This window comes from Streptomyces panaciradicis, assembly GCF_023516615.1.
In the GTDB taxonomy this organism is placed as follows: domain Bacteria; phylum Actinomycetota; class Actinomycetes; order Streptomycetales; family Streptomycetaceae; genus Streptomyces; species Streptomyces panaciradicis.
In genome coordinates, this window is the sequence record NZ_JAMGBF010000121.1 from 1 (window position 1) to 57248 (window position 57248).

50 protein-coding genes are annotated in these 57248 nt (G+C 72.2%); 35 read left to right on the top strand and 15 right to left on the bottom strand.

The annotated features are described in order from the left end of the window. The first annotated feature begins 31 nt into the window (after positions 1-31). Positions 32-850 (top strand): inositol monophosphatase family protein, encoded by an 819-nt coding sequence (locus tag M8J74_RS32585; RefSeq protein ID WP_249839890.1) that lies wholly within the window; start codon positions 32-34, stop codon positions 848-850. 96 nt (positions 851-946) lie between these two features. On the opposite strand, the gene M8J74_RS32590 is transcribed toward M8J74_RS32585, so the two are convergent. Continuing rightward, entirely contained in the window at positions 947-1111 is a 165-nt protein-coding gene (locus M8J74_RS32590) for a hypothetical protein (protein ID WP_174267099.1), read from the bottom strand. A gap of 447 nt (positions 1112-1558) precedes the next feature. Here M8J74_RS32590 and M8J74_RS32595 point away from each other — a divergent pair, with 447 nt between their 5' ends. The 4 genes from M8J74_RS32595 to M8J74_RS32610 all read left to right on the top strand — a co-directional run bounded on the left by M8J74_RS32595 (position 1559) and on the right by M8J74_RS32610 (position 5126). Beyond that, complete coding sequence (locus M8J74_RS32595) at positions 1559-2212, top strand: response regulator transcription factor (protein ID WP_003993508.1); 654 nt, start codon at positions 1559-1561, stop codon at positions 2210-2212. Between the two features lie 6 nt (positions 2213-2218). Next, positions 2219-3451: a sensor histidine kinase gene (locus M8J74_RS32600; RefSeq protein WP_249839891.1), complete on the top strand. Its 1233-nt coding sequence runs from the start codon at positions 2219-2221 to the stop codon at positions 3449-3451. A 405-nt stretch (positions 3452-3856) separates the two neighbouring features. Then, on the top strand, positions 3857-4153 hold the full coding sequence (locus tag M8J74_RS32605; protein WP_005481602.1) for a DUF4193 domain-containing protein: 297 nt from the start codon (positions 3857-3859) through the stop codon (positions 4151-4153). Between the two features lie 13 nt (positions 4154-4166). Continuing rightward, a complete protein-coding gene (locus tag M8J74_RS32610) occupies positions 4167-5126 on the top strand; it encodes a hypothetical protein (RefSeq protein WP_249839892.1) in 960 nt (319 codons plus the stop codon). A gap of 16 nt (positions 5127-5142) precedes the next feature. Here the strand turns inward: M8J74_RS32610 and M8J74_RS32615 are convergent, their stop codons facing one another. Continuing rightward, positions 5143-5616: a DUF3093 domain-containing protein gene (locus M8J74_RS32615; RefSeq protein ID WP_058922501.1), complete on the bottom strand. Its 474-nt coding sequence runs from the start codon at positions 5614-5616 to the stop codon at positions 5143-5145. A gap of 58 nt (positions 5617-5674) precedes the next feature. Between M8J74_RS32615 and M8J74_RS32620 the strand changes: the two genes are divergently transcribed. The 9 genes from M8J74_RS32620 to M8J74_RS32660 all read left to right on the top strand — a co-directional run bounded on the left by M8J74_RS32620 (position 5675) and on the right by M8J74_RS32660 (position 14272). Continuing rightward, positions 5675-6259 carry a PaaI family thioesterase gene (locus M8J74_RS32620; protein WP_249839893.1) on the top strand — a complete coding sequence of 195 codons (585 nt, stop codon included), beginning with the start codon at positions 5675-5677 and terminating at the stop codon, positions 6257-6259. Beyond that, complete coding sequence (gene dut, locus M8J74_RS32625) at positions 6256-6807, top strand: dUTP diphosphatase (RefSeq protein WP_249839894.1); 552 nt, start codon at positions 6256-6258, stop codon at positions 6805-6807. Before M8J74_RS32620 ends, dut begins: the two co-directional genes overlap by 4 nt. Position 6808: 1 nt before the next feature. After that, complete coding sequence (locus M8J74_RS32630; RefSeq protein WP_058922498.1) at positions 6809-7576, top strand: DUF3710 domain-containing protein; 768 nt, start codon at positions 6809-6811, stop codon at positions 7574-7576. A 158-nt stretch (positions 7577-7734) separates the two neighbouring features. Continuing rightward, entirely contained in the window at positions 7735-8913 is a 1179-nt protein-coding gene (locus tag M8J74_RS32635) for an alginate lyase family protein (protein WP_249839895.1), read from the top strand. 60 nt (positions 8914-8973) lie between these two features. Beyond that, positions 8974-9669 (top strand): ABC transporter ATP-binding protein, encoded by a 696-nt coding sequence (locus tag M8J74_RS32640; protein WP_249839896.1) that lies wholly within the window; start codon positions 8974-8976, stop codon positions 9667-9669. Positions 9670-9791: 122 nt separating this feature from the next. After that, positions 9792-12344 (top strand): ATP-binding protein, encoded by a 2553-nt coding sequence (locus tag M8J74_RS32645; protein WP_249839897.1) that lies wholly within the window; start codon positions 9792-9794, stop codon positions 12342-12344. Further along, complete coding sequence (locus M8J74_RS32650) at positions 12341-13027, top strand: response regulator (protein ID WP_058922494.1); 687 nt, start codon at positions 12341-12343, stop codon at positions 13025-13027. Before M8J74_RS32645 ends, M8J74_RS32650 begins: the two co-directional genes overlap by 4 nt. Before the next feature lie 93 nt (positions 13028-13120). Then, positions 13121-13519, top strand: a complete 399-nt coding sequence (locus M8J74_RS32655) for an OB-fold nucleic acid binding domain-containing protein (RefSeq protein ID WP_058922493.1) — start codon at positions 13121-13123, stop codon at positions 13517-13519. Between the two features lie 3 nt (positions 13520-13522). Then, complete coding sequence (locus M8J74_RS32660) at positions 13523-14272, top strand: DUF3159 domain-containing protein (RefSeq protein ID WP_249839898.1); 750 nt, start codon at positions 13523-13525, stop codon at positions 14270-14272. Between the two features lie 170 nt (positions 14273-14442). Here the strand turns inward: M8J74_RS32660 and M8J74_RS32665 are convergent, their stop codons facing one another. Then, the gene (locus M8J74_RS32665; protein ID WP_058922491.1) at positions 14443-15120 is read right to left on the bottom strand and encodes a potassium channel family protein; all 678 of its coding nucleotides are present in this window, start codon (positions 15118-15120) and stop codon (positions 14443-14445) included. Beyond that, positions 15120-15791, bottom strand: a complete 672-nt coding sequence (locus M8J74_RS32670; RefSeq protein ID WP_058922490.1) for a potassium channel family protein — start codon at positions 15789-15791, stop codon at positions 15120-15122. The genes M8J74_RS32665 and M8J74_RS32670 overlap by 1 nt, the downstream gene beginning before the upstream one ends. A 392-nt stretch (positions 15792-16183) precedes the next feature. On the opposite strand from M8J74_RS32670, the gene M8J74_RS32675 reads away from it, so the two are divergent. Together M8J74_RS32675 and M8J74_RS32680 are read left to right on the top strand one after the other, a co-directional pair. Beyond that, the gene (locus M8J74_RS32675) at positions 16184-18247 is read left to right on the top strand and encodes an APC family permease (protein WP_249839899.1); all 2064 of its coding nucleotides are present in this window, start codon (positions 16184-16186) and stop codon (positions 18245-18247) included. A 93-nt stretch (positions 18248-18340) separates the two neighbouring features. Beyond that, positions 18341-19669: a class I SAM-dependent RNA methyltransferase gene (locus M8J74_RS32680; protein WP_249839900.1), complete on the top strand. Its 1329-nt coding sequence runs from the start codon at positions 18341-18343 to the stop codon at positions 19667-19669. A gap of 68 nt (positions 19670-19737) precedes the next feature. On the opposite strand, the gene M8J74_RS32685 is transcribed toward M8J74_RS32680, so the two are convergent. The 3 genes from M8J74_RS32685 to M8J74_RS32695 form a co-directional block, all read right to left on the bottom strand. After that, on the bottom strand, positions 19738-21174 hold the full coding sequence (locus M8J74_RS32685; protein WP_249839901.1) for an endo-1,4-beta-xylanase: 1437 nt from the start codon (positions 21172-21174) through the stop codon (positions 19738-19740). Positions 21175-21678: 504 nt separating this feature from the next. Further along, positions 21679-23868 carry a catalase/peroxidase HPI gene (katG, locus tag M8J74_RS32690; RefSeq protein WP_249839902.1) on the bottom strand — a complete coding sequence of 730 codons (2190 nt, stop codon included), beginning with the start codon at positions 23866-23868 and terminating at the stop codon, positions 21679-21681. A gap of 23 nt (positions 23869-23891) precedes the next feature. Then, positions 23892-24329: a Fur family transcriptional regulator gene (locus M8J74_RS32695; RefSeq protein WP_058922485.1), complete on the bottom strand. Its 438-nt coding sequence runs from the start codon at positions 24327-24329 to the stop codon at positions 23892-23894. 227 nt (positions 24330-24556) lie between these two features. On the opposite strand from M8J74_RS32695, the gene M8J74_RS32700 reads away from it, so the two are divergent. The 5 genes from M8J74_RS32700 to M8J74_RS32720 all read left to right on the top strand — a co-directional run bounded on the left by M8J74_RS32700 (position 24557) and on the right by M8J74_RS32720 (position 28866). Then, positions 24557-25510 (top strand): XdhC family protein, encoded by a 954-nt coding sequence (locus M8J74_RS32700; RefSeq protein ID WP_249839903.1) that lies wholly within the window; start codon positions 24557-24559, stop codon positions 25508-25510. 288 nt (positions 25511-25798) lie between these two features. Then, a complete protein-coding gene (locus tag M8J74_RS32705) occupies positions 25799-26566 on the top strand; it encodes a hypothetical protein (RefSeq protein WP_308406141.1) in 768 nt (255 codons plus the stop codon). Then, positions 26467-27174, top strand: a complete 708-nt coding sequence (locus tag M8J74_RS32710) for a YcnI family copper-binding membrane protein (protein WP_308406142.1) — start codon at positions 26467-26469, stop codon at positions 27172-27174. The genes M8J74_RS32705 and M8J74_RS32710 overlap by 100 nt, the downstream gene beginning before the upstream one ends. A 115-nt stretch (positions 27175-27289) precedes the next feature. After that, the gene (locus M8J74_RS32715) at positions 27290-28210 is read left to right on the top strand and encodes a hypothetical protein (protein WP_249839905.1); all 921 of its coding nucleotides are present in this window, start codon (positions 27290-27292) and stop codon (positions 28208-28210) included. 53 nt (positions 28211-28263) lie between these two features. Continuing rightward, positions 28264-28866 (top strand): sigma-70 family RNA polymerase sigma factor, encoded by a 603-nt coding sequence (locus M8J74_RS32720; RefSeq protein WP_249839906.1) that lies wholly within the window; start codon positions 28264-28266, stop codon positions 28864-28866. A gap of 148 nt (positions 28867-29014) precedes the next feature. Here the strand turns inward: M8J74_RS32720 and M8J74_RS32725 are convergent, their stop codons facing one another. Both M8J74_RS32725 and M8J74_RS32730 read right to left on the bottom strand, forming a co-directional pair. Further along, a complete protein-coding gene (locus tag M8J74_RS32725) occupies positions 29015-32137 on the bottom strand; it encodes an FAD-binding and (Fe-S)-binding domain-containing protein (protein WP_249839907.1) in 3123 nt (1040 codons plus the stop codon). A 311-nt stretch (positions 32138-32448) separates the two neighbouring features. Next, positions 32449-32952 carry a MarR family winged helix-turn-helix transcriptional regulator gene (locus M8J74_RS32730; protein ID WP_249839908.1) on the bottom strand — a complete coding sequence of 168 codons (504 nt, stop codon included), beginning with the start codon at positions 32950-32952 and terminating at the stop codon, positions 32449-32451. Positions 32953-33077: 125 nt separating this feature from the next. Between M8J74_RS32730 and M8J74_RS32735 the strand changes: the two genes are divergently transcribed. Further along, positions 33078-33593, top strand: coding sequence for a YceI family protein (locus M8J74_RS32735; protein WP_249839909.1), 516 nt, complete (start codon positions 33078-33080; stop codon positions 33591-33593). Between the two features lie 163 nt (positions 33594-33756). Here M8J74_RS32735 and M8J74_RS32740 read toward each other — a convergent pair whose 3' ends face one another. Further along, positions 33757-35517 (bottom strand): hypothetical protein, encoded by a 1761-nt coding sequence (locus tag M8J74_RS32740; protein ID WP_249839910.1) that lies wholly within the window; start codon positions 35515-35517, stop codon positions 33757-33759. Positions 35518-35735: 218 nt separating this feature from the next. Between M8J74_RS32740 and M8J74_RS32745 the strand changes: the two genes are divergently transcribed. From M8J74_RS32745 to M8J74_RS32760, 4 genes are all read left to right on the top strand, one after another. After that, on the top strand, positions 35736-36125 hold the full coding sequence (locus M8J74_RS32745) for a cell division protein SepF (protein ID WP_058922476.1): 390 nt from the start codon (positions 35736-35738) through the stop codon (positions 36123-36125). 238 nt (positions 36126-36363) lie between these two features. Continuing rightward, positions 36364-37542 carry an ATP-binding protein gene (locus M8J74_RS32750; RefSeq protein WP_249839911.1) on the top strand — a complete coding sequence of 393 codons (1179 nt, stop codon included), beginning with the start codon at positions 36364-36366 and terminating at the stop codon, positions 37540-37542. Continuing rightward, positions 37494-37877, top strand: coding sequence for a nucleotide pyrophosphohydrolase (locus tag M8J74_RS32755; RefSeq protein ID WP_249839912.1), 384 nt, complete (start codon positions 37494-37496; stop codon positions 37875-37877). Before M8J74_RS32750 ends, M8J74_RS32755 begins: the two co-directional genes overlap by 49 nt. A gap of 181 nt (positions 37878-38058) precedes the next feature. Continuing rightward, positions 38059-38529: a DUF6099 family protein gene (locus tag M8J74_RS32760; protein WP_249839913.1), complete on the top strand. Its 471-nt coding sequence runs from the start codon at positions 38059-38061 to the stop codon at positions 38527-38529. Here the strand turns inward: M8J74_RS32760 and M8J74_RS32765 are convergent. Next, positions 38526-38723: a hypothetical protein gene (locus M8J74_RS32765; protein WP_249839914.1), complete on the bottom strand. Its 198-nt coding sequence runs from the start codon at positions 38721-38723 to the stop codon at positions 38526-38528. The two genes, M8J74_RS32760 and M8J74_RS32765, sit on opposite strands and share 4 nt — an antisense overlap. 242 nt (positions 38724-38965) lie before the next feature. Between M8J74_RS32765 and M8J74_RS32770 the strand changes: the two genes are divergently transcribed. From M8J74_RS32770 to M8J74_RS32790, 5 genes are all read left to right on the top strand, one after another. Further along, a complete protein-coding gene (locus M8J74_RS32770; RefSeq protein ID WP_058922471.1) occupies positions 38966-39889 on the top strand; it encodes an LLM class F420-dependent oxidoreductase in 924 nt (307 codons plus the stop codon). Between the two features lie 144 nt (positions 39890-40033). Next, on the top strand, positions 40034-41503 hold the full coding sequence (locus M8J74_RS32775; RefSeq protein WP_249839915.1) for a 3' terminal RNA ribose 2'-O-methyltransferase Hen1: 1470 nt from the start codon (positions 40034-40036) through the stop codon (positions 41501-41503). After that, entirely contained in the window at positions 41500-44046 is a 2547-nt protein-coding gene (locus tag M8J74_RS32780; RefSeq protein WP_249839916.1) for a polynucleotide kinase-phosphatase, read from the top strand. The genes M8J74_RS32775 and M8J74_RS32780 overlap by 4 nt, the downstream gene beginning before the upstream one ends. A 219-nt stretch (positions 44047-44265) precedes the next feature. Further along, positions 44266-46374 (top strand): RiPP maturation radical SAM C-methyltransferase, encoded by a 2109-nt coding sequence (locus tag M8J74_RS32785; RefSeq protein ID WP_308406143.1) that lies wholly within the window; start codon positions 44266-44268, stop codon positions 46372-46374. Between the two features lie 4 nt (positions 46375-46378). Further along, on the top strand, positions 46379-47677 hold the full coding sequence (locus tag M8J74_RS32790; RefSeq protein WP_249839918.1) for an MFS transporter: 1299 nt from the start codon (positions 46379-46381) through the stop codon (positions 47675-47677). Here the strand turns inward: M8J74_RS32790 and M8J74_RS32795 are convergent. Continuing rightward, positions 47657-48547, bottom strand: coding sequence for an NAD(+)/NADH kinase (locus M8J74_RS32795; RefSeq protein ID WP_249839919.1), 891 nt, complete (start codon positions 48545-48547; stop codon positions 47657-47659). The two genes, M8J74_RS32790 and M8J74_RS32795, sit on opposite strands and share 21 nt — an antisense overlap. Further along, on the bottom strand, positions 48544-49653 hold the full coding sequence (locus M8J74_RS32800) for an SPFH domain-containing protein (RefSeq protein ID WP_249839920.1): 1110 nt from the start codon (positions 49651-49653) through the stop codon (positions 48544-48546). The genes M8J74_RS32795 and M8J74_RS32800 overlap by 4 nt, the downstream gene beginning before the upstream one ends. Positions 49654-49783: 130 nt before the next feature. Between M8J74_RS32800 and M8J74_RS32805 the strand changes: the two genes are divergently transcribed. Next, positions 49784-51004 carry an arginine deiminase gene (locus tag M8J74_RS32805; protein WP_249839921.1) on the top strand — a complete coding sequence of 407 codons (1221 nt, stop codon included), beginning with the start codon at positions 49784-49786 and terminating at the stop codon, positions 51002-51004. An 80-nt stretch (positions 51005-51084) separates the two neighbouring features. Next, positions 51085-52092, top strand: coding sequence for an ornithine carbamoyltransferase (gene argF, locus M8J74_RS32810; protein ID WP_249839922.1), 1008 nt, complete (start codon positions 51085-51087; stop codon positions 52090-52092). Positions 52093-52140: 48 nt separating this feature from the next. Here the strand turns inward: argF and M8J74_RS32815 are convergent, their stop codons facing one another. Further along, positions 52141-52593 (bottom strand): ATP-binding protein, encoded by a 453-nt coding sequence (locus M8J74_RS32815; protein WP_058922464.1) that lies wholly within the window; start codon positions 52591-52593, stop codon positions 52141-52143. A gap of 299 nt (positions 52594-52892) precedes the next feature. Between M8J74_RS32815 and M8J74_RS32820 the strand changes: the two genes are divergently transcribed. Next, positions 52893-53720 (top strand): enoyl-CoA hydratase family protein, encoded by an 828-nt coding sequence (locus tag M8J74_RS32820; RefSeq protein ID WP_249839923.1) that lies wholly within the window; start codon positions 52893-52895, stop codon positions 53718-53720. Between the two features lie 2 nt (positions 53721-53722). After that, the gene (locus tag M8J74_RS32825; RefSeq protein WP_249839924.1) at positions 53723-56089 is read left to right on the top strand and encodes a bifunctional salicylyl-CoA 5-hydroxylase/oxidoreductase; all 2367 of its coding nucleotides are present in this window, start codon (positions 53723-53725) and stop codon (positions 56087-56089) included. Here the strand turns inward: M8J74_RS32825 and M8J74_RS32830 are convergent. After that, on the bottom strand, positions 56073-57248 hold a 1176-nt coding region (locus M8J74_RS32830; RefSeq protein WP_249839925.1), incomplete at its 5' end, for a sulfate adenylyltransferase subunit 1. The two genes, M8J74_RS32825 and M8J74_RS32830, sit on opposite strands and share 17 nt — an antisense overlap.

The window sequence follows — 57248 nt, forward strand, 5'->3', positions numbered from 1 at the left end:
GCGCCGACAGCCCCTACGCGTGAGGAGCCCCGTGAGCGACGACGCCCTGCACCAGGAACTCCTCGACCTGGCCCGGGAGGCGGCCCGCCGGGCGGGCGACCTCCTGCGGGACGGCCGTCCGGCCGACCTGGCGGTCGCGCGGACCAAGTCGAGCCCGATCGACGTCGTCACCGAGATGGACATCGCGGCGGAGAAGCTGATCACCGACCTGATCTCCGTCCGCCGCCCCGACGACGGCTTCTTCGGCGAGGAGGGCGCCGACACCCCCGGCACCAGTGGCGTCCGCTGGGTGATCGACCCCCTGGACGGCACGGTCAACTACCTCTACGGACTGCCCACCTGGTCGGTGTCCATCGCGGCCGAACGGGACGGCGAGACGGTCGTCGGGGTCGTGGCGGTCCCCATGCGCGGCGAGACCTTCCACGCGGTGCGCGGCGGCGGCGCGTGGGCCACGGGCGCGTGGGCGGGCGAACGCGCCCTGACCTGCCGCCCCGCCCCGCCGCTGGACCAGGCCCTGGTCTCCACCGGCTTCAACTACGTCTCCGAGGTCCGCACCCACCAGGCCGAGGTGGCCGCCCGGCTCATCCCCCTGCTCCGCGACATCCGCCGCGGCGGCTCGGCCGCCGTCGACCTGTGCGACCTGGCGGCGGGCCGGCTGGACGGCTACTACGAGCGCGGCCTGCACGCCTGGGACTACGGGGCGGGGGACCTCATCGCCAGGGAAGCGGGCGCCCTGACCGGTGGACGCCCCGGAGAGCGCCCCTCGACCGCCCTGACGCTCGCCGGCACCCCCGGCGTCTTCGAGCCCCTCCAGCGGCTCCTGGAGGACTTCGGCGCCTGGCACGACTGACGCACGACTGACCGCCCGCGAGTGCCTGCGCACGCGAAGGGACCCCGGCGCTGGATTCGCCGGGGTCCCTTCGCTCGCTCACGGGCCGGTCGGACGCTACGCGCCGACTTCCACGCCGTGCTCGGCGGCGAGACGGCGCAGGTCGTCGAGTTCGCCCTGCTCGACCTCGACGAGGAAGTCGTCGCCCTCGTCACGAGCCCGCGTCAGGTCGGACTCGGTCGCCTTTATGCGCTGCAGAAGTCCCGTGGTGAATGCGTCCATGCTGCGCCCCCTCGTCCTGGGTCGGTGGGTCGGTGGCACGGGGGTGTGCCGTTCGGAAGGGGCGATCACGTCTCCATCAGGTGCCCGGCACAGTCCCGCCGGGCGGCGACGGTGCCGAACACCCACGCCCACTCTGCGGAAAGCGGATTGCGCCGTGCCGCATGGTGTTGCGGCACAAGCAGAGCGTGATCGCGGGGTATGAACCGTCCTCCCCCCGGTCCCTTCCACGGAAACCTCAACCGGACGAAAATCTCCCGCATTCCCGCGTCCCACACCTGTCATTCATCCGGGGACAACCCGCGTTCCACCACCGCCCCGCACACCCGGCCCCCGCCTTACAGCCGACTTACGGACGAAAAAGGCAGGATGGAGGCACACACCCCGGAAGACCCCTGCCCGTCGTGCGCCGGTTCGGCCCGCGCGGGTGGACACAGGAAGGAAAACGACGTGCGCGTACTCGTCGTCGAGGACGAGCAGCTGCTCGCCGATGCGGTGGCCACCGGACTGCGCCGGGAGGCCATGGCCGTCGACGTCGTGTACGACGGCGCGGCCGCCCTGGAGCGCATCGGCGTCAACGACTACGACGTGGTCGTCCTCGACCGCGACCTCCCCCTGGTGCACGGCGACGACGTCTGCCGCAAGATCGTCGAACTCGGCATGCCCACGCGCGTGCTGATGCTCACGGCCTCCGGTGACGTCAGCGACCGGGTCGAGGGCCTGGAGATCGGCGCCGACGACTACCTCCCCAAGCCCTTCGCCTTCAGCGAGCTGATCGCACGCGTGCGTGCCCTCGGCCGGCGCACCAGCGTCCCCCTGCCGCCGGTCCTGGAGCGCGCCGGCATCAAGCTCGACCCCAACCGCCGCGAGGTCTTCCGGGACGGCAAGGAGGTCCAGCTCGCGCCCAAGGAGTTCGCCGTCCTGGAAGTGCTGATGCGCAGCGAGGGCGCCGTCGTCTCCGCCGAGCAGCTGCTGGAGAAGGCCTGGGACGAGAACACGGACCCGTTCACGAACGTCGTGCGCGTCACCGTGATGACCCTGCGCCGGAAGCTGGGCGAGCCGCCCGTCATCGTCACCGTGCCCGGCTCGGGCTACCGGATCTGATCCCCCATGGCCGCAACACCCGCGCCGCCCCAGGCGCCCCCGAAGCCCACCTGGGACCCGAGGACGCCGCACCTCCCCTTCCCGTGGCTGCGCCCGACCATCCGCATACGGCTCACGTTGCTCTACGGCGGCATGTTCCTGATCGCCGGCATCATGCTGCTGTCGATCATCTACCTGCTGGCCGCACACGCGCTGAACGTGGGCAGCGAGCTGCCCTTCAAGGTCCTCTCCGGCTCGGTGGGCAGCAGCACCTGCAACCTCCCGTCCCAGCCGTCGGCGACCGAGCTCAACAATGCGATGAACGCGTGCGTCAACCAGCAGCGCCAGCACGCCCTCGACGACCTCCTCAGCCGTTCCCTCCTCGCGCTCCTCGGCCTCGCCGTGATCGCGTTCGCCTTCGGGTACGCCATGGCCGGCCGTGTGCTGTCGCCGCTCGGCCGGATCACCCGGACCGCGCGCGCGGTGGCCGGTTCGGACCTGTCGCGGCGCATCGAGCTGGACGGCCCGGACGACGAGCTCAAGGAGCTGGCCGACACCTTCGACGACATGCTGGAGCGGCTGCAGCGGGCCTTCACCGCCCAGCAGCGGTTCGTCGGCAACGCCTCGCACGAGCTGCGCACCCCTCTGGCGATCAACCGCACGCTGCTGGAGGTCCACCTCTCCGACCCGCACGCGCCGGTGGAGCTGCAGCAGCTGGGCAAGACGCTGCTGGCCACCAACGAGCGCAGCGAGCAGCTCGTGGAGGGCCTGCTGCTGCTCGCCCGCAGCGACAACCAGATCGTCGAGCGCAAGCCCGTCGACCTCGCCGAGGTGGCCGCGCAGGCGGTCGACCAGGTGCACGCGGAGGCGGAGGCCAAGGGCGTCGTGATCCGCGGGGAGCAGAAGCCGGCCGTGGTCCAGGGCAACGGCGTGCTGCTGGAGCGGATCGCGCTGAACCTGGTGCAGAACGCCGTGCGGTACAACGTCCCCGAGGACGGCTGGGTGGAGGTCACCACCGAGGTTCAGCACGGCCAGGCGGTTCTGGTGGTGTCGAACACCGGGCCGGTGGTACCCGCGTACGAGATCGACAATCTTTTCGAACCCTTCCGACGGCTGCGCACCGAGCGCACGGGCAGCGACAAGGGCGTGGGCCTCGGCCTCTCCATCGCCCGGTCCGTGGCCCGCGCGCACGGCGGGCACATCTCGGCACAGCCTCGCGAGGGGGGTGGACTGGTGATGCGGGTCGCGCTCCCCATCTGAGACCATGTCGCCGACATACGGGCCTGTTCGCTTTGCGCGGAATTTTCCGACCTGGAAAAGACCGGGGAAGAGGGGGTCCCGTGTGTGATCGATCACAAGGGCGATTTTCCGGCCATCTACTCTCCGTGATCATGGAGGCCGCCGGAAAGCCGGGAAAATCCGGGTTTTCGGGTGTCTTGAACACGGGAAGTACAGGTGGAGACGCCTTTGAAGTGCGGCACAAGGACCGTGTACGGTCCGGTTCGCCATCCAAGCCGATCACTCTTGAGGGGTCCGATTGGGTGTCGATTGAGTAACAGACCTTGATGTGAGGCAAAATCTCCGCCTCGAGGCGGGCACAAGTCCGGCCTCTCACGCGTTACGTGCGCTGGAGACACCCGCAGACACCCAGAGGGGGAGAGCGAAATGGCAACGGATTACGACACCCCACGCAAGACCGACGACGACGTGGACTCCGACAGCCTTGAAGAGCTGAAGGCCAGGAGGAACGACAAGTCGACCTCGGCGGTCGACGTCGACGAGTTCGAGGCCGCAGAGGGCCTCGAACTGCCCGGAGCCGACCTCTCCAATGAGGAGCTGGCCGTCCGGGTACTGCCCAAGCAGCAGGACGAGTTCACATGCATGAGCTGCTTCCTGGTGCACCATCGCAGCCAGCTGGCCCGGGAGAAGAACGGTCAGCCGATCTGCCGCGACTGCGACTGAGGCCGGGTCGGCCGTGACTGGCTCGACCCCACCTCGGAAGCGCCGCTTCCTCCTGTCGGGAGCGGACAAGGGACCGATGGAGGGTCCCCACGCGCGTGACGACGAGCGGGGCTCATCCGGTACGACACCCGGGGACACCGGGATCGCCGGATCTGCCTCGCTCGCCTCGGCCGACCGGGCTGACCTCCCGGAGCCGTACCAGAACGAGCCCGCGCCCGTCGCACGGACGGGAGTGCCCCCGGTCCAGCGCAGCCGTGGCCGGGGGAAGGCCGCGGCCTTCCGTGACATGGCGCGCGAAGGCGTCCGCAAAACCGGCAGCCGGGCCCGCGCGGGCCTGGCCTACCTCGCCGACCGGATCATCGACAACGCCCCGCGGATCCCCGTACGCGACCTCGCGACGCTCCGCAGACAGTTCCCGGGTCTGGGACCCGAGCAGCTCGCCGACAAGCTCGTCGCGGGCGCGGCGAGCGCCACCGCGACGGTGGGAGCGGGCGTCGGAGCCGCCGCCATGCTGCCGGTGCCGCCCGCCATGCCGACCGAACTGGCCGCCGAGATCACCGGCGTGGCCGCGATCGAGCTGAAGCTGATCGCCGAACTCCACGAGGTCTACGGCGTACGCCCGCCCGGCAACCTCAAGGAGCGCACCACCGCCTACCTGAACTCCTGGTCGGGGGAGCGCGGGGTCGACGTGGCGAGGCCGTCGAGCTTCGGCGGCGCGGTCAACACCCGCATGAAGCAGCAGATGCGCCAGCAGATCATGAAGCGCGTGGTGCGTGACCTGCCCAACCTGATGCCCTTCATGGTCGGCGCCGCCGTGGGCGCGGTCATGAACCGCAGGGACACCAGAAGGCTCGCCGAGCGCATCCGCAAGGACCTGCGCACCATCCAGGTGCCCTGGGACGCGCTGCCCGAGCAGCCGCCCCTGGAGGCGCCGAGGCACCCGCTGGAGCTGGAGGACGGCGCTGTGGGCTAGCGCCCCGCCGCCTGCCTCACAGGCCCTGTGCGGCAGCTTCCCGGGCCGCCTTGATGGCCTCGGCGAGCCGCTCGGGCTCCCGCGTCGACAGGTACAGGTAGGGCGTCGGGTCCTCGGGGTCGGTGACCTCCACCTTCAGCGCCCGCGGGATGTACGCGCGCAGCAGCAGGAACGCGCGCGTGTCCGCCTTGTAGGTGCGCCAGGCCCGCGCCTCCTCCGGCTCCAGGACCTCCGCCTCGCCCAGCGCCGTGACCGGCACCTTCGCCTCGCCCGCGATGAGCGAGCCGCCCACCACGCGGATGCGGACCGACCCGTAGGAACTCGCCACGACCGCCGCGGCCGCCGTACCGCCGACCAGGCCGCCGAGCAGGGGCAGCGTGCCGAAGGGCAGCAGGATCAGGGCGAAGGAGACCCCGATCAGGAACGAGACGACCCACCAGGAGCGGGGGGCGGTGAGGCGTTCTTCGTAAGGGGCGGTGGAGAGCTGCATGGAGCCAAGCTTGGCACGGTGTCCGGATATGGCCGACGCGCGGGTAAGGTCTGCGGCTGTGAGTGGTACTTCCGCAGCTCTCCAGCCTCCCGCCGACGCGGCCCGACCCGTACGGCACCCCGATGCTCCCGCCCCCGGCGAGCTCCTCGGCGCGCACTACGGACAGTGTTTCGGGTGCGGCGGCGAGCAGCCCCACGGCCTCCACCTGGAGGCTCGGGCCGGCGAAGGCGTCACGATCACCGCCGAGTTCACCGTGCAGCCCGCTCACCAGGGCGCCCCCGGCCTCGCGCACGGCGGGGTGCTCGCGACCGCGCTGGACGAGACGCTCGGCTCCCTGAACTGGCTGCTGCGGACCATCGCCGTGACGGGCCGGCTGGAGACGGACTTCGTGCGGCCGGTGCCGGTCGGCACCACCCTGCATCTGACGGCCGAGGTCACGGCGGTGGCGGGCCGCAAGATCTACTCGACCGCCGTCGGGCGTCTTGACGGCCCCGAGGGCCCGGTAGCGGTGCGCGCCGACGCCCTCTTCATCGAGGTCAAGGTCGATCACTTCATCGACAACGGCCGTCCCGAGGAGATCCAGGCCGCCATGAGCGACCCCGATCAGCAAAGGCGTGCCCGCGCCTTCGAGGTGAACCCGTGAGCCGTGACCCCGTGAACGTGCTGATCCGGCGCGTCGACGCGGACGTACCGCTTCCGTCGTACGCGCACCCCGGCGACGCGGGAGCCGACCTGCGCACCACCGAGGCGTGCGAACTGGCGCCCGGCGAGCGGACCGTGCTGCCCACCGGGGTGTCGATCGCCCTCCCGGAGGGGTACGCGGCCTTCGTGCACCCCCGATCCGGTCTCGCCGCCCGCTGCGGTGTCGCTCTCGTGAATGCCCCGGGGACGGTTGATGCCGGGTACCGTGGGGAGATCAAGGTGATCGTGGTGAACCTCGACCCGCGCGAGAGCGTACGGTTCGAGCGCTTCGACCGGATCGCCCAACTGGTCGTCCAGCAGGTCGAGAAGGTCCGCTTCCAGGAGGTGGCGGAGCTTCCCGGCTCGGCGCGGGCCGAAGGGGGCTTCGGGTCCACCGGAGGGCATGCGGCGGTGGCCGGTGAGAACAGCACAAGCGGTCAGGCCGCCGTGGGCGGCACTACGGGTGGGAATCGATACGCTTCGGTCGTATCCGACCGGGAAGGACAGTGACGTGTTCGGACGTCGCAAGAAGAAGGGTGCCGCCGACGACGCGGCCGGCGAGGCCGAGCAGGTCGTCGACAGTGTCGACACTGAGGCGGACGACGTGGCGGAGGAGGCCGAGCGCGAGCGCGTGCGGCTGGAGCCCGAGCCGCGGCCCGACGGACCCTGGGACAGCACCGAGGTGCGCGACCCCGCCGAGGGCCGCGTGGACCTGGGCGGACTCTTCGTGCCCGGTGTCGACGGCATGGAGCTGCGCGTGGAGGTGGCGGGGGACGCGATCGTCGCCGCGACCGTGGTGCTGCGCGACAGCGCCATCCAGCTGCAGGCCTTCGCCGCCCCCAAGCGCGAGGGCATCTGGGGCGAGGTGCGCGAGGAGATCGGCACCGGCATCACCCAGCAGGGTGGCATCGTCGACGAGGTCGAGGGCCCCCTCGGCTGGGAACTGCGCGCCCAGGTGCCGGTGCAGCTGCCGGACGGCACGGGCGGCTTCCAGGTCGTCCGGTTCGTCGGCGTGGACGGTCCCCGCTGGTTCCTGCGGGGCGTGATCTCGGGCCAGGGCGCGGTGCAGCCGCAGGCGGCCGGGCTGCTCGAGCAGATCTTCCGGGACACGGTCGTCGTCCGCGGCGAGGGCCCGATGGCCCCGCGCGACCCGATCGTCCTGAAGCTGCCGAACGACGCGCAGATGGTCCCCGAGGGCGTCCAGCAGGAGGAGTCCTCGCGCTTCTCCGGCGGCATGGGCCAGCTGCAGCGCGGTCCGGAGATCACCGAGGTCCGCTAGCCGACGAGAGTTTCCAGGGAGCCGCACCCCGAGGGGTGCGGCTCTTTCATATGCGTGACCTCTTGACGCTCCCTTGGTCTGTACCTACCGTCTCGATCCAACGCGCTTGTTCATAAAGGCGCTTGGCGTTCACATACGAGAACGGGAGCCCCCCACCCATGCGCAGAACCGCTCTCCTCGCATCCGTCTCCGCCCTTGTTGTGGGCATGATTGCCTGGCCCGCCGCCCGCCATGCCGAGGCCGCCCCCACCGCCTTCGTCCACCCCGGCGTCACCGTCTCCGCCGCCCAGCTGGACTTCGCCCGCGGCAAGGTGAACTCCGGCGCCCAGCCCTGGAAGGGCGCCTTCGACCAGATGATGGCGAGCAAGTACGCCGACCTGAACCGCACGCCGAAACCGCGGGCCACGGTCGAGTGCGGCTCCTACTCCAACCCCGACTACGGGTGCACGGACGAACGCCAGGACGCGATCGCGGCCTACACCGACGCCCTCGCCTGGTACATCACCCGCGACGACCGGTACGCCAAGAAGTCGATCCAGCTCATGGACGCCTGGTCCGCCGTGATCAAGGAGCACACCAACAGCAACGCGCCCCTGCAGACCGGCTGGGCCGGCTCCTCCTGGCCGAAGGCCGCCGAGATCATCAAGTACACCTACACCGGTGGCTGGGCGAACTCCGGCCGCTTCGCGACCATGCTCCGCGACGTCTACCTCCCCGAGGTGATCAACGGCTCCAACTCCAACGGCAACTGGGAGCTGTCGATGATGGAGGCCGCCGTCGGCATCTCCGTCTTCCTGGAGGACAAGGCGTCGTACGACAAGGCCATGGCGAAGTTCCGCACCCGCACCGCCGCCTACGTCTACCTCTCCTCCGACGGCGACCTGCCCAAGACGGTCCCCGGCCAGAACCTCGACACCAAGGCGAAGATCGTCAACTACTGGCAGGGCCAGTCCACCTTCGTCACCGGCCTCACTCAGGAGACCTGCCGCGACTTCACCCACACCGGGTACGGCATCTCCGCGATCTCGCACATCGCCGAGACCAGCCGCATCCAGGGCCAGGACCTCTACGGCACCGACGTCGGCGAACGGCTGCGGCAGGCGCTCGGCTTCCAGTCCAAGTACCAGCTCGGCGCGGCCGTCCCCGGCTGGCTGTGCGGCGGATCGCTGAACCTCGGCCTCGGCCCCGTCACCGAGGTCGGCTACAACGCCCTCCACAACCGGCTGGGCATCGCCATGACCAACACCCAGACGCTGACCCAGCAGCAGCGCCCGGCCGGCAGCAACAACCTCTTCGTCGCCTGGGAGACCCTCACCCACGGCGACAACCCCGCCTGAACCCGTTGATCGGCCGGGCGCCGGCGGCGATACTGGCGCCCGGCCGACGGGGGAGAAGACATGGGCAGCCAGGTGGTCACCGAGACCATGGTGCGCGTCGAGAACGTCCACAAGACCTACGGGCGCGGCGCCGCCGCCGTGCACGCGCTGCGCGGCGTCTGCCTGGACATCCCGCGCGGCGAGCTCGTCGCCCTCAAGGGCCGCTCGGGCTCGGGCAAGACCACGCTCCTCAACATCGTCGGCGGCCTCGACGCCCCCGACGAGGGCAGGATCGTCGTCGACGGACTGGACCTGGCCGAACTGGGCGAGGACGGCCTGCTGGCCCTGCGCCGGGACCGCATCGGCTTCGTCTTCCAGTCCTTCGGCCTCATCCCCATCCTCACCGCCGCCGAGAACGTCGGCGTCCCCCTGCGGCTGCGCCGCGCCGAGGTCCGCGAGCGCGAGGAGCGCGTCGAACTGCTCCTCTCCCTGGTGGGCCTCGCCGACCACGCCGGACAGCGGCCCGGCGAGCTCTCCGGCGGCCAGCAGCAGCGGGTCGCCATCGCCCGCGCCCTCGCCAACAGCCCCGCGCTGCTCATCGCCGACGAACCCACCGGCCAGCTGGACGCCGAGACCGGGCACGCCGTCATGCAGCTGCTGCGCGCCGTCGTCCACAGCGAGAACGTCACCGCGCTGGTCGCCACGCACGACGCGACCCTGCTCGACCTCGCCGACCGGGTGCTGGAGCTGAGCGACGGCGAGATCGTCGAGCACTGAGGCACCGCGCGTCAGAGTTGCGTCAAAGACGGTCTCCTGGCCGGTCAGGGGACGATATGCCGTGATTGTTGGCCGTAAGGTCGACGCTGCGCAGGCGGCAGTCACCGGAAGACAATGAGGCCATGGGACGCGGCAAGCTTCGGATCTACCTCGGTGCGGCACCGGGCGTCGGCAAGACCTACGCCATGCTCTCCGAGGCGCACCGGCGAGTGGAACGCGGCACCGACTGCGTGGTGGCCTTCGTCGAGCACCACGGCCGGCCGCGCACCGAGGTGATGCTGCACGGCCTGGAGCAGGTCGAGCGCCGCGCCCTGGAGCACCGCGGGGCCGTCTTCACCGAGATGGACGTCGACGCCGTACTGCGCCGCGCACCCGCCGTGGCCCTCGTCGACGAACTCGCCCACACCAACGTCCCCGGCTCCCGCAACGCCAAGCGCTGGCAGGACGTCGAGGAACTCCTCGCCGCCGGCATCGACGTCGTCTCGACCGTCAACATCCAGCACCTGGAGTCACTCGGCGACGTCGTCGAGTCCATCACCGGGGTACGGCAGCGGGAGACCGTGCCCGACGAGGTGGTGCGCAGGGCCGACCAGATCGAGCTGGTCGACATGTCGCCGGAGGCCCTGCGCCGCCGTATGGCGCACGGCAACATCTACACCTCGGACAAGGTCGACGCGGCCCTGTCCAACTACTTCCGCCCCGGCAACCTCACCGCCCTGCGCGAACTGGCGCTGCTGTGGGTGGCCGACCGGGTCGACGAGTACCTCCAGCGCTACCGCAGCGAGCACCGGGTGTCGAAGATCTGGGGTTCGCGGGAGCGGATCGTGGTCGGGCTGACCGGCGGTCCGGAGGGACGCACGCTGATCCGCAGGGCCGCACGGCTGGCGGAGAAGGGCGCGGGCGGCGAGGTGCTGGCGGTCTACATAGCCAGCAGCGACGGCCTGACCTCCGCCTCGCCCGACGAACTGGCCGTGCAGCGCACCCTCGTCGAGGACCTGGGCGGCACCTTCCACCACGTCGTGGGCGACGACATCCCGGCCGCCCTGCTCGCCTTCGCCCGCGGGGTCAACGCCACCCAGATCGTGCTCGGCGTCTCGCGCCGCAAGAGCTGGCAGTACGTGCTCGGGCCCGGAGTCGGCGCCACCGTGGCCCGGGACTCCGGCACCGACCTCGACGTCCACCTCATCACGCACGACGAGGCCGGCAAGGGGCGCGGGCTGCCCGTTGCGCGCGGCGCCCGGCTGGGGTGGTCCCGGATCATCTGGGGCTGGGTGGTCGGGGTGGCCGGCCCCGCGATCATGGCCGTGCTGCTCTACACCGTCCACCTCGGCCTCGCCAACGACATGCTGCTGTTCCTGGCGGTGACGGTCGCGGCGGCCCTGCTCGGCGGCCTGCTGCCCGCGCTGGCCTCTGCGGCGGTGGGCTCCCTGCTGCTGAACTACTTCTACACACCGCCCCTGCACCGCTGGACCATCGCCGACCCGAAGAACATCGTCGCCATCGTCATCTTCGTGGCCGTCGGGGCCTCCGTCGCCTCGGTCGTCGACCTCGCCGCCCGCCGCACCCACCAGGCGGCCCGGCTGCGCGCCGAGTCGGAGATCCTGTCCTTCCTCGCGGGCAACGTGCTGCGTGGCGAGACCGGCCTGGAGGAGCTGCTGGAGCGGGTGCGCGAGACCTTCGGGATGGAGTCGGCGGCCCTGCTGGAACGCTCCGGCGACCACGACCCCTGGACCTGCGCGGGCCGGGCCGGGACCGGACCGCCGGTCGGGCGGCCGGAGGAGGCCGACGTGGACGTGGCGGTCGGCGACCACATGGCGCTCGCCCTGACCGGCCGGGTGCTGCCCGCCGAGGACCGCCGGGTCCTGGCCGCGTTCGCCGCGCAGGCCGCCGTCGTGCTGGACCGCAGGCGCCTGCTGGAGGAGGCCGACCGGGCCCGCGCGCTGGCCGAGGGCAACCGGATCCGCACGGCCCTGCTCGCCGCCGTCAGCCATGACCTGCGCACCCCGCTCGCCGGCATCAAGGCCGCCGTGTCGTCCCTGCGCTCGGACGACGTGGCCTGGTCCGAGGAGGACCGGGCGGAGCTGCTGGAGGGCATCGAGGAGGGCGCCGACCGCCTCGACCACCTCGTCGGCAACCTCCTCGACATGTCCCGCCTGCAGACCGGCACGGTCACCCCGCTGATCCGCGAGGTCGACCTCGACGAGGTGGTGCCGATGGCGCTGGTCGGGGTGGACGAGGACAGCGTCCGGCTGGACGTCCCCGAGACCCTCCCCATGGTCGCCGTCGACGCCGGGCTGCTGGAGCGGTCGATGGCCAACCTGGTGGAGAACGCCGTCAAGTACAGCCCGCCGGGCAAGCCGGTGCTGGTCGCCGCGAGCGCCCTCGCCGACCGGGTCGAGGTCCGGGTCGTCGACCGCGGCCCCGGCGTCCCCGACGAGGCCAAGGACCGCATCTTCGCGCCCTTCCAGCGCTACGGCGACGCCCCGCGCGGCGCCGGCGTGGGCCTCGGCCTCGCGGTCGCCCGCGGCTTCGCCGAGGCCATGGGCGGCACCCTCGAAGCCGAGGACACCCCCGGCGGCGGCCTCACCATGGTCCTCACCCTGCGTGCGGAGGCACCGCACGCGACGGAAGCCGTACTGTCGCCGCAGGAACAGCCGGAAAGGCAGGCCACATGACCCGGGTGCTCGTGATCGACGACGAGCCGCAGATCGTGCGCGCCCTCGTGATCAACCTCAAAGCGCGCAAGTACGAGGTCGACGCGGCGCACGACGGCGCCACCGCCCTCCAGCTGGCCGCCGCCCGCCACCCCGACGTGGTCGTCCTGGACCTCGGCCTGCCCGACATGGACGGCGTCGACGTCATCCGCGGCCTGCGCGGCTGGACCCGGGTGCCGATCCTGGTGCTCTCCGCCCGGCACACCTCCGACGAGAAGGTGGAGGCCCTCGACGCGGGCGCCGACGACTACGTCACCAAGCCCTTCGGCATGGACGAGCTCCTCGCCCGGCTGCGCGCCGCCGTCCGCCGCGCCGAGCCCGTCGGGGCCGGCGAGGACGAGGTGACGACCGTCGAGACCGAGGAGTTCACCGTCGACCTGGCCGCGAAGAAGGTCAACCGCGGCGGCAGGGACGTCCGGCTGACACCCACCGAATGGCATCTGCTGGAGGTGCTGGTGCGCAACACGGGACGGCTGGTCGGCCAGCGGCAGCTGTTGCAGGAGGTGTGGGGGCCGTCGTACGGGACGGAGACCAACTACCTGCGGGTGTACATGGCGCAGCTCCGCCGGAAGCTGGAGTCTGATCCGTCACATCCCCGGCATTTCATCACCGAACCGGGCATGGGGTACCGGTTCGAGAAGTAGCAGCTGCGGGCCCGGGAGCGGCGGTGACCGGGCCGGTTCGGCGCGGTGCCCCGCGGGTACGAAGGTCTCAGTGCACCCCGGTACGCTTCAGATATGAGTGCTGTTCCTCGTTCCGAAAAGCCGGTGGGCCGGTTCCGGCGCATGCTCGACCGGCTCTCCTCCTCGCAGGAGGACCTGGAGTCCGAGGAGCTGCGAGAGGATGCCGCGACGGCGGGATGTACGCGGATCGGTGACTGCCACGACCGACAGATCGTCACGGTTACTGGTACCTTGCGCACGGTCACCCTACGGCCGCGCGCGGGCGTCCCGGCCCTGGAGGCAGAGCTCTTCGACGGCTCCGCCGCGCTGGACGTGGTGTGGCTCGGGCGGCGTTCCATCGTCGGGATAGAGCCCGGGCGCAGACTGATCGCATCGGGCCGGATCTCGATGAGCCGGGGCCGCCGGGTGCTGTTCAATCCGAAATACGAACTGAGACCCCTCGGACGGGAGTAGCCGGTGACGTCGCTCGACAAGCCGACCGAAGACACTCAAGCCGACGACGCGCGGGCGGTCACCGAGGCCGCCCTGTTCGAGGCGTTCGGCGGAGTGCGGGGCATGGTCGAGACGGTGCTGCCCGGCCTCCTCTTCGTCACCATCTTCACGATCACCAAGGACCTGCACTGGTCGGCCATCGCCGCCCTCGCGGTGTCCCTGCTGCTCGTGGTCGTCCGGCTGGTCATGCGGGACACCGTCAAGCACGCGTTCAGCGGCGTCTTCGGCGTCGCGTTCGGTGTCGTGTTCGCGATGATGACGGGCAACGCCAAGGACTTCTACCTCCCCGGCATGCTCTACACGCTGGGACTGGCGCTGGCGTACATCGTCACGACCCTGTGCGGCGTCCCGCTGATCGGCCTGATCCTCGGCCCGGTCTTCAAGGAGAACCTCTCCTGGCGCACCCGCAACCCCGGCCGCAAGAAGGCGTACGCGAAGGCCAGTTGGGCCTGGGGCCTGATCCTGCTGGCCAAGTGCGCGATCCTCTTCCCGCTGTACTGGTGGGCCAACACCGCGCAACTGGGCTGGGTGCTCGTCGCGTTGAAGATCCCGCCGTTCCTGCTGGCGGTCTGGCTGACCTGGGTCTTCCTGGCGAAGGCGCCCGCGCCGATCGACGTGTTCGCGGAGATGGAGGCGGAGGAGGCTGCCGCGGCGGAGGCGGAGAAGGCGGAGAAGGCTGAGGCTGCGGGGGGTCGGCACCGTCGGGAGGGCTGAGCTCGGCGTGTGTGCGGGCGTCGCTGGGGGCTGCCGCCCCCAGACCCCCGCTTTCGGCCCTGCGGGCCTCGTCCTCAATCGCCGGACGGGCTGAAAATGTCGCGGACGGAGTGAAACGGTGAGGGCGCCCCTGGATCCAGGGGCGCCCTCACCGTCGTATCGCGGCGTCGCTAGTCCGTCACGTCCTCCCGGCGGACCGACAGCAGGTCCTCCAGTTGTTCCTCGCGGGCCTGGGCGGCGACGAACAGGAGTTCGTCGCCCGGTTCCAGGGAGTCGTCGCGGGACGGGGTGAGGACGCGGGTGCCTCGGATGATGGTGACCAGGGAGGTGTCCTCCGGCCACTCGACGTCGCCCACCTGCGTGCCGGCCAGGGCCGACTCCTCCGGGAGGGTCAGTTCGACGAGGTTGGCGTCGCCGTGGCTGAAGCGCAGCAGGCGGACCAGGTCGCCGACGCTCACCGCCTCCTCGACCAGGGCCGACATCAGGCGGGGGGTGGAGACGGCGACGTCCACACCCCAGGACTCGTTGAAAAGCCACTCGTTCTTGGGGTTGTTCACCCGGGCCACGACCCGCGGGACGCCGTACTCCGTCTTCGCCAGCAGGGACACGACCAGGTTGACCTTGTCGTCGCCCGTCGCCGCGATGACGACGTTGCAGCGCTGCAGCGCCGCCTCGTCCAGGGACGTGATCTCGCAGGCGTCGGCCAGCAGCCACTCCGCCTGGGGGACGCGCTCGACCGAGATGGCGGTCGGCGCCTTGTCGACGAGGAGGACCTCGTGACCGTTCTCCAGCAGCTCGCCCGCGATCGAGCGGCCCACCGCGCCGGCACCGGCAATGGCGACCCTCATCAGTGACCGCCCTCCTCTTCGGGACCCTTGGCGAAGGACGCCTCGACCTTGTCGACCTCGTCGGTGCGCATCATCACGTGCACCAGGTCGCCTTCCTGCAGCACCGTCTGCGAGGTGGGCAGGATCGCCTCGCCGAGGCGGGTCAGGAACGCCACGCGGATGCCCGTCTCCTCCTGCAGCTTGCTGACCTTGTGGCCGACCCAGGCGGCGGAGGCGTGCACCTCGGCGAGCTGCACACCGCCGGTGGGGTCGCGCCACAGCGGCTCGGCCCCCGAGGGGAGCAGCCGGCGCAGCATCTGGTCGGCCGTCCAGCGGACGGTGGCCACGGTCGGGATGCCCAGGCGCTGGTAGACCTCCGCGCGGCGGGGGTCGTAGATCCGGGCCGCGACGTTGTCCACGCCGAACATCTCGCGGGCGACGCGCGCCGCGATGATGTTGGAGTTGTCTCCGCTGGAGACGGCGGCGAAGGCGCCGGCCTCCTCGATGCCGGCCTCGCGCAGGGTGTCCTGGTCGAAGCCGACGCCGGTGACCCGGCGGCCGCCGAAGCCCGGGCCGAGGCGGCGGAAGGCGGTGGGGTCCTGGTCGATCACGGCGACCGTGTGCCCCTGTTGCTCCAATGTCTGGGCCAAAGCGGAACCCACTCTTCCGCAGCCCATGATGACGATGTGCACGACCGTCCTTCCGAATGTCCAAAAACTACTGCTCGGCATCAGGGTCTCAGACCGACGACCAAGCTACACACGCGCGGTACGACGCCGGGAGCCCCGTGCACGGTTGCTGTCATGTCCGCGACCTCAGCGGCGGCCGATGCTGCGGACGCTCGCAAGTGTCAGGAATCCGAGGCCCACGAGGGTCGCGGCGGCACCGATCAGTTCTGCGGGGGCGTGCATGGAACCTCCAGAGGTCGGCGACGGCCGGGAAAGTGGGCGGTGTTTGTCATATAGGCACGCGCACGCGCTGAGCTGCGGAATCCGCAGCCGGAGCCGTCCGCGATTTCACCCGGTGGGCAGATCGGGGGTGGCGGGTGGTTGCGCACCCGTTCGAACGCCTACGATGCTCAGTTGTGTCCAAACTGACCGACGTGCCCAAACGGATCTTGATCGGGCGCGCACTGCGCAGTGACCGGCTGGGCGAAACGCTCCTGCCGAAGCGCATCGCCCTCCCCGTCTTCGCCTCCGACCCGCTGTCCTCCGTGGCCTACGCCCCCGGAGAGGTCCTGCTGGTCCTGTCCATCGCGGGTGTGTCGGCGTACCACTTCAGCCCCTGGATCGCGCTCGCGGTCGTCGTGCTGATGTTCACCGTGGTCGCCTCCTACCGGCAGAACGTGCACGCGTACCCCAGCGGCGGCGGCGACTACGAGGTGGCGACCACCAACCTCGGCGCCAAGGCGGGCCTCACCGTCGCCAGCGCCCTCCTCGTCGACTACGTCCTCACCGTGGCCGTCTCGATCGCCTCCGGCATCGAGAACCTCGGCTCGGCGGTGCCGTTCGTGGTCCAGCACAAGGTGCTGTGCGCGGTCGCGGTGATCCTGCTGCTCACCCTGATGAACCTGCGCGGCGTGAAGGAGTCGGGCAAGCTCTTCGCGATCCCGACGTACGTCTTCGTCGGCGGCGTCTTCGCGATGATCCTGTGGGGCGCCTTCCGCGGGCTGGTCCTGGGCGACACCATGCGCGCGCCGACCGCCCAGTACACGATCAAGGCCGAGCACCAGGGCCTGGCCGGCTTCGCCCTGGTCTTCCTGATGCTGCGCGCCTTCTCCTCCGGCTGTGCCGCGCTGACCGGTGTCGAGGCGATCTCCAACGGCGTCCCGGCCTTCCGCAAGCCGAAGTCGAAGAACGCGGCGACCACGCTCGCCGCGATGGGCCTGCTCGCCGTCACCATGTTCTGCGGCATCATCGTCCTCGCCCTGACCACCAAGGTCCGCATGGCCGAGAACCCGGCCACCGACCTGCTCAAGAACGGCGTGGGCGTCGGGGCCGCCTACGTCCAGAACCCGGTGATCACCCAGGTCGCCGAGGCCGTCTTCGGCAAGGGCAGCTTCTTCTTCGTGATCCTCGCGGCGGCCACCGCGCTGGTGCTGTTCCTGGCCGCCAACACGGCCTACAACGGTTTCCCGGTGCTCGGCTCGATCCTCGCCCAGGACCGCTACCTGCCCCGTCAGCTGCACACCCGCGGCGACCGCCTCGCCTTCTCCAACGGCATCGTGCTGCTGGCCGGCGCGGCGACCTTCCTGGTCGTGATCTACGGCGCCGACTCCACCCGGCTGATCCAGCTGTACATCGTCGGCGTGTTCGTGTCCTTCACGCTCAGCCAGACCGGCATGGTCCGGCACTGGAACCGCCACCTCGCGGTCGAGAAGGACCCCGCCAAGCGCAGCCACATGATCCGCTCGCGGGCCATCAACACCTTCGGCGCGTTCTTCACCGGCCTGGTCCTGGTCGTCGTCCTCGTCACCAAGTTCACCCACGGCGCCTGGGTGGCGCTGCTGGGCATGTGCATCTTCTACGCGACGATGACGGCCATCCGTAAGCACTACGACGGAGTGGCCGCGGAGCTCGCCGCCCCCGAGGGCCCGAGCGACGACAGCCTGCGCCCCTCCCGCGTCCACTCGGTCGTGCTGATCTCCAAGATCCACCGCCCCGCGCTGCGCGCCCTCGCCTACGCCAAGCTGATGCGCTCCGACACCCTGGAGGCGCTCACCGTCAACGTCGACCCGGCGGAGACGAAGCTGCTCCGGGAGGAGTGGGAGCGGCGCGGCATCGAGGTCCCGCTGAAGGTGCTGGACTCGCCGTACCGCGAGATCACGCGCCCGATCATCGAGTACGTGAAGGGCCTGCGCCGGGAGTCGCCGCGCGACGCGGTCTCGGTGATCATCCCCGAGTACGTGGTCGGCCACTGGTACGAGCACCTGCTGCACAACCAGAGCGCGCTGCGGCTCAAGGGCCGGCTGCTGTTCACGCCGGGCATCATGGTCACCTCGGTGCCCTACCAGCTGCAGTCCTCCGAGGCGGCCAAGAAGCGGGCCCGCAGGCGCCAGGAGTGGAACGCCCCCGGTTCGGTGCGGCGCGGTCCCGCCGAGCAGGGCCGGCACAAGGAGCACTCGGGCACCTCGGGCGGCAAGGGCTGACCCCCTCGCCGGTCAGCGGCCGGGCGACACCCACGTAGACTGGTGGGCTGTTGTCCGGCCGTCGTTCTCTCTCATTTCTGGAGTCACCCCACCATGCAGGCACAAGAGAAGAAGTCGCTGGTGGGGGAGGAGTACGAGGTCGAGATCGGCCCCGTCGCCCACGGCGGGCACTGCGTCGCGCGCACCGACGACGGCCAGGTGCTCTTCGTCCGGCACACGCTGCCCGGCGAGCGGGTCGTCGCCCGGGTGACCGAGGGCGAGGAGGGCGCGCGCTTCCTGCGCGCGGACGCCGTCGAGGTGCTGGAGGCGTCCAAGGACCGCATCGAGGCGCCCTGCCCCTACGCCGGTCCCGGCCGCTGCGGAGGCTGCGACTGGCAGCACGCCAAGCCCGGCGCCCAGCGCCGGCTCAAGGGCGAGGTCATCGCCGAACAGTTGCAGCGGCTCGCCGGTCTGACGCCCGAGGAGGTCGGCTGGGACGGCACGGTGATGCCGGCCGAGGGCGACAAGCTGCCCGCGGGTGAGGTCCCGCAGTGGCGCACGCGGGTCCAGTACGCGGTGGACGCCTCCGGGCACGCCGGTCTGCGCCGGCACCGCTCGCACGAGGTCGAGCCGATCGAGCACTGCATGATCGCGGCGCCGGGCGTGAGCGAGCTGGGCATCGAGGACCGCGACTGGTCCGGGATGGCCTCCGTAGAGGCGATCGCGGCCACCGGCTCCCAGGACCGCATGGTGATCCTGGAGCCCCGGCCGGGTGCCCGGCTGCCCCTCGTCGAGCTGGACAGGCCCGTCTCGGTGATGCGCGTCGAGGAGAAGGACGGCGGCATCCACCGCGTCCACGGCCGCGCCTTCGTCCGTGAGCGGGCCGACGGCCGGACCCACCGGGTGGGCAGTGGCGGCTTCTGGCAGGTCCATCCGATGGCCGCCGACACCCTCGTCAAGGCGGTCATGCAGGGCCTGTTGCCGCGCAAGGGCGACATGGCGCTGGACCTCTACTGCGGTGTGGGGCTGTTCGCCGGCGCCCTCGCCGACCGCCTCGGCGACAAGGGCGCGGTCCTCGGGATCGAGTCCGGCAAGCGGGCCGTCGAGGACGCCCGGCACAACCTCGCCGGCTTCGACCGGGTCCGCATCGAGCAGGGCAAGGTGGAGACCGTGCTGCCCCGCACGGGCATCACGGAGGTCGACCTGATCGTCCTGGACCCGCCGCGGGCGGGCGCGGGCCGTGGCACGGTGCAGCACCTGGCCTCCCTGGGCGCCCGCAGGATCGCCTACGTCGCCTGCGACCCGGCGGCGCTGGCCCGGGACCTCGCGTACTTCCGCGACGGGGGCTACCGGGTGCGGACCCTGCGGGCGTTCGACCTGTTCCCGATGACGCACCACGTGGAGTGCGTGGCGATCCTGGAGCCGGTCGCGAAGGGCGCCTGACCCACCGGTCCTCAGCGAGGGTCGCCGCCTGCACGGCGGCGACCCCGGTCCCTCGGTGTGACGCTCCCTCAGGTGCGGGTCCAGTGCTGGTTGCTGCCGTTCGAGCAGGAGTAGAGCTGGATCAGCGTGCCGTTGGCGGTGCCGGCTCCGACGGCGTCGAGGCAGAGTCCGGACTGGACGCCGACGATGGAACCGTCGGAGTTCAGGCGCCACTTCTGGTTGTCGCCGCCCCAGCAGCTGTAGATCTGCACCTTGGTGCCGTTGCCCGTGCCGGCGGCGTCCAGGCACTTGTTGCCGTAGACCCTGAGTTCACCGGCGTCGGTGACCGTCCACTGCTGGTTGGTGGCGCCGTTGCAGTCCCACAGCTGGACCTGGGTGCCGTCGGTGGTACTGGCGTTGGGCACGTCCAGGCAGCGTCCCGAGCCGACGCCCTTGATCTGTCCGCCTCCGGTGGGGGGAGGCGTGGTGCCGGAGCCACCGTTGAGCGCGTTGAGGACGGCGGTGTAGGCGGGCTTCTTGCTGCCGTCGCCGTTGAACAGCAGCGGTGTGTCCCCCGACCGCCAGGAGTCGCTGTCGCGCACACCCCAGACGGTGATGCCCAGGCAGCGCGGGACGGCCAGGCAGTCGTTGGTCACGTTGGCGTAGGTCGTGGACGAGGCGCCCTGGATGTCGAGTTCGGTGATCGCCACGTCGACGCCGAGGGCCGCGAAGTTCTGCAGCGTCGTGCGGAAGTTGCTGTTGTAGGGGCTGCCGCTGTTGAAGTGCGACTGGAACCCGACGCAGTCGATCGGCACGCCGCGCTGCTTGAAGTCCTTGACCATGTTGTACACGCCCTGGGTCTTGGCCCAGGTCCAGTTCTCGATGTTGTAGTCGTTGTAGCAGAGCTTGGCCGCGGGATCGGCGGCGCGCGCGGTGCGGAAGGCGACCTCGATCCAGTCGTTGCCCGTGCGCTGCAGGTTGGAGTCCCGCCGGCCGCCCGAACCGTCGTCGGAGAAGGCCTCGTTCACGACGTCCCACTGGGCGATCTTGCCCTTGTAGTGGGCCATCACGCCGTTGATGTGGTCGATCATCGCCTGGCGCAGTGAGCTGCCGCTGAGGCTCTGCATCCAGCCGGGCTGCTGGGAGTGCCAGGCCAGGGTGTGGCCGCGCACCTTCTTGCCGTTCTGCACGGCCCAGTTGTAGACGCGGTCGCCGGCGGTGAAGTTGAACTGGCCCCGCTGCGGCTCGGTGGCGTCGATCTTCATCTCGTTCTCGGGCGTCACCATGTTGAACTCACGGTTCGCGATCGACGTGTACGCCGAGTCGCCCAGCCGGCCCGAGGCGATGGCGGTGCCGAAGTAGCGGCCGCTCTGTGCCGCCGCGGCGCCGAGCGTGCTCTCGGCGGCGTGTGCGTGCGGCGGCGCGGCCAGTGCGGTGACCACACCGAGGACGCCGGCGACCAGTGCCAGGCGCAGGGTGCGGGGCCTGCGGTGGACATCGGATCTTGGAAGGGCGTACGAGCCCATGACTGTTCCTCCGGGGTAGAGATCACGGACGGACTGAAGTGCAGGGGGACGCGCGGGGCTGTGACGGACTGCCCAGGTCTTCGCGGCTCGGAATCTCGAACGGGAGCCGGTTCCTCAGACAGGGATGATTGAGGGTTGACGGTGCAGCGTCAACCCTCCGGCCGGAAGAAGTTTCCGATTGGCTTCCGAAACATTCGGAAATCCGGAGTTCACCCGACCGGAGCGACCGCGTCACGATCGCGCGGAGAGAGGGCAGCTCGGCCGAGTGTGTGGACTGTCTGCTCAGTGCTCCGCTTCGGGGTCAAGTGGCATACAAGCCAGCCGTTCGATCGCATGGAGCGCGCTGCGCGGCACTCGAGAGAGCGAAATGTTTCGGAGTCGACGGCGATACATGCGAGAGGGGTTGGCGGGTGTGGCGCCGGGAAAACGGCGACGCCCGGGTCGCCCCGTGAGGGGCGGCCCGGACGTCGGTGGCTGTGCCGTGTGGCCGTGTGGCCGGGTGGATCAGACGATGTCGAAGCGGTCCGCGTTCGACACCTTCACCCACGCCGCGACGAAGTCCTTGACGAACTTCTCCTTCGCGTCGTCGGCCGCGTAGACCTCCGCGAGGGCGCGCAGCTCGGAGTGCGAGCCGAAGACGAGGTCGGCACGGGTGCCGGTCCACTTCACCTCGCCGGTCGCGTCGTCGCGGCCCTCGAAGGTCGTCTGGTCCTGCGAGGTCGACTTCCAGGTCGTGCCCAGGTCGAGCAGGTTGACGAAGAAGTCGTTGGTGAGCTTGCCCGGGGTCTCGGTGAGGACGCCGTGGGCGGTGCCCTGGTAGTTGGCGCCCAGCACGCGCATACCGCCGACCAGGACGGTCATCTCCGGGGCGCTCAGGCCCAGCAGGTTCGCCTTGTCCAGAAGCAGGAACTCCGCCGGCAGGCGGTTGCCCTTGCCCAGGTAGTTGCGGAAGCCGTCGGCCGGCGGCTCGAGCGCGGCGAAGGACTCCGCGTCGGTGTGCTCGTCCGTGGCGTCCACGCGGCCCGGCGTGAAGGGCACCTCGATGTCGAAGCCGGCGTCCTTGGCGGCCTTCTCCACGGCTGCGGCACCGCCGAGGACGATCAGGTCGGCCAGGGAGACCTTCTTGGCGCCGGTGTTGAACCCGGCCTGGATGCCCTCCAGGACGCGCAGCACCTGAGCCAGCTTGTCGGGCTCGTTGACCTCCCAGCCGGCCTGCGGCTGCAGGCGGATGCGGGCGCCGTTGGCACCGCCGCGCTTGTCGCTGTTGCGGTAGGTGGAGGCGGACGCCCAGGCGGTGGTCACCAGCTGGGAGACGGTCAGGCCCGAGTCGAGCAGCTTGGCCTTGAGCGAGGCGATGTCGGCGGCGTCGATGAGCTCGCCCTCGGCCTCCGGCAGCGGGTCCTGCCAGACCAGGGTCTCCTCCGGGACCTCCGGGCCGAGGTACAGCGCCTTCGGGCCCATGTCACGGTGGGTCAGCTTGAACCAGGCGCGGGCGAAGGCCTTCGCGAACTCGTCCGGGTTCTCGTAGAAGCGGCGCGAGATCTGCTCGTAGACCGGGTCGAAGCGCAGCGACAGGTCGGTCGTGAGCATCGTCGGCAGGTGCTTCTTCGTCGCGTCGTGCGCGTCGGGGACGATCGCCTCGGCGTCCTTGGCGACCCACTGCTTCGCGCCGGCCGGGCTCTCGGTGAGCTCGTACTCGTACTCGAAGAGGTTCTTGAAGAAGCCGTTGCTCCACTGGGTCGGCGTGGCGGTCCAGGTGACCTCCAGGCCGGAGGTGATCGCGTCGCCGGCCTTGCCGGTGCCGTAGGTGCTCTTCCAGCCCAGGCCCTGCTGCTCGATCGGGGCGGCCTCGGGCTCGGGGCCGACGTTGTCCGCCGGGCCGGCGCCGTGCGTCTTGCCGAAGGTGTGGCCACCGGCGATGAGGGCGACGGTCTCCTCGTCGTTCATCGCCATGCGGCGGAAGGTCTCGCGGATGTCGCGGGCCGCGGCGATCGGGTCCGGGTTGCCGTTCGGGCCCTCGGGGTTGACGTAGATCAGGCCCATCTGGACCGCGCCGAGGGGGCTCTCCAGGTCACGGTCGCCCGTGTAGCGCTGGTCGTCGAGCCAGACCTTCTCGGGGCCCCAGTAGACGTCCTCCTCCGACTCCCAGACGTCCTCACGGCCACCGCCGAAGCCGAACGTCTCGAAGCCCATGGTCTCCAGGGCGACGTTGCCGGCGAGGATCATCAGGTCGGCCCAGGACAGGCTCTTGCCGTACTTCTTCTTCACCGGCCACAGCAGACGGCGGGCCTTGTCCAGGTTGCCGTTGTCGGGCCAGCTGTTGAGCGGGGCGAAGCGCTGCTGGCCGGCGCCGGCGCCGCCGCGGCCGTCGCTGATGCGGTAGGTGCCCGCGCTGTGCCAGGCCATACGGATCATCAGGGGGCCGTAGTTGCCGAAGTCGGCCGGCCACCAGTCCTTGGAGTCCGTCAGCACCTCGGCGATGTCGCGCTTGACCGCCGGGAGGTCCAGGCTCTGGAACGCCGCGGCGTAGTCGAAGTCCTCACCGAGCGGATTGGCCACGGCGGGGTTCTTGGCGAGGATCTTCAGGTTGAGCCGCTCCGGCCACCACTGCTGGTTGCCCCCGCCCTGGGTCGGGTGCAGGGCGCGGTCGTGCGCCACCGGGCACTTGGCCTCTGCGGCGTTGTTCTCAGACATGGGAATCCTTCCGGGGTTGGTGCTCAGGCCGTGCGTGCGGAGGAACAGTCGGGGCACAGGCCCCAGTAGATGACCTCGGCCTCGTCGAGCGCGAAGCCGCGGCCGTCGGACGGGGTGAGACAAGGTGCGTGGCCGACCGCGCAGTCGACGTCGAAGACGGCGCCGCAGGTCCGGCAGACGAGGTGGTGGTGGTTGTCACCGACCCTTCCCTCGAACCTGGCCGGGCTGCCGGGCGGCTCGATGCGCCGTACGAGGCCCGCGCCGGTCAGTGCGTGGAGTGCCTCGTACACCGCTTGAAGGGATATGTGGCCGACCCGCTCGCGCACGCCCGAGGCGATCGTCTCGGCGTCGAGGTGGTCACCCTCGCGGACGGTCTCGAGCAGTGCGACGCGGGCGGCTGTCACCCGCAGGCCGGCACCGCGGAGCTCCTCGGCGGTGGTCGGAGGCTGGGGTGAAGTCATGGGGACCAACCTACAGGCTTAAACACGAACGATTCAAGAAAACGAAACGTACAAGTTTGGTGGCGTGCCGGTTGCCCCCTGGTGGCTGCCCGCGGGATCCCCGCAGATCAGGGCGTTCATGCCACGGTTCACGCCTGCGGGTGAATGTGGAGTGGGCGCGGCGTGCGTCGAGCTGTCCGCGGCCGGCAAGAGGTACGGCCGGGACGTCCACTGACTACGCTGGGCGCATGCGTGACCTGGCGGAGACAGCGCGGCGGTGGGCGGCCGAAGGCCGGGCGGCGGTGCTCGCGCGGCCCCTCACCGAGCGCGGGTTCGGCGCGCGGCGGCCGGCCGACGCGATGCTGATCGACTCGGACGGGCAGTACACCGGGCGGCTGTACCGGGGCGCCTTCGACGAGCAGCTCGTCACCGAGGCCTGTGCCGTGCCGCCCGGCCACACGGCCCGCGTGTGCGAGGTGAGCGTGCACCAGGAGGGCGTCGCGCAGGCGGGCCTGACCTGCGGCGGCCAGGCCGAGATCCTGCTCCAGCCGCTGGGCGCCGTCCCGCCCCGCTGGTGGCAGCTGCTCGCGGCGGGCGCGGACGTGGCGCTGGTGACCTGGCTGGACGAGGACCGCACGCACGCGGTCAGCACCGTCGTGACCCCGGACGAGGCGGTGGACGGGCCGGACGTCCCGCCGCAGGCGGCCGTGCAGGCGCGTTCCCTGCTCGCCCGTCACCGCGCCGGACGCGAGGTGCACGCGGCCGACGCCGGACTCGTCCTCGTCGAGACCTGCCCGGCCGTCCCGCACCTCGTCGTCGTGGGCGGCGGCGAGCTCGCCGAACTCCTCGTCGCCCAGGCCGGCCTGCTCGGCTGGCAGGCCACCGTGACGAGCGTCGGGCGGGACGCCGAGGAACTGCTCGCCGAGCATCCCGCGGCCGCCTGCCTGATCATGCTCAGTCATGAGCCCGACGTGGACGTGCCCACCCTGCGCACCGCCCTGACCACGGGCATCCCGTACGTCGGCGCCCTGGGGTCCCGTCACACCCAGGCCCGCCGCGCCGACGACCTGCTCCGCACCGGCCTCACCGACGCCGACCTGGCCCGCGTGCACGGCCCCATCGGCCTGGACATCGGCGCCCGCACCCCGGCGGAGACGGCACTGGCGATCTGCGCCGAGGTCCTGGCGGCGCTCGGGGGCTGACGAGGACACGAGGGGGCGCGGGGGAGTGGCTGCCGCCTGCGGGGGCCGCCGGCCGCCACCGGCAGGAACGGCTCCGTGGGATGAACGCGCCGGTGCTCGCGGCCGTATCCCTACGACGGACAGCAGACCGACCCTCCGGAACTTCCCTTGCCCCTCAGGCCGTTCGACCCCGCCGACCGCCGCCGTGGTCCCCGCGCGGGGCACCCGCCTGCCGATTCCCGGCCCGCGGCCGCCGGTTCTGGGACGCGCCCGGTGGGCCCGGCGGGCCGCGTGACAGGATCGGGCGCCATGACGGCGTCTGCTCCGGTCCGCGGGCTGCGCGCGGCGGTGTTCGCCGCGCTGTGCGTGCTGCTCGCCGCCGGAGGGCACGCACTGGCGACCGGTACGACACCGCCCGTGTGGGTGCAGGCCGCCGGATTCGCGCCGGTCTTCGCCGCCGGATGCCTGCTGGGCGGCCGGGAGCGGTCCCTGGGCGCCATCGGGGCGGCGACGCTCGTCGCCCAGGGCGGGCTGCACCTCGCCTTCGACGCCGCGGCGCCGCAGCCGACGATGGTCATGCACGGCATGAGCATGTCCCACGCGCACACCGTGACACCGCACGCCGGCGCCGCACACGTCGTCGCCGCGCTGCTGCTCACCTGGTGGCTCCGGCGGGGCGAGGCCGCCGTGTGGTCGCTGCTGCGCCGGGCCACCGCGCTGGTGCCGGGCCTGCGGGCCTGGTGGCGGGTGCGCGGCGGGGCCGGTCTCGTGCCGGACGCGCGGGACGTCGTACGCCCGTACCCGTGTGCCCCCCGGCCGCCGCGGCGGACGCTGCTGCGGCACGCGGTGCAGCGGCGCGGGCCGCCACCGGGGACTCCGTACCCCATCTGTCCTCAACACACCTTTCCCGTACGGAGATTCACCCACCCATGTCCTCAGTACGCGCCACCCTGCGCCGCGCCGGAGTCGTCACCACCCTGGCCGCCACCGGGCTGCTCGCCGCGGCGGGCATCGCCTCCGCGCACGTCACGGTCCACCCCGAGAGCTATGCCAAGGGCGCCACGGACGGCGTCCTGACCTTCCGCGTCCCCAACGAGGAGGACGGCGCCGGCACCACCAAGGTGCAGGTCTTCCTGCCCACCGGCCACCCGCTGCTCGGCGTGCTCGTCTCGCCGCAGGACGGCTGGACGGCCAAGGTCACGAACACCAAGCTCAAGAAGCCGGTCAAGACCGACGACGGCACCATCACCGACGCGGTCTCCGAGATCACCTGGACCGGCGGCAGGATCGACCCCGGTCACTACGCGGACTTCAACGTGGCCTTCGGTCAACTGCCCGATGACACCGACCAGTTGGTCTTCAAGACGCTGCAGACCTACTCCGACGGCAAGACCACCCGCTGGATCGAGCAGCCCGCGCAGGGGGACGAGGAACCGGAGAGCCCGGCACCGGTGCTGAAGCTGACCGCCAAGGGGGCCGACTCGGGCGCCGACACGGGCGCCGGTGGCACGACTCCGCTGCCGGAGAGCTCGAAGAGCGCCGCGAGCACCGGGTCCACGGCGTCCGCCAGTGACTCCACCGCGCGCGGACTCGGCGTCGCCGGCCTCGTCGTCGGCGTCCTGGGGCTGGCGGCGGCCGGCTTCGCGCTCGCCCGCGGCCGTGACGGCGGGGCCCGTCCGGAATAGCGACCGCGGCGCCTCTTCCTCGTGGCCGGGGTCCGGGCTGTGAGATGAGCGCGGTGCCTGTGGGTTTCCGTACCTTCCGCCGACGGCCGGATCCCCGGTGTGAGGATGAGGCGCCATGACAGCAGGGTGGTGTTCACGCACGGTGCGGGCCGCGGTGTTCGCGGCCGTCTGCGTGCTGCTCGCCGCCCTGGCGCACGAGGTGATGTCCGGCGGCCGGGTGCCCGCGTGGGCCCTGGCCGCCGGCGCGGCCGCGACCGGCGCCGCCGGCTGGTGCCTGGCAGGCCGGGAGCGCGGCCCCGCGCTGATCGTGCCCGTCGTGGTCGGCGCCCAGGCGGTCCTGCACGCGGCGTTCTCGTACGCGCGATCGGCGGCGGAGAGCGGCGGCGGCGCGCCGGACACCATGCCCGGGATGGACATGGGCGGCGGGGCCTCCGTCGCTTCCATGGGCGGAACGGGCACGGGCGGCGGGGCCTCCGTCGCCTCCATGGCCGGGATGGACATGGGCGGCGGGGCCTCCGTCGCTTCCATGGGCGGAATGGGCACGGGTGGCGGGAACTCCGTCGCCTCCATGGCCGGGATGGACATGGGCGGCGGGGCCTCCGTCGCCTCCATGGGCGGAACGGGCACGGGCGGCGGGAACTCCGTCGCCTCCATGGCCGGGATGGACATGGGCGGCGGGAACTCCGTCGCCACCATGGCCGGGATGGACATGAGCGGCCACGGCTCCATGGGCGGGATGCACATGGGGCACGCGGCGGGCGGTTCCCCGTCCCTCGGCATGCTCGGCGCGCACCTGCTGGCCGCCCTGCTGTGCGGTCTGTGGCTGGCGCACGGCGAACGGGCCGCCTTCCGCATCCTGCGCGCCGTCGGCGCCCGGCTGGCGGCACCGCTGCGTCTGCTGCTCGTCCCGCCGCCGAGCCCGCACCACACCCGTCCGCGCTTCGGCCGCCCGCGCTCCGACCGGGCGCCGCGCCTGCTTCCGCTCGTCCACACGATCACCTCTCGGGGTCCGCCGGTGGGCACCGCTGTCGTCTGACGACAGCCGGAGCCACCCACCCACCTCACCCGCTCACCCGAGAAGGACATCGGATGACCACCCCTGCCCTGACTGAGGCATGCCCGACAACGGACGGCACACCTGGCGAGCCGGCCGCGCGCGACGAGGCGGCGACCGCCTGGGCGCTGGCCGCGCGGGCCGGCGACCCGGACGCCGTCGAGCACTTCGTACGCGCGCTGCACCGCGACGTCCTGCGCTACGTCGCCCACCTGTGCGCCGACCCGCAGGCCGTCGACGACCTGGCCCAGGAGACCTTCCTGCGCGCCCTCGGCAGCCTCCACCGCTTCGAGGGCCGCTGCTCGGCCCGCGCCTGGCTGCTGTCCATCGCCCGCCGCGCGGTCGTCGACGGCTACCGCCGCGCCTCGGCCAGGCCCCGCCTGGCGGACCGCCCGGACTGGCAGCTGGCGGCCGAGCACGCCCAGCCCCGGGGCCTTCCCGGCTTCGACGACGGGATCGCGCTGCTGGACCTGCTCGCCGCGCTGCCCGCCGAGCGCCGTCAGGCCTTCGTCCTGACCCAGCTGCTGGGGCTGCCGTACGCGGAGGCGGCGGCGCTGAGCGGCTGCCCGGAGGGGACGGTCCGCTCCCGGGTGGCGAGGGCACGGGCCACCCTGGCGGGGGAGCTGGAGCTCGCCTAGCCGCCGCCGGGGGGCAGGGGCGGCTGCGGGGGACGGCGCCCGACGGCCGAGCCGAGCGGTGGCCGGGGTGCCCCCTCCGGGGGTGCGTGCCCGGGCCCGTGTCGCCGGACTGGTCCCGGCCACGAGCCCGGCACCCGGGCTGGTCAGGTCACCGGCGCAGTCCCCGGATCAGCCCCGCGGCGACCCCGGCGGCGCCCACCCCGACCCCGCCGAGCGCCAGGGCCTTGCCCAGGCGTCCCGGCGGGGCGGGCCGCGCCTTCGGGCCGACGCCGTACGCGCTGCCGTACCGGCCGTCGGGCAGTGCCGCGGCGAGCAGTTCCGCCACGTGCACGGCCTCGTGGCCGCCGCTGTCGAACTCGTGCACCTGGGTGCGGCAGCTGAACCCGTCCGCGAGGACCACGGTCGAGGGGTCCTCCTCCCGCAGCCGCGGCAGCAGCACCCGCTCGGCGCATGCCTCGCTGACCTCCAAGTGCCCCCGTTCGAAACCGAAGTTGCCCGCGAGCCCGCAGCACCCGGACTCCAGGCGTTCGACGTCCACCCCGGCCCGCCGCAGCAGTTCCTGGTCGGACTCCCAGCCGAGGACCGCGTGCTGGTGGCAGTGCACCTGCGCCACCGCCCGTGCCGACCTGTCCGGCACCTGGGGCGGTTCGTAGCCGGGGCTGTGGTCGACGAGCAGTTCCGCGAGCGTCACCGTCTGCTCGCTCAGCCTGCGCACGTCCCGGTCGCCGGGGAACAGCTCGCCCATGTCCGACCGGAAGACGGTGGTGCAGCTCGGTTCCATCCCGACCACGAGCCCGCCGGAGCGCGCATGCCCGGCGAGCGCCCGCACGGTCCGCTTCAACACCCGCTCGGCAAGGCCCAGTTGGCCGGTCGAGATCCATGTCAGGCCGCAGCACAGTGGTTCCTGCGGCAGCACCACCCGCCACCCGGCCCGCTCCGTCAGCTCCACCGCGGCCTGCCCGATGTGCGGGTGGAAGAAGTTGGTGAAGGTGTCCGGCCACAGCAGCACGCTCCCGCGCGACCCGTCGCCGTACGTCTCCCGCCGTCCCGCGAACCACTGCTGCAGCGTCCGGTGCGCGAACAGCGGCACCTCGCGGTCCTCGACCCCGGCGACGGCCACGGCGGCCCCGGACAGCCCCGGCGTGTGGGTGAGCGCGTTGACGGCCGGCCCGAGCCGGGCGCGGCCGACGGCCTGGGCCACGGCCGGCAGCCAGCCCATCGACCAGTCGGAGCGCGGCCTGCGCCAGGGGCGCCCCTCGTAGTGGTGAGAGAGGAACTCCGCCTTGTAGGTGGCCATGTCGACGTCGGCCGGGCAGTCCTTCTTGCAGCCCTTGCACGCCAGGCACAGGTCGAGCGCGTCCCGTACCGCCTCCGACCGCCAGCCGTCCCGGATCGCGCTGTCCCCGTGCCCGTCGATCATCTCGAACAACAGCCGGGCCCGGCCCCGCGTCGAGTGCTCCTCCTCCCGGGTGACCTGGTAGGAGGGGCACATCACGGAGCCGCCCGAGTTGGTCAGCTGCCGGCACTTGCCCACGCCCACGCACCGGTTGGCGGCCTCCGTGAACGTCCCGCCGTCGTCGGGGAAGCGGAAGTGCAGGTCGCGTTCGACGTACGGCGCCCAGTCGCCGCCCAGGCGCAGGTTCTCGTCGAGCCGGTAGGGGGCCACGACCTTGCCGGGGTTCATCCGGTTCAGCGGGTCGAAGACGGCCTTGAGCCGCCCGAACGCCTCGACCAGGTCGTCGCCGAACATCCGCCCCAGCAGCTCGCCCCGGCTCTGTCCGTCCCCGTGCTCCCCGGAGAAGGACCCGCCGAACTCCACGACCAGGTCGGCCGCCCGCTCCATGAACCGCCGGTAGCCGGCCACGCCGTCCGCGGTGTACAGGTCGAAGGGGATGCGGGTGTGCACGCAGCCCTGCCCGAAGTGGCCGTAGAGGCTGGGCCCGGTGTCGCTGAGGTAGCCGAACTCGTCGAAGAGGCGGCGCAGTCGGCGCAGGTAGTCGCCGAGCCGGTCCGGCGGCACCGCCGAGTCCTCCCAGCCCTCGAAGGTGTCCGGCTTCCCGGGGACGTGCGCGGTGGCGCCGAGTCCGGCCTCCCGGACCTGCCACAACTCGTCCTCGTGGGTGGGGTCGTCGAGGAAGGCGACCTCGGCGTCGTGCTCGGACTCGTGCAGCCCGTCCAGCATCCGCTGCGCCGCCTCGTCGGCCTCCTCGGCCGTGTCCCCGCCGAACTGCACCATCAAGAAGGCTTTCCCCTGGGGCAGTTCGGCGCGCGCCTTCGGGTTGAGGCCCTTGATCCGCTCGTCCTTCAGCAGCAGCGCGTCGACGCCCTCCAGGGCGATCGGCTCGTACGGCAGGATCGTCGGCACGGCGTCGGCGGCCACGGAGATCTCCGGGAACCCGAGCACCACCAGCGTCCGTTCCTTCACCACGGGCACCAGTTCCAGCTCCGCCCGCACCACGGTCACCAGGGTCGACTCGCTGCCGACGAGCAGTCCGGCGACGTCGAAGCCGTACTCGGGAAGCAGCGAGTCCAGGTTGTAGCCGGAGACCCGGCGCGGGATGCCGGGGTAGCGGCGGCGCACCTCGTCGCCGTACCGGTCCCGCAGGGCGCGCAACCGCCGGTAGACGGCGGCCCGCAGATCGCCCTGCCGCTCGATCTCGGCGTACTCCTCGTCGCTCGTCTCCCCGCACCAGAAGCGGGTGCCGTCGTAGAGCAGAACCTCCAGGCGGGCGATGTTGTCGACGACCTTGCCGTACGCCTGCGCGGTGGCGCCGCAGGAGTTGTTGCCGATCATGCCGCCGATGCAGCAGTTGGCGTGGGTGGCCGGCTCGGGGCCGAACCGCAGGCCGTGCGGGGCGAGTTGGCGATTGAGGTCGTCCAGGACGATGCCGGGCTGTACGACACAGGTCCGCGCGTCCGGGTCCACGGACTCCAGCTTGTTGCAGTACTTGGACCAGTCGATCACCACGGCCGTGTTGGTGCACTGCCCGGCCAGACTGGTCCCGCCGCCCCGCGACAGCACCGGCGCGTCGTGCTCGCGCGCGACGGCCACCGCCTCGGCGGCGGCCTCGGGCGTACGGGGCACGACCACGCCGATCGGGGTCTGCCGGAAGTTCGAGGCGTCGGTGGCGTACGCGGCCCGGCTCCCGGCGTCGAAGCGGACCTCGCCGTCGACCCTGTCGCGCAGCGCGGCCTCCAGCTTCGAGGAGTCGACGGGCGTCGCCGCGCCCTCGCGACGCACGACGGGTTCGGGCAGATCCAGCGCGCCCATGGAGCCCTCCTTCGATCACGGACACGGCCGCAACGGCACGGGAGCGCCGGGTACCCCGGCGGCGGAGGGCCATCCGCCCCGAGGCAGCGGAGGGTCGTCCGTCCCGAGGCAGCCGGAGGGCCATCTGTCCCGAGGCAGCGGAGGGTCGTCCGTCCCGAGGCAGCGGAGGGTCGTCCGTCCCGAGGCAGCGGAGGGTCATCTGTCCCGAGGCAGCGGAGGGTCGTCCGTCCCGAGGCAGCGGAGGGTCATCTGTCCCGAGGCAGCGGAGGGTCGTCCGTCCCGAGGTAGCCGGAGGGCCATGCGCCCCCCGGCTACGCCTCCTCGGTCTCGCCGGCGAGCTCCGGCATCAGGCCCCGCATGGCCTCGCGCTGATCGGGGCCCATCACATGGGTCAGGGCCCGGGTGACGGTCGTGGCGAGGGTGCCGGAGGCGTCGCGCAGCAGCCGGCGGGCCTTGTCGGTGAGGGCGACCTCGATGCCCCGCTTGTCGCCGCAGACCGACTTGCGGGTGACGAGCCCGGCGTGCTGGAGGCAGGCGATCTGGTAGGTCAGCCGGGTCTTGGGGCGGCCGAGAAGCTCCGCGACGCGCGTCATGCGCAGGCCCGACGCGGGCTGTTCGGCGAGCAGGCACAGGATCAGGAACTCGTCGTGGGAGACGTCCAGCCGGTCCTTGACGACCGACCGCAGCTCCTGCTCCACCGCGCCCATGGCCGCCAGCATCACCATCCAGGCCCGCAGCTCATCGGGCAGCAGCCCGCCGCCCCGCAGGGAGGGGCATTCGGGCAGGTCGGTCGGGCGCTCGTCGGGATCGGCCATGCGTCGAGTCTACCCATTGTCCATTTTTGGACGAGGAGGTTGTCCAGATTTGGATAATGGGCTAGCGTGCCAGTCATCCAAATTTGAACCAACCGTTCGCCCACCCCCGCTCCCAGGAGAAGACCATGACCGTCGCCGTCGAAACCGGTGTCTGGCAGCTCGACGCCACCGCCTCCACCGTCGCCCTGCGCCACAAGACCATGTGGAACCTGGTCACCGTGAAGGGCGCCTTCGGCGCCGTCGGCGGCCGGGGCGAGGTGAGCGCCGACGGGACCGCCACCGGAACGATCACGCTCGACGCCGCCTCCCTCGACACCGGGCACAAGAAGCGCGACGAGCACCTGCGCTCGGCCGACTTCTTCGACGTGGCGAACCACCCCGAGATCACCTTCGCGGTCCCCGACGCCCAGCTGCGCTCCGGTGACACCGTCGAGGTCTCCGGTCAGCTCACCGTGCGCGGCGTCAGCCGCCCGCAGTCCGTCACCGCGCGCCTGCTGGACGCCGGCGCCGACGCGCTGACCCTGGAGACCGAGTTCACCGTGGACCGCGCCGAGTTCGGCCTCGGCTGGAACCAGCTGGGCATGATGCGCGGCCCCGCGACCGTCACCGCCACGCTCCGCTTCGTGCGCTCGGCCGCCTGACACCGCTCGGGGGACCGACTTGGCTGTCTGACGCCGCTTAACAGGTACCGGCCCGGCGTCTTACGCCGCTCATCGGGACCGTCCCGGCCGTCCGGCGCCGCTCAGGGGACCGTCCCGGCCGTCCGGCGCCGCTCAGGGGACCGTCCCGGCCGTCCGACGCCGCTCAGCGGGACCGGCCGGACCGCCCGGTTCCGCCGCCGTGGTGTTGTCCGTCCACCCGCAGGTGCACATCGCTGCTGGACAGCGTCTGCGGGTCGGCGGTGAACACCCGCAGCCGGAGCAGGGCGTGCGGCCCCGGCAGGGTGAACCTCCCGTGCGCCGGCCGGATCACATAGTCGGCCGAGGTGTGCCCGGGCAGGCTGGCCGGCCCCCGCAGGGTCGTCCAGTACTGCCGCAGCCCCTGCCCCACGGTGAGCATGAAGTGCGGTTCGAGAGCGCTGTCGTCCCGGTTGGTGACCCGCAGGGTCAGCCGGGTGAGGACGTTCGCGTCCCTCGCCGTCCGGCCCACCTCGGCGATCTCCGTCCTGAGCGGCGCCTTCCCCGTCACGGCCACGACGGCGCTCACCAGCGCCGGAACCACCATCACAACGGCCGCCGCGGCCAGCGCCGGGCGCCGCCGGCGGCCGGTCAGCATCCGGGGGCGCGGCTGCCAGGCCCGGACGAACTCCGCCGGGGGCGCGGTGACCGCGGTCGCCAGCCACAGCGGGGTCATCATCAGGTAGTAGCCGTCCTGGGACCGGGTCGCCAGGTAGAAGGCGCACCAGGGCAGCACGGTCGCCGCCGGGCCCAGCCGGCGCATGAACAGCACCAGCAGCCCCAGCAGGGCCACGGCCAGCAGCATGCTCGCGTGCCCGTACCAGTCGAGCCGGTCGCTGCCGTGCGTGTAGTACAGGGACACCCCGACCAGGCCCTGCCCGTGCAGGGTCGCCCCCTGGATCAGCGGCAGCGCGATACCGGTGGCCCAGGTGCCCGGCTCACTCACGATGAAGTACGTGTTGATCAGCAGCCACACGGTCGCGGCGATGCCCACGATCCGCGCCACCACCAGCGCCGCGGCCCGCCTGCCGAGCTCGCCCCGGCGCACCGCGTAGATCCCGGCCAGCAGGAACGGCGCCAGGAACCAGGGCAGCTGCTGCGCCGCGCACGCGGCACCCAGGCACGCGGCCCGGGCCACGCCGGACGCTCCCAGCCGCCCGCCCAGCCCGGTCCGCGGCCAGCGCACCACCACCGGGATCAGCAGGGCCAGCGCGGTGATCGCCGGATAGCCCTCACGCGCGTAGGTGGGCAGGAAGCCGAAGCCGAGGCACGCCATGGTGGCCGCCGACCGCCACTGCGCGGGCAGCATCCGCCACAGCACGACCGTGCCGGCGATCAGCGCGCCCGTGCTCACAGCCGTCGCCGGCGCGCCCCCGTGCCCGATCCACAGCAGGGGCGCGGTGAGCAGCGGGGCGAGCGGGGGGTAGCCGTAGGTGAAGTCGTAGCCGCCGTTGAACGTCGTGGTCAGCGCGATGCCCTTGGTGAACAGCCACGGCCACGGCTGCCCGTAGACGGGATGGCCGGCGGCCAGTTCCTTCGCGGCCTGCGTGGTCAGCACGGCCTCGTCCGAGCCGCCGTGGTTCATCGCCCACGCGCACAGGGCGAGCGCCACGGCGGTCACCAGCACGACGGCGTCGAGGCGCATGAGCGACCTGGCCCGGCGCACGACGAGCGTCAGCACGCCGGTCACCAGGATCGCGGCGTAGCACACCGATATGGCCGCGGCGACGGCCGGGCGATGGCTCTCCGCCTGCGTCCAGATCGCGCGGGTGCCGATGAAGAGGCTGATGTCGGCGAGCAGCGTCAGGACGCGGTGCCACTGCGCGGGCTGTTCCGGTAGGGCGGACACCGCCGACTGCATCCGCCGACCGGGTGTCACCTGCTTCATTTCTGCCAAGTGCACGTCATCGGACGCTAGACCCGCCCGGTGAGCGGGGTGTGGCCGGAGGTGAAGAGTCCGGTGTGAGCCCGGTAAGACCTGGAATGTGTGGCTGGTTGCATCTCGTGGGGCAGTCGCGGACCGTGTCGCTGTTGGGCCGAACGGGTGACTTGGCGTAAGAATTGGGTGGTGCAGGAAATGAAGGCGAGTCAGTTCGGGGGGAACCGGTGAACAGGTACGACGTCACCGACGAGCAGTGGGAGGGGCTCGCCCAGGTCGTGCCGTTGCGGGGCCGGGACGCCTGGCCGTCGGCGGTGGACCATCGCTCGCACCCTGAAGCGGTCACCGAGCCGCGCCGCCGCTTCGTCGTCCTGCGGGTCAACGTCTTCGGCGACGCCCGCGAGGTCGCCGAGACCCTGATGGCCGGCGTGCCGGTGCTTCTCGACCTGAGCGGCGCGGAGACGGAGGTCGCCAAGCGCGTCCTCGACTTCAGCACCGGAGTCGTCTTCGGCCTCGCGAGCGGCATGCACCGCGTGGACCGCAACGTGTTCCTCCTCACCCCGGCCGGCACGGAAGTGACGGGCCTGATGGAAAGCGCGGGGGTCTCGGGCGGCTGACCCGGGGCGTCCGGGCGGCGGCCGCACGGGGCCTTCGCGGGTGGGTGCCAAGGGACCGCCTCAGAGCCGAAGGTGGGGCAGGGGCCGGCAGCCTCTCGGCTCGGCGCCGCGGCCCGGCGGTCGTGCGCTTCCGCGGTACCACCGGCGTCGTCACACGCGGGGCGGGTCCGTCGTCCTTTCGTGGGAAGCGGGCGGAGGTGGAACGGTTCCGCTGAATGCGGAGCCGTACGGTCCGGGCATGAGCGTGTCATCGGTGTCACCGGAACCCGGCGCCCCTCCGCCGCCGCTGTCCGAGCGGCCCGCGGTGGCCCGCCCCTGCCTGACCGAACTGCGGCTGTCCGCCTTCGCCGGTCACCGTGGCGCGCGGTTCGCGATCGGGCCCGTCACGCTCTTCGCCGGGCCCAGCGGCTGCGGGAAGACCACCGCGTTACGGGCCTACGAGGCCCTCGCCCGGCTCGGCGGCGGCGCCCCGGTCGCCGAGGTGTTCCCCGACCCTGGCGCCTGCGTGCCCGACCGGGCCCGCCCCGACGCCCAGCGCCGCCGCGGCTTCCGCATCGGCTGCACGGCCGACGGCCCCGAAGGACCGGTCCGGCTCGACGTCGCCGTACAGGCCGAGCCCGAACTGCGCATCGTGGGCGAGCGCCTGACCCGCGGTGGCCTGGTCCTGCTGGAGACCGCCCTGCGCGACCCCGCCCGCCGTGTCGTCCAGGCCGCCTGGCACACAGCCGGTGCGACCCCGGTGACCCGTGCCCCGCTGCCCGACGACCGGCTGGGCACGGCGCTGCTGCCGCTGCGCGTGGCCGGCAAGACCGACGGGCAGCGCCAGGTGCTCGCCGCCGCCGAGCAGATGGTCGTCGCCCTGCGCTCCGTCTTCGCCTGCGACCCCCGCCCCGGTCGCATGCGCCTGCCGGTGCCGGCGGCCTCCGGCCGGCTGCTGCCCGGCTGCGACAACCTCGCCGACGTCCTGTGGCGTACCCGCGCCGAGTGCGGACGCCGGCACGCGCAGCTCGTCGCCGCGGTGCGCGCCGGATGCGCCGGGACGGTGACGGACGTCCTCGCCGAACCGCTCGCCGACGGCACGGTCCGCGGCCTGCTCGACCGGGGCGACGGCTTCCGGACGTCCTTCGAGCGGCTCGGCGACGGCGAACTGCGCTACGTCGCCCTCGCCCTGGTCCTGCTGACCGGGCCGGGCGTGCTGGAGGTGGACGCGGCCGGCGAGGTGCCCGCCGCGATGCAGACGCTCACCGTCCTCGCCGACGCCTTCGACCGCTCCCTCGACCCGTGCCAGCGCCGCGAACTGCTGCGGCTGGCCTCGCGCATGGGGCAACGCGGCCACATCCGCGTGGTCGCCGGGGTCGGCGACGCCTCATGGGCCGCCGGGGCCGAGGGGGTCACGGTGGTACACCTGGAGCCGTGAACGATCCCTCGCGCGAACCCCTCGACGTGGCGAAACTGCAGCGCAGGCTCGCCGACTTCGCCGCCGCCCGCAACTGGCAGCCGTACCACACCCCCAAGAACCTGGTGGCCGCGCTCAGCGTGGAGGCCTCCGAACTCGTCGAGATCTTCCAGTGGCTGACGCCGGAGGAGTCGGCCCGGGTGATGGACGACCCCGGCACCGCGCACCGGGTGACCGACGAAGTGGCCGACGTCCTCGCCTACTTGCTCCAGCTCTGCCAGGTCCTGGACATCGACCCCCTCGCGGCACTCGACGCCAAGATCGACCGCAACGAGCGGCGGTTCCCGGCGCCGTAAGGAGCCGTTCCATCCGTTTTCACTCTCCGCAGTCAAAATCCTGTCCGAAACCGATTTGTTGTCCACAGATTTCCGCCCACCTCTGGCTTTTCGTCCCGTAGCCCTTCACTCTGGGTAGTGGACAACGGAGTTCGGGCGGACGGACGCGTGGGCAGCGCGTCAAGACGGACGGGGGCAGCGTATGGACGCTGTTCGGCTCATCGTGACCAGCAGGCGCGCCCTGGCGATGGGCGGCGGTGCGCCGGAGACCCTGAGGGAGGTGTGGCAGGCGCAGGCCCTGGCCCAGGCGATAGGCAGCCGCCTCGCGGTCGCCGGCCCGCCCGAACTGCGCGGCGAGGCACTGGGGTTGACGGAGCTGGCGGGGCGCGGCTGCGGCGTCCTGGACGCCCCGCAGCTCGCCGCGGGCGACCTGCGCGCGGCCCAGCTCACCGAACTGGGCGACGCCCGCCAGGCCCTGCTCTGCCTCGGCGGCCTCCTCGGCGAGGTCGGCATCGCCCTGGTGGGCCTCGCCTGCGCCGCGGACGACGAGGCCACCTACTGGCAGTGCATGGAGGCCATCGACGCGGCCGACGAGTCCCGGGACCGGGTGCGGGACATGCTGCGCAAGCTGGCGGAGGCGGAGCAGCGGCTGCCCGAGCGGGAAGCCGGCTAGAAGCCGGACCCCGGCCCCACGGGGCGGACCCGGACCTCGACGTCCTCGGCGCCGCGGCCCGCCGACTGCAGGTCGGCGTCCAGGGCGGACAGATCCGCGTTCAGGGCCGCCATCAGCTCCTCCAACTGCTGCAGCAGCCCCTTGGGCCGGCCGGTGCTCCCGCCCTGCGACGGCACCGTTGACTCTTCGGACATGGACGGCCTCCTCGGCCCCCGGCCCCGCAACAACAGAGGCCGACACGGGTGACGCCCCGGCGAGGACCGGCCGGTGCGGGCGCCGGGCGGTCCGGCTCCGCACGAGCAACGATCACCTCCGGGCCCGGTCACTGGCGCCGGCACCCCCGCGCACCGCGTTGACGCGTTTTCACCCGACCGGGGACGGGGTGACGGCGGGTACCGGTGCGGCGGACCGGCACGGAGGTGTGCAGGATGGATGTATGGACCTGCGCATCTTCACCGAGCCCCAGCAAGGGGCCGGCTACGACACCCTGCTCACCGTGGCGAAGGCGACCGAGGACCTCGGATTCGACGCCTTCTTCCGCTCCGACCACTACCTGAAGATGGGCGACGTGGACGGCCTGCCCGGCCCCACCGACGCCTGGATCACCCTCGCCGGCCTGGCCCGCGAGACCAAGCGCATCCGCCTGGGCACCCTGATGACCGCCGCCACCTTCCGCCTGCCCGGCGTCCTCGCCATCCAGGTCGCGCAGGTCGACCAGATGTCCGGCGGCCGTGTCGAACTCGGCATCGGTGCGGGCTGGTACGAGCAGGAGCACACCGCCTACGGCATCCCGTTCCCCAAGGAGAAGTTCTCCCGCCTGGAGGAGCAGCTGGCCGTCGTCACCGGCCTGTGGCAGACGAAGCCCGGCGACACCTTCGACTTCCACGGCGCCCACTACGACCTCACCGACTCGCCCGCGCTGCCCAAGCCCGCCCAGGCGAAGATCCCCGTCCTCATCGGCGGCCACGGCCCCACCCGCACCCCGCGCCTCGCCGCCCGGTACGCCGACGAGTTCAACATGCCGTTCGCCTCCGTCGAGGACAGCGAGCGCCAGTTCGCCCGCGTCCGCGCCGCCGCCGAGGAAGCCGGCCGCAAGGGCGACGACCTCGTCTACTCCAACGCCCTCGTCGTCTGCGTCGGCAAGGACGACCAGGAGGTCGCCCGCCGGGCCGCCGCCATCGGCCGCGAGGTCGACGAGCTCAAGGCCAACGGCCTGGCCGGCACCCCGGCCGAGGTCGTCGACAGGATCGGCCGCTACGCCGCCGTCGGCGCGAGCCGCCTGTACCTCCAGGTCCTCGACCTCGACGACCTCGACCACCTGGAGCTGATCTCCGCCCAGGTCCAGTCGCAGCTGTCGTGACCTGAGGAAATAAACCGGGGCGCCGGCCCGGCGCCGTGTGCGAAGGTGGGAGCGTCGTCCTGCCGAGCCCCCAGGATCACCCTTCCTGGGGGCTTTCGCGTGTACGGCACCCGAACCCGTCGACCGGCCTGAGAGGCCCTGCCCATGTTCCTGACCATCACCACCACCGGCACCCCGGAACGCCCCGCCACCGACCTCGGCTTCCTGCTGCACAAGCATCCCGACAAGGCGCAGGCGTTCTCCACCTCCTACGGCACGGCGCACGTCCTCTACCCGGAGGCGGACGACCAGCGCTGCACGGCGGCGCTGCTGCTGGAGGTCGACGCGGTGGCGCTGGTGCGGCGGGGCAAGGGCAAGGGACGCGGCGGGGCGCCCGACGCGGCGCTCGCCCAGTACGTCAACGACCGCCCCTACGCGGCCTCTTCGCTGCTCGCGGTGGCGCTGAGCGGCGTGTTCTCCAGCGGGATGAAGGGCGTGTGCCGGGCCCGGCCCGAACTGCCCGGCCAGGCACGTCCGTTGCGCGTCGAGATACCCGCGGTGCCCGCCCGCGGCGGTCCGGGACTCGTCCAGCGGCTGTTCGAGCCGCTGGGCTGGACGGTCACCGCCGAGGCGGTCGCCCTGGACACCGAGTTCCCCGAGTGGGGCGACTCGCGCTATGTGCGGCTGCTGCTGGAGTCCGAGACGCTGACCCTCGCCGAGGCCCTGCGCCACCTGTACGTGCTGCTCCCCGTCCTCGACGACGCCAAGCACTACTGGGTGTCGCCGGACGAGGTCGACAAGCTGCTGCGGGCCGGTGAGGGCTGGCTGCCCGGCCACCCCGAGCAGAAGCTGATCACCAGCCGCTATCTCTCGCGCCGCTGGTCGCTGACCCGGGAGGCGATGGAGCGGCTGGAACTGGTCCGGCTGGCGGAGGCCGACGACAGCGAGGTCGAGGACATCGACAACGCCGTCGAGGAGGAGACCGAGGCGGAGGAGAAGCCGGCCCCGCTCGCCGTGCAGCGACGGGACGCGATCGTCGAGGCCCTCGGCGCCGCCGGTGCCGCCCGCGTGCTCGACCTCGGCTGCGGGCAGGGGCAGTTGGTGCAGACCCTGCTCAAGGACCCGCGGTTCACCGAGATCGTCGGGGTCGACGTGTCGATGCGCGCCCTGACCATCGCCTCCCGCAGGCTGAAGCTGGACCGCATGGGCGAGCGCCAGGCCGCGCGGGTCTCCCTCCTGCAGGGCTCGCTCGCGTACACCGACAAGCGGCTCAAGGGGTACGACGCCGCCGTGCTCAGCGAGGTGATCGAGCACCTCGACCTGCCCCGGCTCCCGGCGCTGGAGTACGCGGTGTTCGGCGCGGCCCGTCCGCGCACGGTCCTCGTCACCACCCCGAACGTCGAGTACAACGTCCGCTGGGAGTCCCTCCCGGCCGGCCATGTCCGGCACGGCGACCACCGCTTCGAGTGGACCCGGGAGGAGTTCCGGGCCTGGGCGCACACAGTGGCCGAACGGCACGGCTACGGCGTGGAGTTCACCCCCGTCGGGCCGGACGACCCCGAGGTCGGTCCGCCCACCCAGATGGCCGTGTTCCAGATGCTCACCGGCAACGAGAAGGAGGCGAAGGCGGCATGACCGAGACGACACAGCACAAGGGGCGGGTCCTGCCCGTCACCGACCTCTCCCTCGTCGTCCTCGTCGGTGCCTCCGGCTCCGGCAAGTCGACCTTCGCCCGCCGGCACTTCAAGCCGACCGAGGTGATCTCCTCCGACTTCTGCCGCGGCCTGGTCTCCGACGACGAGAACGACCAGAGCGCGTCCCGGGACGCCTTCGACGTCCTGCACTACATCGCCGGCAAGCGCCTGGCCGCCGGCCGCCGCACGGTCGTCGACGCCACCAGCGTGCAGCAGGACGCCCGCCGCCAGTTGATCGAGCTGGCCAGGCAGCACGACGTGCTGCCCATCGCCATCGTCCTCGACGTGCCCGAGGAGGTGTGCGCCGAACGCAACGCGGCGCGCACCGACCGGGCCGACATGCCCCGCCGGGTCATCCAGCGGCACATCCGCGAACTGCGCCGCTCCCTGCGCCACCTGGAGCGCGAGGGCTTCCGCAAGGTGCACGTCCTGCGCGGTGTCGAGGACGTCGAGAACGCCACCGTCGTCACCGAGAAGCGCTTCAACGACCTGACCCACCTCACCGGCCCCTTCGACATCGTCGGCGACATCCACGGCTGCGCCGCGGAGCTGGAGACCCTGCTGGGCAAGCTGGGCTACACCGACGGCGTCCACCCGGAGGGCCGTACGGCCGTCTTCGTCGGCGACCTCGTCGACCGCGGCCCCGACAGCCCGGGCGTGCTGCGCCGCGTGATGTCGATGGTGAAGTCGGGCAACGCCCTGTGCGTGCCCGGCAACCACGAGAACAAGTACGGCCGCTACCTCAAGGGCCGCAAGGTCCAGCACACCCACGGACTCGCCGAGACCATCGAGCAGATGGCGGGCGAGAGCGAGGAGTTCGCCGCCGAGGTACGTCAGTTCATCGACGGGCTCGTCAGCCACTACGTCCTCGACGGCGGCCGGCTCGTGGTCTGCCACGCCGGTCTGCCCGAGAAGTACCACGGTCGTACCTCCGGCCGGGTCCGCAGCCACGCCCTGTACGGCGAGACGACCGGCGAGACCGACGAGTTCGGGCTGCCGGTGCGCTACCCGTGGGCCGAGGACTACCGCGGCCGGGCGGCCGTGGTCTACGGCCACACCCCGGTGCCGGAGGCCACCTGGCTGAACAACACCATCTGCCTGGACACCGGCGCGGTCTTCGGCGGCAAGCTCACGGCGCTGCGCTGGCCGGAGCGCGAGCTGGTCGACGTACCGGCCGAGCGGGTCTGGTACGAGCCGGCGCGTCCGCTGCGCACCGAGGCGCCGGGCGGGCACGACGGGCGGCCGCTGGACCTGGGCGACGTGCACGGGCGGCGGGTCGTGGAGACACGGCACTCCGGCCGGGTCGCCGTCCGCGAGGAGAACGCGGCCGCGGCGCTGGAGGTCATGAGCCGGTTCGCCGTGGACCCGCGGCTGCTGCCGTACCTGCCGCCGACCATGGCGCCGACGGCGACCAGCCGTGTCGAGGGCTACCTGGAGCACCCGGCCGAGGCGTTCGCCCAGTACGCGGCGGACGGGGTCGCCCGGGTCGTGTGCGAGGAGAAGCACATGGGCTCCCGGGCGGTGGCACTGGTGTGCCGGGACGCGGAGGCCGCGCGCAAGCGGTTCGGCGTCGACGGCCCCACGGGCTCGCTGTACACCCGCACCGGACGGCCTTTCTTCGACGACGAGTCGGTCACCGAGGAGGTCCTGGGCCGGGTCCGCGCGGCCGTCACCGAGGCCGGCCTGTGGGCCGAACTCGACACCGACTGGCTGCTGCTGGACGCCGAGCTGATGCCCTGGTCGCTGAAGGCGTCCGGGCTGCTGCGCTCGCAGTACGCGGCCGTCGGCGCGGCGTCCGGGGCGGTGTTCCCGGGTGCGCTCGGCGCGCTGGAGGGCGCCGCCGCGCGGGGCGTCGACGTGGCCGGCCTGCTGGACCGGCAGCGCGAACGGGCCGCGGACGCGGCCGCGTTCACCCAGGCCTACCGCCGCTACTGCTGGACGACGGACGGCCTGGACGGCGTACGCCTGGCGCCGTTCCAGATCCTGGCGGTCCAGGGCCGCAGCCTCGCCGCGCTGCCGCATGACGAGCAACTCGCCCTGCTCGACCGGCTGGTGGAGCACGACGGCACCGGCCTGCTGCAGACCACCCGGCGGCTCCACGTCGACACCGGCGACCCGGAGTCGGTGCGGGCGGGTGTCGACTGGTGGCTGGAGATGACCGGCCGCGGTGGCGAGGGCATGGTCGTCAAGCCGGTCGGCGCCCTGGTGCGCAGCCCGGAGGGACGGCTGGTGCAGCCTGGCATCAAGTGCCGGGGCCGCGAGTACCTTCGGATCATCTACGGTCCCGAGTACACGCGCCCCGACCACCTGACCCGGCTGCGCACCCGCTTCCTGGGCCACAAGCGGTCGCTGGCGATCCGCGAGTACGCCCTGGGCCTGGAGGCCCTGGACCGGCTCGCGGAGGGGGAGCCGCTGTGGCGGGTGCACGAGGCCGTGTTCGGGGTGCTGGCCCTGGAGTCGGAGCCGGTGGACCCGCGGCTTTGAGCCGTTCGTGAGCCCTGCTCACCTCACGGCCCACGCCGCCCTTGTGTCCCACAGGTACCCCGCCTAACGTGAACAGGCTTGCGAATCAGTCGAGTTCGGGGAAGGCGGGGCACAGGTGGAGATCAAGAAGGTGGTCGTCCGCGAGGAGGAGAAGACCAACCGGCAGCCGCGTGTCCTGGAGAAACGGCCGACGCGCTGAACGGGTTGCGCGTCCACCTGGTGACGATGCCCTGGCATCCGATCGACCTGCCGTCCCTGCAGGTGGGCCTGTTGCACACGCTGGTCTCGCGCACCCGTCCGGGCGACGAGGTGCGCGAGTTCCACGGCTCGCTGCGCTGGGCGGAGTTCCTGCTGAAGCACTCCGGCGGCCGGCTCCGGCCGGGCGACTACGTCCGCGTCGGCAGCGACTCGATCTTCCACGGGCTGGGCGACTGGGTGTTCTCCGGCGTGCTGTACGACGACCCGGACTGGGGGTCCGGGACGCTGCGCGACTACGCCGGGCGGCGCGGGGTCGCGATCGACACCGCCGTCGAGATGCGCCGGTACGCGGGCGAGTTCGTCGCCGAGTGCGCGGCCGCCGTGCTCGCCGAGGTGCCGGACGTGGTCGGCTTCACGACCACCTTCATGCAGAACGTCTCCTCACTCGCCCTCGCCCGTGAACTCAAGGCCCGGCGGCCGGAGTTGACGGTGGTCTTCGGCGGCAGCAACTGCGACGGCCCGATGGGGCACGCCCTGCACCGCAACCACCCCTTCGTCGACCACGTGGTGCGCGGCGAGGGCGAGCACGCCTTCCCGGCGCTCCTGCGCCACCTCGACGCGGGCACCGAGCCCGCCGACGTCCCCGGCCTGTGCTGGTGGGACGGCGAGGTCTCGCGCGCCAACCCGGAGTCGCGGCGCACGGTCGCGCCCGCGGACATCCCCTCGCCCGACTACGACGACTGGCAGCGGGCCCTGGACGCCTCCCCGGTCGCCGAGTACGTGCACCCCAAACTGGTCGTCGAGGGGGCGCGCGGCTGCTGGTGGGGCGAGAAGCACCACTGCACCTTCTGCGGGCTCAACGGCTCGGCGATGGTTTTTCGCGCCAAGCCGGGCGAACGCCTGTGGTCCGAGGTCGACCGGCTGGTGCGCCGGCACCGCATCCTCGACGTCGTCACCGTGGACAACATCATCGACATGGCCTACTTCCGGGACTTCCTGCCCCGCGCGGCGGCCAGCGGCTGGGACCTGCGGATGCACTACGAGGTGAAGTCCAACCTCACTCCCGACCAGCTCGCCCTGCTCGCCGACTCCGGCACGGTCCACATCCAGCCCGGCATCGAGAGCCTGGGCAGCCGCGTCCTGGACCTCATGGACAAGGGCGTCACCGGCGCCCGCAACATCCGCACCCTGCGCGAGTGCGAGAACCACTCCCTGACCTGCTCCTGGAACCTCCTCTACGGCTTCCCCGGCGAGAGCGCCGAGGACTACACCGGGGTCGTCGACCAGCTCCCCGCCCTCGTCCACCTCCAGCCCCCGGGCGGCGCCCACCGCATCCAGCTCGAACGGTTCAGCCCGCACTTCAACGACCCCGCCCTCGGCTTCGGCGAGCGCCGCCCGGCCGAGATGTACCGGCACGTCTACGACCTTCCCGAGGACGAACTCGCCGACCTGGTCTACCTTTTCGACACCGAGGACGCGGGTATCTCCGGGGACGTCGAGGCGCGGCTGAAGGCAGGCGTGGAGCGCTGGCTGCTCGGGCACCCCACGTCCCGGCTGACCTTCGCGGAGGACGGCGACGACCTCCTCGTACACGACCGCCGGGAAGGCTGGCCGCGGCGCGGGCACCGGTTCCGCGGATGGCGGGCGGACGCGCTGCGGCACCTGGAGGCCGGGCGGAACGAGACGGCCCTGCACCGCCTGCTGACCGCAGCCGGGCACGACTGCTCGCCCGGCGAACTCGCCCAGTGGCTGCAACACGCCGTCGAACTGGGCCTGTTGTTCCGTGACGGGCGGACCTACGTGTCGCTGCCCACCTGGGGCGAGCCGGTACGCGTGGACGCGCCTGGGCATGCATACGGAATGCTCTACCACCGGCGCGGACCCGATTTCGTCACCGTCATGGACCGCAGGGACAAGGAGGCGTCGGCCCGCTACACGCTCGACGACCCCGACCTGCTCGCCACCTTCGACCTGCTGCAAAGGCCCGTTTCCCTCGCCGAGTTGAGCGACGTGCAGCGGGAAGCGGTGGCTCTGCTGGCCGGGGAGGGACTGGCCCGGGTCACCGACGGCCACGCCGTCGCCCTGCCGCCCCGCATCGGGCGCTGGCCCGTCCCCTGCACCGGGATCTGAACGGGTGACCCTCCCGTCGGACGACCGCCCCCTCAGGCGGCACCGCCCCTTCGTGCTGCTCTGCGCCGAGCAGACCGCCGGGTCCGTCGGCCGCCAGGTCACCGCACTCGCGCTGACCCTGCTCGCCGTCACAGAGCTGCACGCCGGGCCGTTCGCCGCGTCCGTGATCCTGGCCCTGACGTACCTGCCCGGCGCGGTGCTGAGCCCGTTCGCCGGGCTGCTCGTCGACCGCGTGTGCCTGCGCCGCCTGCTGGTCGCGGCGACCGCCCTGCAAGCCCTGGTCGTCGGCTCGGTCCCGCTCGCCCGCGCCGCCGGGCACGTCACCTGGCCGCAGGTCTACGCCGTCGCCGCCGTCTCCGGCACCCTGACCTTCACCCTCTCCGTGGGCCTGCAGGCCGCCCTGCCCCGCGTCGTCGGCCCCCGGCACCTGCTCGCCGCCAACTCCGTGCTCACCGGCGCCCGTACGGCCGGCCAGATCGGCGGTCCCGCGTTCGGCGGCGTCCTCGTCGGCCTCGCCGGCACCGGTCCCGCGCTGGCCGTGGGCGGCGCCGCGTACGCCGTGGAGGCGGTGCTGCTGTTCGCCCTCCCGGCGGCCCTGAACACCCCGGCCGGACACCGCGACGCCGCCCGCTCCGGGCCGGTTTCCGCCCTGCGGGCGGGACTCGACGTCGTGCGCACCGACCGCCGGCTGTACCGGATGGTGCTGGCGGGTGCCGGCCTCAACCTCGGCGCCGGTGCGGTCGCCGCGCTGTACGTCCTCTACGCGACCGACAAACTCCGTCTCGCACCCTGGCAGTTGGGGACGACGTACGCCGCGTTCAGCGCGGCCACCGTACTCGGCGTCGTCCTCGCCGGGCGGTTCGGCGAGGGTCTGGGAGTGTGGCGGGCGACGCGGGTCTGCGGGCTGCTGGCCGGCGCCGCGATCTTCCTGGTCCCGGCGGCGGCCCTGGGGGGCGCGTTCCCGCTGCTGCTCGCCTACCAGCTCGGATACGGTCTGGCCGCCACCGTGTGGTCCGTCTCCATGACCACCCTGCAGCAACTGGTGGCGCCGTCCGGTCTGCAGGGCCGCGTCGCCGGTCTCACCCAGGCGGTGCTCCTGGTGACCGTGCCCGTCGGCGCGCTGGGCGGCGGCACGCTCGCGGCCGCGCTCGGCGATGTGCCGGTGCTGACGGCGTCGGCGGCCGTCGCGCTCGCGTCGGCCGCCACCCTCTGGGCGCCGGTGCGCGCGGAGCGTGTGGCGGGGGAGGAGGGCGGCCGGGGCCCTTCCGATGGATCTCCGGCCCTAACCGACCAGACGCAGTGACGTGTCCGCCACGCCGACCCGTACCGACTGCCCCCAGGTCAGCTCCAGCGCGTCCGTCTCCATCCCGTCCCCGAAGGCGACGAGCCGCTCCGACTCGACGGTGACCTTCAGGCGGGCGGTGGCGGCGAGTTCCCCGGCCACCAGGGACGTGCCCGTGGCAGGCGAGGGCCAGGCCTCCCGGACGAACCACAGCAGGCGGTGCTCGGTGGGGCGCGGCAACCGCACCGCGGCGCCCCGCTCCTGCCACACCGAGCGGATCCAGCCCGTCGCGCCGGTCCCGGTGCCCACCAGCACCCCGGAGGAGGCCTGGGCCTCGACGACACCCCCGTCGTCCTCGAGGCCCAGGCGGTATCTGGCGGTCTGGTGTCCGGCGGCGCCCAGGTAGATCTCGTTCAGCGCGACCAGCCGCTGCGTGTCGTCGGCGACGGCCTCGACCATCGTCAGCTCCTCCACGCTCGTCCCCGCCGCCGTCAGCAGCTTCGCCGCGTCCCGCGGCCGGTGCCGGACCAGCACGCCCGGGTTGCGGCCGGGGTCCGCGTCGATGCCCAGCACCGGCTGCCCGGCGAGGTACTTGGCGACGTTCGCCACCAGCCCGTCCTGGCCCACGACCACCACCAGGTCCTCCGGCCCGAACAGGAAGCGGTCCAGGTCGGCGCGCTCCACCCGGGCCTGCCGCCACGTCAGCGGGACGGCCGCGGTCACCTCGGCGAGCGCCCGCCGTACCCGCCGGTGCCGCTCGGCGACCTCCTCGATGTCCCGCCCCCGCGAGGAGAGGAAGAACGCGGCCTGCCCGTGGGTGCCGTGGTGGGCCAGCAACTCCTCGTACTCGGTGGTGCGGTGGACCAGGACGGCACGGGGCGCGAGGCTCACGCCGTCTCCCCGCCGCTGCGGCCGAGCCGTGCCAGCAGACCCGTGAGCACGTCCGGCGAGACGGTCACGCTGTCGATGCGCGGCAGGTTCTCCGCCAGCCGCGTCCCGGTGAGGGCGTGCAGCGTCGCCACGTCGACCTCGCCGTGCACCCGCAGCCAGGCGGCCTGGGCCTGGGCCCGCGCCTCGCCGACCTCGCGGGCCGCCTCGGCCTCCGCCCGGGCGAGCCGTACCGCCTTGGCGGCCTCGGCCTGGGCGAGCCGCTCGGTGCGCTGCGCCTCGGCGTCCGCCAGCCGCACCGACCGCGTCGCCTCCGCCTCCGCGAGCCGTACCGTACGGGCCGCCTCGGACTCGGCGCGGACCGCGTCGGCCGCCGCGTGCTCCTCCGCCTCGCGCCGCGCGTTCGTGCCCCGCTGCTCCACCAACTGCTCCTCGCGGCGGGCGAGTTCGATCTGGCTGGCCAGTTCGTTCTCGGCGATGGCCCGCTCCCGCTCGACGGCCACGGCCCGGCGCTCGTACGTCGCCCGGTCGGCCTCCTGCTGGATCTGCTCGCGGGCCGGGGTGCGCAGCGCCCGTTCGACCTCCGGCTCCGGGCGCAGCGCGACCACGCGCACCGCGACGACCTCGATCCCGGTCGCCGGCAGCCGCGGTTCGGCCGCCAGGCCCGCCGCGACCCGTTCCCGTACCGCCGTCACCCCGTCGACCAGCGCCGACGACAGGGACGTCCGGGCGAGGACGTCCAGCGCGTGCTGCTGCGCCGTCTCCGTGAGCAGGGTGCCGAGCTGCTCGAGCGGCGCGCCCCGCCAGACCCCCGTGTCCGGGTCGACCGAGAAGTCGAGGCGGGCCGCGGCGAGGGCCGGGTCGCCGATCCGGTAGGTCACCGTCGCCTGCACCGCCACGTCCTGGAAGTCGGACGTACGGGCGTGGAAGGTCATCGCCAACTCCCGGTCGTCCACCGGGACTTCGGACAGCGCCGCGGTCAGCGCGCGGAACCAGAAGCTGAGCCCCGGCCCGTCGTGCATCAGCTTTCCGTCCCGGTGGTGCCGGATGTGCGCGGTCGGCGCGCCTCTGAGGTGGCGCCAGCCCAGGCGCCGGGTGATGTCGGCCATCGGACCCCCTCGTTCTCGTCTCCTCGACGATAAACGGAAGACGCCGTTATCGTCAAGAGGACGAGAATTGGGGACGGAAGAAACGCACGAGCCGCGGGTCAAGACGCCCCCCGGTGGTCAGGATGGAGGCATGGGATTCCATGTCGACTCCGAGGCCGGGCGGCTGCGCCGCGTCATACTGCACCGGCCCGACCTCGAGCTCAAAAGGCTCACCCCCAGCAACAAGGACGCACTGCTCTTCGACGACGTGCTGTGGGTGCGCCGGGCGCGCGCCGAGCACGACGGGTTCGCCGACGTGCTGCGCGACCGCGGGGTCACCGTCCACCTCTTCGGCGACCTGCTCACCGAGGCCCTGGCGATCCCGGCGGCCCGCACCCTCGTCCTGGACCGCGTCTTCGACGAGAAGGAGTACGGCGTCCTCGCCACCGACCACCTCAGAGCCGCCTTCGAGACCATGCCCCCGGCCGAGCTGGCGGAGGCCCTCGTCGGCGGCATGACCAAGCGCGAGTTCCTGGACGCGCACCCGGAGCCGACCTCGGTCCGCTTCCACGTCATGGACCTCGACGACTTCCTCCTCGCCCCGCTGCCCAACCACCTCTTCACCCGCGACACCTCCGCCTGGATCTACGACGGGGTCTCCGTCAACGCCATGCGCTGGCCGGCCCGGCAGCGCGAGACCGTCCACTTCGAGGCGATCTACCGGCACCACCCCCTCTTCCGCGACGAGACGTTCCATGTCTGGTCGGAGGGGCAGGTCGACTACCCGTCCACCATCGAGGGCGGGGACGTCCTGGTCATCGGCAACGGCGCCGTCCTCATCGGCATGAGCGAGCGGACCACACCGCAGGCCGTCGAGATGCTCGCGCACAAGCTCTTCGCGGCCGGCTCGGCCCGGACCATCGTCGCCCTCGACATGCCGAAGCGGCGCGCCTTCATGCACCTGGACACCGTGATGACGATGGTCGACGGCGACACCTTCACCCAGTACGCGGGCCTCGGCATGCTCCGCTCGTACACCATCGAGCCGGGCGTCGGCGAGGAGCTGAAGGTCACCGACCACCCGCCGGAGCACATGCACCGGGCCATCGCCGCCGCCCTCGGCCTGAGCGAGATCCGCGTCCTGACCGCCACCCAGGACGTGCACGCCGCCGAGCGCGAGCAGTGGGACGACGGCTGCAACGTCCTCGCCGTCGAACCGGGCGTCGTCGTGGCCTACGAGCGCAACGCCACCACCAACACCCACCTGCGCAAGCAGGGCATCGAGGTCATCGAGATCCCGGGCAGCGAGCTGGGGCGGGGGAGGGGCGGGCCGCGCTGCATGAGCTGCCCGGTCGAACGCGAGGCCGTATAGGCGTACACCCATGTGCATAGTAATGCTGACCGTCGTATAGACTTCCACGGTCAGCTGTTCCCGCATCTCAGGAGCGCCCCATGGCGACCGTCCCGACCGCCCTCGCCGGGCGCCACTTCCTCAAGGAGCTCGACTTCACCGCGGAGGAGTTCCTCGGCCTGGTCGGGCTGGCCGCGGAGCTGAAGGCGGCCAAGAAGGCCGGGGCCGAGACGCGGTACCTCACCGGCCGGAACATCGCGCTGATCTTCGAGAAGACCTCGACGCGCACCCGCTGCGCGTTCGAGGTCGCCGCCGCCGACCAGGGCGCCTCCACGACCTACCTCGACCCGTCCGGCTCGCAGATCGGGCACAAGGAGTCGGTGCGGGACACCGCGCGCGTGCTCGGCCGGATGTACGACGGGATCGAGTACCGGGGCGACAGCCAGCAGAAGGTGGAGGAGCTGGCCGCCCACGCGGGCGTGCCCGTCTACAACGGCCTCACCGACGACTGGCACCCCACCCAGATGCTCGCCGACGTGCTCACCATGACCGAGCACACCGCCAAGCCGGTCGACCGGATCGCCTTCGCCTACCTCGGCGACGCCCGCTTCAACATGGGCAACTCCTATCTGATCACCGGCGCCCTGCTCGGCATGGACGTCCGGATCGTGGCCCCGAAGCACTACTGGCCGGTGCAGGAGGTCATCGACCGGGCGCACGAACTCGCCGGGGCGAGCGGCGCGCGGATCACGCTGACCGAGTCCCTGGCCGACGGCGTCCGGGGCGCCGACTTCGTCGCCACCGACGTCTGGGTCTCCATGGGCGAGCCCAAGGAGGTCTGGAGCGAGCGGATCGCCGCGCTCGCCCCCTATGCCGTGACCATGGACGTCCTGCGCGCCACCGGCAACCCCGACGTCAAGTTCCTGCACTGCCTGCCGGCCTTCCACGACCTGGGCACGAAGGTGGGGCAGGAGATCCACGACAGCCACGGCCTCGAGTCGCTGGAGGTCACCGACGAGGTCTTCGAGTCGGCCCACTCGGTCGTCTTCGACGAGGCCGAGAACCGGCTGCACACCATCAAGGCGATCCTGGTCGCGACGCTGGCCTGACCCGCCGGGCCGCCCCGGGACGGCCCTCCTGTGCGCGGGGCCCGGCCGTCACACCGCCCGGCGCTGCGGGGGCACCGAGGGCAGCCGGAACCACACCGCCTTCCCGGAATCCGTCGCCCGGTGCCCGCAGGAGGAGCTGAGCGCCCGGATCAGCAGCAGCCCGCGCCCGTGCTCCTGCCAGGGGTCGGGCGCTCCCCGGTGCGGTGTCGTCAGATCGCCCGGCGGCGCCGGGTCGGGGTCGTGGACCTCCACCCGGCAGCCGGACGGCAGCAGCTCCACGACCAGCTCTATCGGCGCGTCCCCCGTGGTGTGCTCCACGGCGTTCGCGACCAGCTCCGCGGTCAGCAGCTCCGCGGTGTCGCTGTCCGCCCCGTGCTCCAGCTCGGCCAGTGCCGTACGCACGAGCGCGCGGGCCACCGGCACGGCCGCGGCGGAATGCGGCAGCGCGACGCGCCAGGAGGCGGAGGAGGCGGGGCGTTCTTGCACGATGGGTCCGTTCATCAGCAGGCAGACCTGCTTTCAACCGTATGAATCCTACGGGCCCGTCCACAGAGGCGTTGGGCGGGCGCCGTACGGGACCTTCGGCCCCGCTGTCGGGCGGCTTACCCGTAACCACGGCTTGCCTCGCGCGGCAGCTCCCGCCGTTGCCTCTTCGTCGACGAGCCGTGACGGATGTGACGGCGCCGGGTCACAAGCGAGCCCGCTTATCGCGCCCTCATGACGACAGTCACGGATAGGTGATAGCTTCGAAGGGCAGAGCTCAGTACGGCAGCGCCCCGTCCCCCAGGAGGCCGCACGTCATGAGTCCCTTCACCGGCTCGGCCGCCCGCACCTCCCGCTGGGAGCACCTGCGCGTCGATCTCACCGACACGGTCGCCACCGTCACCCTCGCCCGCCCCGACAAGCTCAACGCGCTCACCTTCGGCGCCTACGCCGACCTGCGCGACCTGCTCGCCGAGCTGTCCAGGGAGCGGTCCGTCCGGGCCCTGGTGCTGGCCGGCGAGGGCCGCGGCTTCTGCTCCGGCGGCGACGTCGACGAGATCATCGGCGCGACCCTCGCCATGGACACCGCCCAGCTCCTCGACTTCAACCGCATGACCGGCCAGACCGTCCGGGCGATCCGGGAGTGCCCGTTCCCGGTGATCGCGGCGCTGCACGGGGTGGCGGCGGGCGCCGGCGCGGTCCTGGCCCTGGCGGCCGACTTCCGGATCGCCGACCCCACCGCGCGGTTCGCGTTCCTGTTCACCCGGGTGGGCCTGTCGGGCGGCGACATGGGCGCGGCCTACCTGCTGCCGAGGGTCGTCGGGCTCGGTCACGCGACCCGGCTGCTGATGCTGGGCGAACCGGTGCGGGCACCGGAGGCCGAGCGCATCGGGCTGATCAGCGAGCTGACCGAGGAAGGCCGGGCCGACGAGGCCGCGCAGGCCCTCGCCCGCCGCCTGGCCGACGGCCCGGCCCTGGCGTACGCCCAGACGAAGGCGCTGCTGACCGCCGAACTGGACATGCCGCTCGCCGCCTCGGTCGAACTGGACGCCTCCACCCAGGCCCTCCTCATGAACGGCGAGGACTACGCCGAGTTCCACGCGGCCTTCACCCAGAAGCGCCCTCCCAAATGGAGGGGACGGTAGAGATGCCCACCTCAGGGGCGCGGGGCCCTGCCGAATCTGCGGCTACCGCCGCGCGGGCGCGACAATCCACCAACATCCCGCAGCCGCCGACGAAGCCCGACCACCCCCTCCGTGTAGCGGTCATCGGTGGCGGCCCCGGCGGCCTGTACGCGGCGGCGCTGCTGAAACGCCTGGACCCGGCCCGCGAGGTCACCGTCTGGGAGCGCAACGCCCCCGACGACACCTTCGGCTTCGGCGTGGTCCTCTCCGACGAGACCCTCGGCGGCATCGAACACGCCGACCCGGTCGTCTACGAGGCCCTGCAGCGGGACTTCGTGCGCTGGGACGACATCGACATCGTGCACCGGGGCGTACGGCACACCTCCGGTGGCCACGGCTTCGCCGCGCTCGGCAGGAAGCGCCTGCTGGAGATCCTGCACGAGCGCTGCCGCGACCTGGGTGTGGACCTCCGCTTCCGTACCGAGGCCCCGGCCGGCCTGGCCGAGACCCACGACCTCGTCATCGCCGCCGACGGCGTCAACAGCACGACCCGCGAGACCCACGCCCATGTGTTCGGACCCCATGTGGTCAGCCACCACTGCCGCTACATCTGGCTCGCCGCGAACTTCGCCTTCGACGCCTTCCGCTTCGACATCGCCGAGACCGGACACGGCGTGATGCAGCTCCACGGCTACCCGTACGCGGCCGACGCGTCCACCGTGATCGTCGAGATGCACGAGGACGTCTGGCGGGCGGCCGGCTTCGCCGACCTCGACACGGCCGAGTCCGTCGAGGCCTGCGCCAAGATCTTCGCCGACACCCTCAAGGGCAGGCCCCTGCGGAGCAACAAGTCGGCCTGGACCACCTTCCGCACCGTCACCAACGCGCACTGGTCGCACGGCAACGTCGTCCTCCTGGGCGACGCCGCCCACACCGCCCACTTCTCCATCGGCTCCGGCACCAAGCTCGCCGTCGAGGACGCCCTCGCCCTCGCCGCCTGCCTGGAGGAACAGCCCTCACTGGAGCGGGCGCTGGCGGCCTACGAGGAGGAGCGCAAGCCGGTCGTCGCCTCCACCCAGCGCGCCGCCCGGGCCAGCCTGGAGTGGTTCGAGAACCTCGGCCTCTACGTCGACCAGCCGCCCCGCCAGTTCGCCTTCAACCTGCTCACCCGCAGCCGCCGCGTCACCCACGACAACCTGCGGCTGCGCGACGCCGGCTTCACCACCTCCGTGGAGGAGGAGTTCGGCTGCCCGCCCGGCACACCCCCGATGTTCACGCCGTTCCGCCTGCGCGGCCTGACCCTGCGCAACCGGGTCGTCGTCTCCCCGATGGACATGTACTCGGCGGTCGACGGCATCCCCGGCGACTTCCACCTCGTGCACCTCGGCGCGCGCGCCCTCGGCGGCGCCGGGCTGGTGATGACCGAGATGGTCTGCGTCAGCGCGGAGGGCCGGATCACCCCCGGCTGCACCGGCCTCTACACCGGCGAACAGGCCGACTCCTGGCGGCGGATCACCGACTTCGTGCATGCCCAGGCGCCCGGCACGGCGATCGGCGTGCAGCTGGGCCACTCCGGCCGCAAGGGCTCGACCCGGCTGATGTGGGAGGGCATGGACGAACCGCTGCCCGAGGGCAACTGGCCGCTCGTCGCCGCCTCCCCGCTGCCGTACAAGCCCGCGGGCCAGGTACCGAGCGAGCTGACCCTCACACAACTCGCCGATCTGCGGAGGCAGTTCACCTCCGCCGCCCGGCGGGCCGCCGGCGCCGGATTCGACCTGCTCGAACTGCACTGCGCCCACGGCTACTTGCTCTCCGGCTTCCTCTCCCCGCTGGCCAACCGCCGTACCGACGCCTACGGCGGCTGCCTGGAGAACCGGCTCCGCTTCCCGCTGGAGGTCTTCGACGCCGTCCGGGAGGTGTGGCCGGAGGACAAGCCCATGACGGTCCGCATCTCGGCCACCGACTGGGCCGAGGGCGGCACCACCGCCGAGGACGCCGTGGAGATCGCCCGCGCCTTCGCCGCGCACGGCGCCGACGCGATCGACGTGTCGACCGGGCAGGTCGTGGCCGACGAACGCCCGGACTTCGGGCGGTCGTACCAGACGCCGTTCGCCGACCGCATCCGGCACCGCGTCGGCGTCCCGGTGATCGCGGTCGGCGCGATCTCCTCCTGGGACGACGTCAACTCCCTGATCCTGGCCGGCCGCACCGACCTGTGCGCCCTGGCCCGGCCGCACCTGTACGACCCGCACTGGACGCTGCACGCGGCCGCCGAGCAGGGGTACGACGGCCCGGGCGCCGTCTGGCCGGCGCCCTACCGGGCGGGCAGCCGCCGACCGCAGACCGGACGGACGGACGCCCCCAAACCCCGGCTCAGCCTGGGGGGTTGAGGTCCACCATGCCGGCGGTCAGCGTCGCGCCGTCCGCCGGGTCGATCAGCAGGAACGCGCCGGTGCGCCGGGAGACCGCGTAGTCGTCCAGCGCCAGGGGCTCGGCGGTGCGCAGCCTGATCCGGCCCAGGTCGTTGACCGACAGACCGGCGGCCCCGGCCAGGTCCTCGACGACCGCCCTGACGGTACGGGTCGTGTGCCGCACCAGCACGCGGTCGCCGACCCGCAGCGGCCGGTCGGCGAGATGGCACACGGCCGCCCGGAGGTCCCGGGTGAGGACCGGGACGTCCGTTCCCGCCGTGATCATGTCGCCGCGTGCGACGTCCCGTTGGCCGGTGAGCCGGACGCTCACGGACTGCGGCGTGTACGCCGCCTCGGCCGCCGTGCCCAGCACGTCGATCCCGGCGATCTCGCAGGTCCCGCCGGACGGGTGCACGGTGACCCGGTCGCCGACGCGCAGGGAGCCGGACACCAACTGCCCGGCGTAGTGGCGCTGTTCGCCGTGCCGGATCACGTACTGCACCGGGAAGCGGGCCGGTGCGTCGGCCGCCTCGGCGCCCACGGGCACGTTCTCCAGGAACTCCAGCAGGGCGGGTCCCTCGTACCAGTCCATGTGCGCCGAACGGTCCACGACGTTGTCACCGGCCAGCGCCGAGACCGGGATCGGGGTGAAGCCGGGCAGTCCCGCCTCCGCGGCGTGCCCCGCGAAGTCCTCGACGATCCGCTCGAACCCGTCCTGCTCGTACCCGACGAGGTCCATCTTGTTGACGGCGAGGACCACGTGCGGGACCCGCAGCAGCCCGGTCACGGCGGCGTGGCGGCGGGTCTGCTCGACCACCCCGTGGCGCGCGTCGACCAGGATGATCGCCAGCTCGGCGGTGGAGGCGCCGGTGACCATGTTGCGCGTGTACTGCACGTGGCCGGGGGTGTCGGCGAGGATGAACCGCCTGCGCGGGGTGGCGAAGTAGCGGTAGGCGACGTCGATGGTGATGCCCTGCTCGCGCTCGGCCCGCAGCCCGTCGGTGAGCAGCGCGAGGTCGGGCGCGTCCTTGCCCCGGCTCAGTGAGGCGTGCTCGACGGCCTCCAGCTGGTCGGCGAGCACCGACTTGGAGTCGTGCAGCAACCGTCCCACGAGCGTGGACTTGCCGTCGTCGACGGA

Bases quoted from the DNA above. Each gene is read 5' to 3' on its own strand.
- M8J74_RS32730 (WP_249839908.1), bottom strand. From the start codon at position 32,952: ATGGCCGATCCCGACGAGCGCCCGACCGACCTGCCCGAATGCCCCTCC.
- argF (WP_249839922.1), top strand. From the start codon at position 51,085: ATGGCGACCGTCCCGACCGCCCTCGCCGGGCGCCACTTCCTCAAGGAG.
- M8J74_RS32720 (WP_249839906.1), top strand. From the start codon at position 28,264: ATGACCACCCCTGCCCTGACTGAGGCATGCCCGACAACGGACGGCACA.
- katG (WP_249839902.1), bottom strand. From the start codon at position 23,868: ATGTCTGAGAACAACGCCGCAGAGGCCAAGTGCCCGGTGGCGCACGAC.
- M8J74_RS32725 (WP_249839907.1), bottom strand. From the start codon at position 32,137: ATGGGCGCGCTGGATCTGCCCGAACCCGTCGTGCGTCGCGAGGGCGCG.
- M8J74_RS32760 (WP_249839913.1), top strand. From the start codon at position 38,059: ATGGACGCTGTTCGGCTCATCGTGACCAGCAGGCGCGCCCTGGCGATG.
- M8J74_RS32650 (WP_058922494.1), top strand. From the start codon at position 12,341: ATGACCCGGGTGCTCGTGATCGACGACGAGCCGCAGATCGTGCGCGCC.
- M8J74_RS32820 (WP_249839923.1), top strand. From the start codon at position 52,893: ATGAGTCCCTTCACCGGCTCGGCCGCCCGCACCTCCCGCTGGGAGCAC.
- M8J74_RS32825 (WP_249839924.1), top strand. From the start codon at position 53,723: ATGCCCACCTCAGGGGCGCGGGGCCCTGCCGAATCTGCGGCTACCGCC.
- M8J74_RS32800 (WP_249839920.1), bottom strand. From the start codon at position 49,653: ATGGCCGACATCACCCGGCGCCTGGGCTGGCGCCACCTCAGAGGCGCG.
- M8J74_RS32715 (WP_249839905.1), top strand. From the start codon at position 27,290: ATGACAGCAGGGTGGTGTTCACGCACGGTGCGGGCCGCGGTGTTCGCG.
- M8J74_RS32605 (WP_005481602.1), top strand. From the start codon at position 3,857: ATGGCAACGGATTACGACACCCCACGCAAGACCGACGACGACGTGGAC.
- M8J74_RS32655 (WP_058922493.1), top strand. From the start codon at position 13,121: ATGAGTGCTGTTCCTCGTTCCGAAAAGCCGGTGGGCCGGTTCCGGCGC.
- M8J74_RS32735 (WP_249839909.1), top strand. From the start codon at position 33,078: ATGACCGTCGCCGTCGAAACCGGTGTCTGGCAGCTCGACGCCACCGCC.
- M8J74_RS32600 (WP_249839891.1), top strand. From the start codon at position 2,219: ATGGCCGCAACACCCGCGCCGCCCCAGGCGCCCCCGAAGCCCACCTGG.
- M8J74_RS32740 (WP_249839910.1), bottom strand. From the start codon at position 35,517: ATGAAGCAGGTGACACCCGGTCGGCGGATGCAGTCGGCGGTGTCCGCC.
- M8J74_RS32775 (WP_249839915.1), top strand. From the start codon at position 40,034: ATGTTCCTGACCATCACCACCACCGGCACCCCGGAACGCCCCGCCACC.
- M8J74_RS32815 (WP_058922464.1), bottom strand. From the start codon at position 52,593: ATGAACGGACCCATCGTGCAAGAACGCCCCGCCTCCTCCGCCTCCTGG.
- M8J74_RS32645 (WP_249839897.1), top strand. From the start codon at position 9,792: ATGGGACGCGGCAAGCTTCGGATCTACCTCGGTGCGGCACCGGGCGTC.
- M8J74_RS32750 (WP_249839911.1), top strand. From the start codon at position 36,364: ATGAGCGTGTCATCGGTGTCACCGGAACCCGGCGCCCCTCCGCCGCCG.
- M8J74_RS32700 (WP_249839903.1), top strand. From the start codon at position 24,557: ATGCGTGACCTGGCGGAGACAGCGCGGCGGTGGGCGGCCGAAGGCCGG.
- M8J74_RS32615 (WP_058922501.1), bottom strand. From the start codon at position 5,616: ATGCAGCTCTCCACCGCCCCTTACGAAGAACGCCTCACCGCCCCCCGC.
- M8J74_RS32765 (WP_249839914.1), bottom strand. From the start codon at position 38,723: ATGTCCGAAGAGTCAACGGTGCCGTCGCAGGGCGGGAGCACCGGCCGG.
- M8J74_RS32705 (WP_308406141.1), top strand. From the start codon at position 25,799: ATGACGGCGTCTGCTCCGGTCCGCGGGCTGCGCGCGGCGGTGTTCGCC.
- M8J74_RS32770 (WP_058922471.1), top strand. From the start codon at position 38,966: ATGGACCTGCGCATCTTCACCGAGCCCCAGCAAGGGGCCGGCTACGAC.
- M8J74_RS32635 (WP_249839895.1), top strand. From the start codon at position 7,735: ATGCGCAGAACCGCTCTCCTCGCATCCGTCTCCGCCCTTGTTGTGGGC.
- M8J74_RS32780 (WP_249839916.1), top strand. From the start codon at position 41,500: ATGACCGAGACGACACAGCACAAGGGGCGGGTCCTGCCCGTCACCGAC.
- M8J74_RS32590 (WP_174267099.1), bottom strand. From the start codon at position 1,111: ATGGACGCATTCACCACGGGACTTCTGCAGCGCATAAAGGCGACCGAG.
- M8J74_RS32680 (WP_249839900.1), top strand. From the start codon at position 18,341: ATGCAGGCACAAGAGAAGAAGTCGCTGGTGGGGGAGGAGTACGAGGTC.
- M8J74_RS32695 (WP_058922485.1), bottom strand. From the start codon at position 24,329: ATGACTTCACCCCAGCCTCCGACCACCGCCGAGGAGCTCCGCGGTGCC.
- M8J74_RS32665 (WP_058922491.1), bottom strand. From the start codon at position 15,120: ATGAGGGTCGCCATTGCCGGTGCCGGCGCGGTGGGCCGCTCGATCGCG.
- M8J74_RS32685 (WP_249839901.1), bottom strand. From the start codon at position 21,174: ATGGGCTCGTACGCCCTTCCAAGATCCGATGTCCACCGCAGGCCCCGC.
- M8J74_RS32755 (WP_249839912.1), top strand. From the start codon at position 37,494: ATGGGCCGCCGGGGCCGAGGGGGTCACGGTGGTACACCTGGAGCCGTG.
- M8J74_RS32640 (WP_249839896.1), top strand. From the start codon at position 8,974: ATGGGCAGCCAGGTGGTCACCGAGACCATGGTGCGCGTCGAGAACGTC.
- M8J74_RS32805 (WP_249839921.1), top strand. From the start codon at position 49,784: ATGGGATTCCATGTCGACTCCGAGGCCGGGCGGCTGCGCCGCGTCATA.